This window comes from Gracilimonas sp. BCB1 (genome assembly GCF_040117685.2).
Lineage (GTDB): Bacteria > Bacteroidota > Rhodothermia > Balneolales > Balneolaceae > Gracilimonas.
The window spans coordinates 57,672-115,119 of record NZ_JBEDYP020000011.1 but is presented as its reverse complement, the minus strand read 5'-3'; the positions used below and the strand labels follow the sequence as shown (position 1 = coordinate 115,119).

The following is a 57,448-nucleotide window of genomic DNA, read 5'->3' as shown; positions in this document are numbered from 1 at the left end:
CGGTCCTAATCCAAATAGTGACTACTTTTCATTCGGCCCTTATGAGATTCTGAAGGACCGGCCGAATTCTTTTCTCATCAACTTCTATGGCCCCGAAAGTACCTTTCCGGAAGTTTCATATGAAGAAGTAATTGATGACTCAGACTATACCACGGTGTTTGAGACTGAGCTGGATTTTGGGGTTAATACCTTTGATGATCCTGATATTGGTCATTTAACCAAAGGCACTTTTGAGGACAAAATTGTGATTGTAGGGGCCACTATGCCCTTGTTGAAAGATTTTTATACAACACCCTTTGCCAATGAAGGAAATAACCCGCGTCCCGGGTATCAGGTTCATGCCAATGCCATACAAACCGTTCTGGACGGAAATTATATCGAGCGATTTCGGGGGTGGTATACCTTAATCATTATGTTTTTTCTGTGCCTGGCGATTACTTTAGTAAACCGGGTTGCCGGTGCTTCCTGGGGAATTACAGCTTCGGTGATACTGGCCTTAGGGTATTTTGGGATTACCTACTGGGCGTTCATGAATCACAATGTGTTAATGATGCTCATGGGGCCGCTGATTGCTGTTATTATCACCCAGGTAGGAATGGTGAGTTATGAATATTACGTCGAAGAAAAAGAAAAGCGTCGTATCAAAGGGATGTTTGCTTCCTATGTATCACCGGAGCTGGTAGACCGGATGATTGCCTCCGGGGAAGAACCCCAGCTTGGGGGAGAAGAAACCCATATGACGGCCTTCTTCAGTGATGTGGTAGCCTTTTCCACCTTCTCTGAACAATTGGAAGCTAAGGAGCTGGTAACACTCATCAACGACTATCTGAGCACCATGACAGACATCCTGAACACTCGGGGTGGTACGCTCGATAAATATATAGGGGATGCCATTGTTGCCTTCTTTGGGTCGCCCGTTCCCATGAAAGATCATGCCTATCAGGCGTGTGTGGCTTCTCAGCTTATGCAAAAAGAACTGGCTGAATTACGCAAAAAATGGGAAAAGGAAGGGTGGTCGGAATTGGTGGCAAATATGCATCAGCGGATTGGAATGAATACCGGGGTTATGGTAACCGGAAACATGGGTTCATCCCGGCGCTTCAACTACACCATGATGGGAGATAATGTAAACCTTGCTGCCCGGTGTGAAAGCGGAGCCAAGCAATACGGCGTCTATACTATGGTAACCGAGTCAACCAAAGATGAGGCAGAGGGATATGGAGATGATTGTATATTCAGGCTGCTGGATAACATTGTAGTTAAAGGAAGAACCCGACCGGTAAAAGTGTATGAAATTGCTGGTTTACGAGTGGATGCCGATCAGCAACTGCACGACTGTATAGGTTTGTATGAACAAGGATTAGAGTACTACTTTAACCAGGAATGGGATACAGCTGTCGAGAAATTCAAAGAATCGAAATCTTTGGAGCGTTACCAAAGAAATCCGTCAGGAATATTTATCAGGCGCTGCGAACTAATGAAGGAAGACCCACCGGGGGAAAACTGGAACGGTGTATTTATAATGAAAAGAAAATAGAAAGGAGAAGCATAAAAATGCGGAGAGGGAGGGATTTCCCGCTGGACTTTTTCCACTTTCTCTATCCGGGTTAAAAGCGGGACAAGCTTCTCATCCCTCTTCTTTCCAAAAATAATGCTTGGTGAATGAAAAACTTTTGTATCGTACTTAATGCGGAGAGGGAGGGATTCGAACCCTCGATACCTCGTTAGAGGTATACTCCCTTAGCAGGGGAGCGCTTTCAGCCACTCAGCCACCTCTCCGTTTTTGAAGGGCAACAAATATAGCGACCTTTTCACACTAATAGCAACCCTGATAAAGCTTTAATCTGAGTGCCTTATTTAGTCTCATTTTCTTTATTTGATAAGCCTTCAGCAGGAAATTTTAAGGTGAATTTTGTGCCTTTATCCTGCTCAGATTCAATGATGATTTCTCCATTGTGCAGGTTTATCATTTCCTTGCAAATTAATAACCCAAGTCCGCTTCCCTGTTCATCACCGGTTCCCGCTCTTGACGTATTTGAATCAAGGCGCAAGAGTTTGTCGACTAACTTTTCCGACATCCCTATGCCGTCATCCTCAACTTCGATATAACAATAACTCTGATCCCGATATGATGCCAGGCAGATGTTACCACCCTCATGGGTAAATTTAATAGCATTAGAAATCAGGTTTCGCAGAATTGTTTCCAGCATATTCAGGTCGGCCATGAGGTAAGCATCTTCTCCGGTCTTCTTGTACAAACTAATTTTCTTTTGCTCAGCTACATGCTCGAACAGTTGACAGGTTCTTTCCAGGAGTTCCCCAAGATTAACTTTTTCAGGATCCGGGCTGATTTTTCCTGTGTGCAGGGAAGCCCAGTTCAAGAGATGTTCAACCAGCGACAGTAATGATTTTGATGAAGTATAAATATGTTTAAGACCGGTTTTCAGTTCCTCAGAATCCGCTTCATCCACTTCCGTCATCATCATTTCACTATAGCCTAAAATGGCCTGAAATGGGTTGCGAAGGTCATGCGCTATTAAGGAGAAAAACTTGTCTTTGGTTTTATTGCTTTCCTCCAGTTCTTCAGCCTGCTGACGGATAATGTTACTTTTTTCCTCAACCTCTCGTTTTTCTCTTCGGAGCTGAGCGGTTTGTTCCTGAATCAACTTCTCCATTTTTTCCTGTTTGCGAAGCAGGTACCGGTATTTAAGTTGTGAGGCTGAATAATACCCCACTCCAATTATGACCATAACCAGCAGGTAGAACCAGAGTTGTTCATAGAAGAAAGGTTGAACGGTTATGGCTGCCATAGCCGGACGGTTACTCCAAACACCGTCATTATTGGCAGCATGTACTTCAAAGGTGTAATCACCGGCAGGGACATCAGCGTAGGATGCACTGTGCTGCCCGGATACTTCTGTCCATGCATCCTCATAACCGGTTAGCCGGTACCGGAATCTTGTCTTCTCGGGTGCTACAAAGGTGAGCGCATGAAAATTAACGGTGAAGTTTTTGAAGCCCTTTTCGATGGTCGTTTCCGGCCCGTCATATACATGCTTCCCGGCCTGAATATTATTGATAACGACAGTAGGGGGAATACGGTTGGTTTTAATGGTATCTGAATGAAAAATGGACACTCCTTCCTGGGTAGCGAACCAAAAGCGACCGTCTTCAGTACGTAGTCCAGCTTCCTGTACAGTTCCATTTGCCTCCGGGTTTCGCATCCCCTCCTGCCGGCCATAATGCAAAAGGGTAAAGTTATTGGTTACTCCGTCCAGGTATGCATTCAGTTCTGCTTTGTCGATTTTGATGATGCCTCTGTTAGAAGACATCCAGAGCCAGCCTTCCCGGTCCTGCGAAATCCAGTGTATAATATGATCAGGGAGCCCGTCAATGGTGTTGATGAAAGTTATTTCGCCATTTTTAATGCGGTTCAGACCATTGTTTTCAGTACCCACCCAGATGGTCTCTGAATCCTGTTCATCCACATAAATGGACCGGATGTTGTTGGAAGAAAGCCCATCTTCTGTAGTGTAGTTAGTAAACCGGTTGTCTTTGAATCGACTTACACCCCCATCCAGTGTTCCAATCCAAAGTGCCCCTGAGGCATCTTGGGTAATATATCTGATTTTTTGACCGGCCATGCCTTCATCAGTTCCAAATACCTGATGTTGACCACTTGCAGGATTGAATTTTATGAGCCCTCCATAAGTACCTACCCAAAGCTGGTTGTTGCTGTCGTTGTAAATAGACCGGACATCATTAATCTCGGCATTATTCCCAAATTCAAAGTTTCTGAACGTACCATTGGTCAGCTTATCGATCCCTTCCTGGTGGAAGCCTACCCAGATATTGCCCTCAGCGTCTTCCTCTATGGCTTGAATGATGTTGGATTTAATATCACTTTTGGTGTTTTTGTAGATAACAATCCGGTTATTCTCAATCTTATTGAGCCCGCTTCCACGTGTACCCACCCAATAATTACCTGCACGGTCTTTCTCCATCGCCAGGATGTTATCGCCGGACAAACCTTCCGGAGTACCCAGTGTTTGAACTTTAGACTTCATTACACTGATAAGTCCATTCTGGTTCGTAGAAAACCAGAGGTTGCCCTCCCGGTCTTCAAAAATGCCATTGAAGTAATAGTCTTTGATTTCATCAAGGGCATTAAATTTCTCAATCCGGCCATTTTTAAACACTCCCAGAGAACCCGCATTACCTAACAACCATACATTCCCATCGCTGTCTTCATACGATTCAATGTAAGTCTCTTCGGCCACCATTTCTCTGTTAGGTACCCGGTAAACCTTCCCCTTTTTTTCGATATACACCTCACCGGGTAAGAAATAAAGGAGGTAGTCATCCCCTTCAAAAATATGAAGGATAATGGAGCCTCTGAGTATGTTATATTTTTCAGGTACTACCAGCCGATTTTTTTTGAATTCGTAAAGTCCGTTCTTGGTACCAACCCGCAGGGTGCCATTTTTATCACGATGGGTTACCCGTATTTGGTTTTCAGCCTGTTCGGTGCTTACATGATACTGTTGAAACCCATTTTGAGTGTGATGAAGCAAGCCATCGTTGGTGGATATCCAAAAAGAACCGTCGTTGTCTTCAAAGAAATGAGAGACCTGATTCTGAAGTGCAGAGAAGTTATAAAAAAGGGAAAAAGCACTGTCCTGGTATACATAAAGCCCCATGTGGGTAACAAAGAACATACGGCCGTCCCTAACTTCATATATTTTTGTCAGGTCTGAATTTGTAAATCCATTTTCAGGGCCAAAATGTTTGAACTGCCCATCTTTATATAACAGAACACCTCCATATTCCAGGGCAAACCACATTCCAACCCCTTCTTGTCGGTGAACCAGGGTAGCCCGGTTGTGGGGCATCTCGGGTGTGTTGGAGTAGTCGTAGATTTTGAAGTTCAACCCATCGAAGCGCACCAATCCGTCATAAGTACTAATCCAAAGGAACCCCAAAGAATCCTGGGTCACGCTATTCACTGTATTAACAGGCAAGCCATCTTCCAGGGTCAATTCCCGATAGGTAAGTGTATCCAGTTTTTGCAGCAGTGGAGTTTGAAAAGCCGCTGTCGACTCTGCCAGTAAAAGCAGAGAAAAAAATAAAATACCTGTTCGAATCATAATGTCCTGTCTACCCCAAACCAACCCGATGACGCAGTTAGTTACACATTAATCTTCCTCTTTGTCAATAACATAAATTTGAGAAAGATTTCGCCCTTCCTGAGCGTAATCAAGCCCATATCCTAAAACGAAGGCATTGGGAATCTCAAAGCCCACATAATCGAGCTGAACATCGTGGTGGGTGGCTTCTTTTTTGTGAAGCAGAGTACAGACGGCCACAGAAGCGGGGTTATTTTCTTTAATTCGTTTCACCATATAATTCATCGAAAGACCGGTATCCACGATGTCTTCTATCAGAATTACATGCCGGCCTTCAATTTTAGCATCAATGTGCTTGAGTTCGGTAACCTGCCCTGACGACACCTTTTTGTCACCATAGCTGCTGAGTTTCATAAAATCCACCTCACAGTCGATACTTACATGACGCATGATGTCGGCCAGGAAAATAAAAGCCCCGTTCAGGATCCCAATGAAAATTGGCTTTTTGCCGTCATAGTCTTTATCCAGCTGATTGCCAAGTTGGTTCAGGCGCTCGTCGATCTGGTCTTTAGTAATAAAAATTTTGAATTTTTCACCGTTACAAGTCACTGTATCCGGTTGGTAAAAAGTTGAACTCATACTAACTGAAATTTATCGTCAAAAAAGAAGTTGATGTGGATTCGCATTTAGCCAATTCAGAGATGGCACCCCGCTCTTTATTTGTTGCCGGAACAGGATATAGAATAGCATAAATAGTACTATCTGATCCGCACAATACCAAGGCCTTTTCCTTGAAATGTGAGGGAATTTTACGGTTTGTCAGGTGGTCGGATATTTTTTGATGCCCATCCATTCCCAAAGGCTGCAAGGCATCACCATCGCTCCAGTTCCTAAGTGTTAGCGGCCAGGATAGTTTGGACGCATCCAGCTTCAGAGCGGCTTTCTTAGACGGCTTCTTTGTTTTTTTCAGGGTGACGCCATTCAGGCAATAGCCTTCTTGCGCATTTTTTTTCGTGATTTTTTGGGTGATCTCGTCAATGCTTTCATTTTGCTGAAGGTAGATCCCGTCCCGTTCGCGCGTCAAAATCAGGTTTCCAACCTTCATGCTTTTGCCGGGTTGCAGAAATTCAAGTTCGGTCAGGGCTTCAAGCTGACCTTTGGAATAGGCGCCTTCCCCCCAAACTGGTCCAGCAGATTCTTGAGTACAGCCGGTTTCAGGATTTCCGGAAGCTGTGCGTATTTTTTCAGATTGATACTGTTTTTGTTTGTCACCTGCTCAGTGATTTCCGTAATACTCGCTTCAAATAATTTTCCTTGTTCCGGGAGGTTCAGTATGTTTTGCTTCCAGCCGGGCAGAAGATCATCCATCTTGCTGGCGAATTCATTCCGTATGAAATTACGGGCATAATCAGAGCTTTTGTTGCTTTCATCGGTGCGGTAGGGAATAGCTTCTGATTCGCAAAAAGCCAGAATTTCTTCTTTATCAAAATTGAGCAGGGGGCGAAACAACTTGCCATCCCATTCCTTCATGCCCTGCCAGGCAGCCGGTCCGCTTCCCCGAAACAGCTTTTGTAGAATCGTCTCTGCCTGGTCGTCCTGATGATGCGCCGTGACGATAGCGTCGGCACCGGAATTACCCTTCAAATCCTGAAAAAACTGATACCGTTGATTGCGCGCCCAGTTCTGAAAGTTCCCGCCTTCGGCCTCTTTTGGATTCAGCCGAATGGAACAGCATTCAAAGCCCCACTGAAAAGACAGCTGCTCCACCAGTTCCTGGTCTTTATCAGACTGTTTTCCGCGCTTGCCATAATTGATATGAACCACCAGCGCATCCCGCTCCAGCAGATGGAAAAGATAGAGCAACGCCATGGAATCGGGGCCGCCACTTACACCCAGAATAAAAAAAGCATCCGGTTCAAAATAATCGGCCAGGCTCTGAGAAAGGTGTTTCTGAATTTTTTTGGAAATGGAATTTGCCATAGAAAAAAGTAGTGGGTTTTTAGAACAATATCGAACATTCAGCCGGCTTATTCTGATCAATAGGAAGGGTAGATTTTCTCGTTATTCGTTACTCGTTAATCAGAATTCAGTCAATCGCTACCATCGCGAAGGGTTGAAACCCATTCGTTTGCGTAATGGATGACAACTTTTCCTAATCACGCCGTCATCCCGGACTTGATCCGGGATCTCCAAATGAGGGATTGTCTGTTTGCAAAAAACTGGAGCACGAATTTATGATCCGAACCTCAAACCATGGAACTTGGAACCTAAAACTTCGATATTCCCATCCTCAAAAAAACCAGAATCAAACCCGACCCATGTACCCCGATCGCTCATGGATTTACCATCACGATGAACCGTTGACCCGTTATTCTTTAGGGCAGGAAGGCGATAATCCACTGATTTGTTTTGGGGTGAACCCATCTACGGCCAAGCCGGGAGATTTGGATCCCACAGTGGCATCTGTTGCCCGGTTTGCGATGGAAAACAATTACGATGGGTGGCTCATGTTCAACCTGTATCCGCAGCGGGCCACCAATCCGGATAAGATGCACAAACACTTCCAGAAGAAGATTCATGACAAAAACGTGGACGTTATTGCTGAGCTAACCAACAATCTGTCCGCTGATATCTGGTGTGCCTGGGGAACGCTGATCGAAAAACGGCCGTACCTTTCACGCTGCCTGCAGGATATTTATGATGCCATTTCCGGTAACGGCAACCGGTTCTTTACCCGGGGACGCATTTCTAAAGCAGGACACCCTCATCATCCGTTGTATCTAAGGAAAACGTCTCCCATGGATGAATTTGATGTGAAGCGGTATGTGGAGGAAGTGATTTAGCGGGGGCGAAATCCCAAGCTCCAAATTCCAATGACCAATGACGTGAAGAGTTAGCCCAAGTACTCGCTCCTGACGCTCTGCGTCGGAGCGAAGGGTATAAGGCTGTGGTATCCTTGGCTAGAGGACCCTATCTCTGCCTCTTTCCCTCCGGCTTGCAATTCGTGCATTTGGTTTGATTTAATGGCCGCAGGGAAAGAGGACTCCTGTAATAGTTAAGTTGTCGGGATGCCGGTTGGAGGTGATGTCGATTGTAGGGGTATTCTAAGATAGAGCTAAGATGTATTCCATTACACAAGCGAACGGGTTTCAACCCTTCGCGGTGGTTGGTGGTGGCGAGAAAGGTTGAGATTGCCTGGAAGCATTCCCATTAGCTGGCTACAGGATCCCGGCATTCGCTGCGGGCTGACGGTGGGGTAGTCTAAAGTAAAAGAAATCGCAAATCGGTTATTCGGTCCATCGATTGTTCGCAAATCACAGAGATCCTTCAGTCTTTCGCTGCGCTCATTCCATCAGGATGACAGGGCATATCCACACATCCCTTACGCCCGGATCGGGGCGATGCCGTCACAGACGGCATAAGGTAGGTGCCCGCATGTTTGTGTTATCCTGAACGAAGTGAAGGAACTGATGGAATTAAGGCAGCGATCCCGAACAAAAAAATCTTGCAAAAACGATTATAAATGTTTCAATTCCATGGATTCAATACTAATCCAACTTGGGGATCATGGGAAAGAAATCAATATTGCTGATTGTGCTGCTTGCAGGAAGCCACTTTGCATTTGCACAGGAAGAGAAAGCCGAAGAAAAGGAAACAAAGACAGATTATTCGGAGGCCATTGTTCTGGTAGACGTGTGGCTGGATGCCATGCAAAAGTACGATGAGCTGCCGGGCATAAGTGCCATTGCTCTGAAAGATCAGGAAGTGGTCTGGAAAGGTGCCTATGGACAGTCCAATCCCGGAGAGGGCCTCGCTATGGAAACCAATACCATCTGTAGCATATGCTCCATTTCCAAGCTCTTTACTTCGGTCTCAATCATGAACCTGTATGAAGATGGAAAGCTGAGGCTGGACGATCGTGTGGAAGATGTGTTACCTGGTTTTGATCTACAGCAGCAATATGAGCTCAGCGGTCCAATTACCATCCGGAATTTGCTTACTCATTCGTCCGGCCTTCCCCGGGAAAATGCATGGTCGCACTGGACGGACCCTGAACAAGAATTTCCTACCAAGCAGCAGGTACTGGACAAGCTGAACAGTCAGCAAACGCTGTATCCCTCCTCCACCTATTTTCAGTACAGTAATCTGTCTATGGCATTGCTCGGCTATATCGTGGAAGAAGTTTCCGGACAGGAATATGAAAGTTATGTGGAAGAACACATTCTGAACCCTCTGAGCCTGGATGACACCCGGCCCGATATGCCCGGGGATCTTTGGGGTGGACAGCTGGCTGTGGGCCATTCCTATGAAACCTTCGAAGGCAAGCAGGACCCAGTCGAGATGTTTGACCCCAACGGAGTAACGCCCGCAGCGGGTTTCAGCTCAACCGTCGAAGACCTGGCCGACTTCGCTGCCTGGCAGTTCCGGCTGTATGATGCGGAAGAAGAAGAGATTCTGCATCCGGCCACCATCAAAAACATGCACAACATCCACTGGATGGACAGCGATTTTGGCACCAGCTGGGGACTCGGTTTTGCCGTCTACAAAGGTCCCGATGGGAAGAAATGGGTAGGGCACGGCGGTCATTGTCCCGGATACAAGACTACACTAATGATGAACCCCGAAACCAAGATGGCCTATTCGGTGATGATCAACAGCAGTAACCCGAATCCCGGTAAATACGCCCGGGGTATACATGGTATTCTTTCTGAAGCCGGCAGTATCGAAGCCGCTGATGAGGATCTGGCTGAAGAACTCAAAGAATACGCGGGCTATTATCAGGGTGAAGTTATGAAGAGTACCAGCTATGTAGGGACCTGGGGAAATAAACTGGTGAGGATGGGACTTCCGTCAAGTAATCCCGGAGAATTTTCTAAGTATCGAAGGGTGGAGAAAGATCACTTTGTACGCATCCGCGATAACGGGGAAGATGGCGAAAGCATGCGCTTCATTCGAAATGAGGACGGGGAAGTGGTGCAGATGAAGTACTACAATAATTACATCTCCGAGAAAGTAGAACTTAATTAGGGTAAATTAAGGCAGTTTATCCTTCGTTAGAAGACTCCTTTATTCTTGTCCATTATCCACCTCGCTCCTGACGCTCTGCGTCGGAGCGAAGAGAGGGTTGAATGGAAACAGTGGTGTCCTTCGCTTGAGGACCCTATCTCTGTCTCTTTCCCTCCGGCGTGCAATTCGTGCATTTGGTTTGATTTAATGGCCGCAGGGAAAGAGGACTCCTTTAATAGTTAGGTTGTCGGGATGGCGGTTGGAGGTGATGTTAGTTGTTGGGGTATTGATGTATTCCATTACACAAGCGAATGGGTTTCAACCCTTCGCGGTGGTTGGTGGTGGCGAGAAAGGTTGAGGTTGTCAGGAAGCATGCCCAATAGCTAGCTACCGGATCCCGGCATTCGCTGCGGGATGACGATGGTTGTGGTTGACTAAGTAAAAGAAATCGCAAATCGGATGTTCGCAAATCAATGGGGTTAGTGTTAAACAGGCAGTGTTATCCTTAGCTGGCGGACCCCTATCTCTGTCTCTTTCCCTCCGGTGTGCAATTCGTGCATTGGGTTTGATTTAATGGCCGCAGGGAAAGAGGACTCCTTTAATAGTTAGGTTGTCGGGAAGGCGGTTGGAGGTGATGTCAGTTGTTGGGGTATTCTGAGATAGAGGTAAGATGTATTCCATTACACAAGCGAACGGGTTTCAACCCTTCGCGGTGGTTGGTGGTGGCAAGAAAGGTTGAGGTTGCCTGGAAGCATGCTCGTTAGCTGGCTACCGGATCCCGGCATTCGCTGCGGGATGACGATGGGGTTGTCTAATAAAAGAAATCGCAAATCGGTCATTCGGTCCATCGATTGTTCGCAAATCACAGAGATCCCTCAGTCATTCGCTGTGCTTACTCCTTCGGGATGACAGGGCCTGTTCATGCATTCCTTACGCCCCGCAGCCGGGGCGATGCCGTCAGCGACGGCATAAGAATATGCCCACAGGTTTGTGTTATCCTGAACGCAGCGTGGCGGAGTGAAGAATCTGTGTAAAACAGGGTTCTTCCCTCCTCGTCCCTCCTCGTTCCGAAGCTCCTGCTTCGGAACGCTATTCATTCCACTCCTTAAAAGTTGGATGTTCCTTGTTGGATGTTCATATTCCTTGAGACATCAACATTCAATCAAATATAAGCCATGCTTCGCTACTTAGTTGCTCTTCTTATGATCACCACCGCCTGTACATCTGAATCCAAGCCGCCCATCGAATGGGGGGAATCGCCGTGGCCGGAGATACGGAAGGAGCGGATTTCAACCCTGTTGCCACAGGCAATGGAAGCAGCCGGGGTGGATGCCTGGATCGTCATCTGCAGGGAGAATAACAACGACCCCATTGCCGATCACATTGGCGGGGAGAATGCCGGAGGGACCGCTGCGTTTTTATTTTACCGGGATGAAGACGGTTTCCACTCGCGGGTGTATTCGCCGGTTGGGGAAGCCACGGCGCTGGGTGAACTGGATATCCACGATGAAGTGATTCCGGTAGAGCGGGGCCGTTCGGCTATGGAACAGGCTGCGGAGTTTATGAACACTCAGGATTTTGAAAGCATCGCCGTCAATTCATCCTCCGCCAATGCACAAGCTGACGGACTCAGTTTTACTCAGCGGCAGGCTCTGGAGGAAGCTCTGGGTGCAGTACTTTCCAGCCGACTGGTATCGTCCGAAGACCTGATATACGAATGGCTCTCAGTGAAAACGCCCCGCGAAGTGGAGATTATGACCAAGGCCGCCGAGCTCACCGCCCAATGGCAGCTGGAGGCCTATGAAACCATTAAGCCCGGGGTAACCACCGATGCCGAAGTAGCGGCTTTCCTGGATGCAAAGATGGAGGAGTACGGCGTAGGGGAAGCATGGAATCCTACACAAAACCCGAATGTAAACTCCGGCGCTGACCGCGGACATTCCCATGCCACCGTCAAAGTGATTATGCCCGGCGATGTCATTCAAACCGATTTTGGTATTAAGCTATACGATCGGTGGGTGAGCGACATCCAGCGTTTTGCTTATGTGTTGAAAGAAGGGGAGGCCGAAGCTCCGGAAGACCTTCAGTTTTACTGGGAGTCGGCCAAAGCCGGAAATCGTGCGGCATTTAATGCTATGAAACCCGGCGTTCGCGGCGAAGATGTAGATGCCGCCCAGCGAAAGCTCATGGAAGAAAACAAATCCGAATACGTTATGTGGAGCACCGGTCACCCGGTAGGGTATGTAGCTCACGACACCGGACCGAATTTAGGTGGTTCTCATACTCCGAGACAGCGCCCTTCTGCCCAAAAGCTTCTCAAGCCCGGGATGGTGTTTGCCTTCGACGGCTTCCACAGCTGGCCGCTGACCGACAGCACTTACAAAACTATATCCGTTGAAGAAATGGCGGTGATTACTGAAGACGGCGCCGAGTTTTTGGTTCCTCCGCAGGAAGAGTGGATTTTAGTGGAGTGAGTTGGAGTTCAAATTCCAAATTCCAAATTTCAATGACCAATGACCAATGACCAATGACCAATGACCAGGGTTGAGGTTAATCTCGTTCCGAAGGTCCACCTTCGGAACGCCATCCCGGAAGCTCCTGCTTCCCTTCCCTTGCTTTGAACTAAGGCTTTGCCTGCAGGAGAACACCTTGCTTCTCTTTCATTTTGTGTTTTAGTGCTTTCGTGGCAATTACGTGATATGTCGATGATTTCGACAGGTTTTTATGAAGTGTCGATAAATAGTGTATATTTCGACATATATTAAAAAAGTCGCATTCTATGTCAGACTATGCAAATCAGCCTTATAATATCCTCCCTTTGCTTCCGCCGGATAAAACGCTGGAAACCCCGGCTGTCTTAAAAGCCTCCATAGCAGCAAACCGGATGCTGGCAGAGCTGAAAGGAAAAGCCGTAAGCCTGCCTAATCCTGATATTCTGATTAATAATGTAGTGTTGCAGGAGGCGAAGGCAAGTTCGGAAATTGAGAATGTGATCACCACCAACGATAAGCTTTTTATCGCCCTTTCTGCCAAAGATCAGCAGACGGATCCCCAAACCAAGGAGGTACTCCGCTACCGCAAGGCGTTGTGGGAAGGAGTGAGCGCTCTGGAAAGCGGACAACTCAACCAGCAGCTGTATGTAAGGATCATGCAGATAATAAAGGAAACCGAAGATGGAATCCGGGACGATTCGGGAACCGTGATTGCAAACCCCAGAACGCGTAAAATTATTTACTGGCCGCCCGAAGGAAAAACGCTGATTCAGGATTTACTGGAAAACCTGACCGAATATATGCAGGCTGATGATAACACCGATCCGCTGGTGAAAATGGCAGTGATGCATTATCAGTTTGAAGCCATCCATCCTTTTAAAGATGGAAACGGCAGAACCGGGCGAATTCTAAACATCCTGTACCTGATCCATCAAAAGTTATTGCATCAGCCGGTTCTTTACCTGAGTGATTATGTGATTTCCCACAAGCCGGAATATTATCGTCTCCTCCGGGGGGTGACCGAACAGCAGGATTGGGAACCCTGGCTCATTTTCATGTTAAAGGCCGTGGAAGTAACCGCCGAAAAAACGATGAAGCGGATCGACGATATACGAATCCTGCTGGATGAAATCCTGGAAGAAGCCAAGCAAAAGCTGCCCGACCGGGTGTATTCCAAGGAATTGATTGAGTTGCTCTTTGAACAGCCTTATTGCAAAGTTAAATTCCTGGTAGACCGAAACCTGGCCAGGCGGCAGACCGCTGCCGACTATTTAAAAGAACTGGAGTCGGCCGGAATTTTGAAGAGCAAACAGGTGGGACGCGAAATGTTATACCTGAATACGCGCCTCTACGAGCTGCTTTCCTCCTGATATGTCGATGATTTCGACACGTTGCCGGAATATGTCGATGAGCCAATTTTGAACAAGGAACGACGAACTTTCTGGGGTGGAGTATAATCGATTAATAAAATCACTAATCGCAAATCGGTCTATCGATCATTCGTAAATTAGGAAGAGGTGGCTTGGTAGAGATTAAGCCGAAAGTAAGTTCTTTAAACTCTCAACGCTAAGAGTATCAACTTTTCTGTGAAGCATTCGGTGACAATTTGAACAAACCAATGCTAAATCATTCAGAGTAGTTCTAGTTTGGCTTGAAAATTCGGAAAGAGGTGTACGGTGATGACATTCAATATATTTATATCCCAAATCACCATATTTTTGGTAGAAATCAAAAGTACAAGCTTCGCAAGGGAGTCCTCCTAATCGTTTGAACTCCTTTTCTTTTTTCTTCTTGATGATAGAGGTATCTCTTTCTCGGTATTTATGAAGCTTATAAATTACCGCGCCTTCTTTTACTTCAAGTTGTTCATCTTCTTTATCTTCACTGATCATATACAGTTGATTCGCCAACTCAAGGTCTTTACTTACTTCTCGTAGGCGATTAGCAATTTTGTGAAGACGATCTGTATCAGATTCAAATTCTTGAAATACTTTTTTATCAAGCTTTCCAAAATTTTCCATTCCTTTTCCTGAATAGGAAGGATCGAAAGCTTTAAAATTGTTCAATTTTAAATTAACACCATTAGGATTACGAAATTTCACCTCGTCTGGCCTGATATCGTGAATGGGAAGGCGATTTAATAATTCTGACAATTCAATGATATCGGGATGTGAGCTGGTCATCTTGCTTGAATCCATCTTAAAATATAGATCCAGAGCTAAAATGATTTCGTCTCTATGCCATTTGGGGTTACGCAATTTAGAATAGGTGGAATTATTATTTAATCAAATAAACTAAATTGAATTAAACCATACAAATACGGATTACACAAACTCTTGCGAAAAGCGTGTTAATGATTAGAAGATACTTGAAAGTTAATTAGCAATGATTCCCACATCACCCCCATAAACAACACCTATCACCCGGCCGGAACCATTCTCCCTCAAAACCTTTTATACCCATCAACTATCTAAACAATCAAAATCAACCGAACTACGGATTATACAAGATGAAAAGATTATTACTGCTGGCACCTGTTTTATTTTTGATTGCAGCGTGTGGAAGAAGTGAATACAGCACCAATGATAAAAATGTAGTGGGGCAGGAAATCACCTACTCCACCGGTGAGGTTACCATGAATGGGTATATCAGTCAGAACGAAAACAATTTTGCGAAACGCCCGGGTGTGTTGGTGGTTCACGAGTGGTGGGGCCATGATGCGCATGCCCGCCAGGCCGCGGATGAACTGGCCAAACTCGGCTATGTAGCTCTTGCCGTGGATATGTATGGCGAAGGAAAACAAGCAGATCATCCTGATGATGCCATGAAGTTCTCCAATAATGTAATGAGTAATTTCGATACAGCAAAAGCCCGCTTTAATGCGGCCCTGGAAACCCTGAAAAATCGCGGGAACGTGGACTCCACACAGATAGGAGCCATCGGCTACTGCTTTGGCGGAAGCGTGATTCTGGCCATGGCCAACTCCGGCTCCGACCTGGATGGTGTGGCTGCTTTCCATGCCGGACTCCAGCTGCCCGTCATGCCACAGGAAAGCCTTACCTCCCGCATCCTGATCTTAAACGGCGCGGATGATCCCTTTGTGACCGAAGAGCAGGTTGCAAATCTATCAGGTGCTTACGAAGAATTGGGCGCAGATTATCAGTATATCAATTACGATGGCGCCCAACATGCCTACACCAACCCCGCCGCCGATTCCCTCGGTCAGAAGTTTGACCTCCCGCTGGCCTACAACGCCAAAGCCGACAGCCTGAGCTGGGAGAAGATGAAATCATTTTTTGAGGAGACTTTTGCCTCCAACAAGCAGGATAGTTGACTTCATTTGTTATTTCTTGGGTATGATGATATGGGGAGATTGTATTCCCTTACAGAAGCGAACGGGTTTCAACCCTTCGCGATGGTTGGCGGTGGTTATACTCGTTGAAAACCAAATCGCAAATCGGTCATTCGGTCCATCGATCATTCGCAAATCAGGGGGATCGTTTGTCACTCGCGTTGCCCTTCGCCGGCAAGACCCTATCTCTGTCTCTTTCCCTCCGGCAGGTAGTTAGTGCATTGGATTTGATTTAACCGCCGCAGGGAAAGAGGACTCCTTGGTTAGTGTCAGGTTAGGAAAGGGAGTTCCCGGATCTCCGTATACACTACGTCCGGGATGACGGGTGATCAGGGCAGGATGTATTCCATTACACAAGCGAATGGGTTTCAACCCTTCGCGATGGTTGGCGGTGGCTAGAATGGTAGTACTATTAGGAAGCCGCCCGTTAGCTGGCTACCGGATCCCGGCATTCGCGACGGGATGACGAGGCGGTGGTTGGTATGGGAAATTAGATCAAATCGGTCTTTCGGTCCATCGATCATTCGCAAATCATGGGGATAGTTTGTCACTCGCGTTGCCCTTCGCCAGTGGACCCTATCTCTGTCTCTTTCCTTCCGGCAGGTAGTTTGTGCATTGGGTTTGAATTAACCGCCGCAGGGAAAGAGGACTCCTTGGTTAGTGTCAGGTTAGGAAAGGGAGATCCCGGATCTGCTGGTGGAATATTGAACATTCAAAATCGAACATTGAATGGTGAAGTTTTCGCAAAGGCAGGCCAGGGATGATGTGTGATAAGGGGAGATTGTATTCCCTTACACAAGCGAACGGGTTTCAACCCTTCGCGGTGGTTGGCAGTGGCTAGAATGGAAGTACCATTAGGAAGCTGCCCGTTAGCTGGCTACCGGATCCCGGCATTCGCGGCGGGATGACGAGGCGGTGGTTGGTATGGGAAATTAGATCGCAAATCGGTCATTCGGTCCATCGATCATTTGCAAATCACGGGGATCCATCAGTTATTCGCTACGCTCATTCCTTCGGGATGACAAGCCCTTTTACACACATCTTACGCCCCGCAAGCGGGCCGATGTCGCGTTGCGCCATTCTTTTTAGACAAATATCAGCACCATGCCGGCATAAGATATGACGGCGAGGGTTCCGGCGAGGATGGCCAGGGGGAATTGGGTTTGTACGTGGTCCATGAGGTCGCAGCCGGTGGCGAGGGAGGAGAGGATAGTGGTATCAGAGATGGGAGAGCACTGGTCTCCGAAAACGGATCCTCCGATCACAGCTGAAAAGCAGAGGGTGAGGAAAAATACATCGGGTACAACCGCCCATGCCAGTGGGATGGCGACCGGAAATACCACGGCATACGTTCCCCAGGATGTTCCCGTGGAGAAAGCGATGAGCATACAGAGAACCATCAGCAGTCCGGGCAGGAGAAAGGCCGGTATTACATCGCCGACGGTGTCAACCACGTAAGCGGCGGTACCAACGGCATCGGCCACTTCTTTCAGCGTTACGGCCAGGGCAAGGATAATGGCTCCGATGGTTACACCTTTACATCCGTCAATGAAACCATCCACCACTTCCTGCAGGTTCATTCCTTTGGCTAAAGCGATTCCAAATCCAACTAACACAGCAAGCACAAAAGCTTCAGCAATTAGCAACATGGAGTTCTCTCCCATATCCAGAAAAAAATAGGTGACCACATAGGGAATAATCGCAACGCCTAATAAGGTGCCGATAGGACCGAAAAAATCAATGAGTCCGGGGTTGTAGTCATCCGGAACTTCACTTTTGGTGAGTTCATCGGCTGCCATGGGAGTGGCACCTTCCCGATCCAATCCCTTTCCGGATCGGGCGCGTTTGATGGCCGCTCTCATCTTCTTTCCGGGCACAAAAGGGAATTTATCCCAGGCAAAAGCGAGGGTTAGCAGAATCGCGAAAATCGCATAAAAATTATAGGGAAGCGCGGAGAAGAAGAAGGCGATGCTCTGCTGGGTGGTTTCCAGAAAAGGAAGGGTTCCGATGATGAGTCCGCCCACATAAAATGGCCATACGTTAAAGGGAATCAGGGTGGCGGCGGGGGAAGCGGTAGAATCCACCATGTACGCCAGCTCCTCGTGCGACACCTTGTGTTTATCGGCGACGGGACGAACGGTGGCTCCCGTCAAAACCGTACTGATGGTTCCGCCCTGGTGGAAGATGAGTCCCATCATCCAGGTAAAAAACTTGGCGGTTTGAGGTCCCCGCACCATTTTCTTACTGGCCCAGACGGCAAATTTCTCAGCTCCACCGGTTCGTGTCCAGATACCAATCAATCCCCCCAAAGCCCACAAGTACACGATGATGATGAGCGCAAAGCTTTCGGTTCCCACTGAAGGGATCAGGAAATCCTGAACGATATTGAGCTTGCCGGAAATCACTCCACCCAAACAAATCCCGATAAACAGCGAGCTGACAACCTCCCGGGTGTAAAAGGCCAGTACAATGGCCACCAGCGGGGGCATGATGGACCAAAATCCATAATGGCCGCTTTGCTCCGGGAACACCTGGTTCACTCCGGCATACACCCCGGCGATGATCAGCGCAATGAATGCACCAACGCCTATCTTACGGCGGGTCTTAGGGTCTTTCCACTTCTCTTTGGTTCCGGCAAAATCATTATTCATAAGGTGTGGGGTGTATTTAATGAATGTAGCAACGGATGGTACCGATAGAACATCGAACATTCAACATCCAACGTTGAATGTTGAAGTGTTTGCGAACCGGTTTATCGAATCTACCAACCCGGACTGATAAGACATGTACCCAAAATTACTTGGAAAGTAATGCTTGCCTGAAAGGCGGCTAAGAATAGTTGCCAACGCCCCTGTCATCCTGAACGGAGTGAAGGATCTGGTTGAGGCAGGCAGGTTTGCCCTTCGCCGACGGACCCTATCTCTGTCTCTTTCCCTCCGGCAGGTAGTTTGTGCATTGGGTTTGATGTAACCGCCACAGGGAAAGAGGACTCCTTGGTTAGTGTCAGGTTAGGAAAGGGAGATCCCGGATCTCCGTATACACTACGCCCGGGATGACAGGGCGGTAATTGGTAAGGGAAATTAGATCGCAAATCGGTCATTCGCAAATCACGGGGATCCCTCAGTCATTCGCTACGCTCATTTCTTCGGGATGACAGGGCCTAATTATATATTCCTTACGCCCCTAACCGGGCCGATGCCGCTGGTGGCGTCATAACTTTTTGTAAGGAATTGGTTTGGAATGGCTCTGACTATGTATGAAAACCTATTTTACCTATATCACCACAAACCGAAAGGATGGGGTTCTTTATACCGGCATGACGAATAATCTGATTATTCGCACGAGTCAGCATAAAGAGAAAATCTTTAAAGGCTTTTCTTCGAAGTACAATACTGATCGTCTGGTATGGTTTGAAGAATTTCAGTGGGTTCATGATGCAATCATCCGGGAAAAAGAAATCAAAGGCTGGCGTAGAGAAAAGAAAATTGAGCTTATCGAATCTCTCAATCCAGACTGGGAAGACTTATATCCAATATTACTTGGAAAGTAATGCCTGCCTGAAAGGCGGCTAAGAATAGTTGCCAACGCCCTTGTCATCCTGAACGCAGCGGAGGCGGAGTGAAGGAACTTGTTGGAATAAGGCAGCTTAATCCTTCGTCGGCGGACCCTATCTCTGTCTCTTTCCCTCCGGCAGGTAGTTTGTGCATTGGATTTGATTTAACCGCCGCAGGGAAAGAGGACTCCTTGGTTAGTGTCAGGTTAGGAAAGGGAGATCCCGGATCTTCGTATACACTACGTCCGGGATGTCGGGTGGTAATTGGTAAGGGAAATTAGATCGCAAATCGGTCATTCGGTCCATCGATCATTCGCAAATCACGGGGATCCCTCAGTCATTCGCTACGCTCATTTCTTCGGGATGACAGGGCTCGTTTATGCATCTTTTACGCCCCGGATAGGGGGCGATGCCGCATTGCGTCATATTTAAATAAAAAAAGGCGCACCTGATAATCAGATGCGCCTTAAACCTGTGTAATTCCTAAATCACAAAAACTTGTGACCGTTAATCAAACAGCTTTTTAATCCAGCCGAAGGCTCCGTCGGATTTGCCCGGGCTTGGACGTTTTCCGTTTTTGTCTCCTTCTTTACCACCGGAAAGTCCGTCATAACTTGGACGGGGTAGTCCGTTGGCGGATTTTTTCTCTTTCGGCTTTTTACGTCGCTTGCGGTCGCGGTCGTCGTTTTTGTTTTTCTTACCATTGTTGCTGCTCTTTTTGTTCTTAGAGCTTTTGCTTTTGTTGTCCGACTTCTTGCTGCGGCCTTTTTTCTCCTTCACTTCTTCAGGAAGGGGGATTTCAGTGGGAGCATAGCCTACTTTCTCTACAATCTCGTCGATGTCGTCTTTATCCATTTTGGATACCAGCGACACCATACGAGCAGCCTTTCCATTCCCGACCAATTCTGCCCGGTATTTATACTCTTCCACTTCATTCGGCACGTCATAGTTGATGACCTGCTTCACTTCATTCAACTCTACTTCAGTAGCAGAAAGTCCGCCCACCAGCAGAATCTTCATGTCGCCGGAAGTGAACTTTCCGAAGCGTTCGTCATAATACTCCTGCTTCAGTCCTTCGTTAATGCTGACCACACCCCATCCTTTTTTGCGGATGATGCGGAACAGGCGGTCGGTGGTACGCTTTGATGCAGCAAATACCACGATTTTGTCGGTCAGTGTATCTTCAAGGTGAGCAAGCAGGGTAGAGATTTTTGCTCTTGGCGGAACGTAGATATACGCCTGGGTCAGATCTTCAGGAACGGTGGGTTCTTCTTCTTTTTGAGAGTCAGCTTTGGTATCCTGTTTAGATTTATCCTCATTCTGCTCTTCTTCCTTATTCTCTTCCGGGTTGAGCACGACGCTAACACTGGCCTCGGCCAGTTTGCGGTTCACTTCTTCCTGATCCAGCTCAAAGTCTTCCGCTTCTTGTTCCTGTTGATCAGATGTCTGTTCTTTAGGCTCTTTCTTTTTTTCGGACTTTTGTCCGGTGTCGGAATCAGAGTCAGACGTAGCTTCCTTAACATTGGATTCATCAAACCCATGAACAACCGGGTCTTTCAGGAAAGCAGAGCTTAGCTGTTGGGTAGCTTTATTATTGGATTCAGAGAAAATAAGCGTTTGTGGCTCGCCCTCCGTTAATTGCATGATGTCTTTCACCCGGTTCACCAGGTTATAGTTCTCCATACCGTGGGCTTCGTCAATAATGACGAGATCCACTTTGGGAAGCTTCAGCTTATTCTTATCCAGTATTTCAATCAGCCGGCCGGGGTTTGCCACCACAACCGGTGCTCCATCTTTTATAGCTTCTTCCTGAGCGGTGCGAATTCCTTTCATGGAAAGCGCTGCACTACTTATTTGAGCATGGTACCCCATAGCCCAAACTTTTTCGTCTATTTCCTTAACTCGCTCAATAGATGGTGTTAATATTAAAACTCGTATGCCAGAAACCTCTCCGTTGCTTGTCAGTTTTTGCAAAGCAGGTATCAAAAATACACCGTCATCACCGGCTTCATGTTTTACAAGCATATGACTGCCTTGTAGTGCCGGTGGAATAACTTCATTTTGGAGAGGTGTGGGTTTTTCAATTCGTACGTCGGCCAGCCCACTCAATAGTTCGGGGCTGAGGCCAAATTCTTCAAAAGACAATGGTTACACCTCTTTCAATTTTGGCGTTATAGTTCAATTTTCAAAGATCTTGTCTTTAATCAAAAGACCTTTCAATATACAAAAAATGTAGATGAAGCTCAGGGATTTTGAACACCGAACAAGGAACATCGAATTTTGAACGTTTAAGGGTGATTCCTTAGCGATGAGTGTTGATGAAAACGAGATCGCAAATCGGTCTTTTGTTTCATCTGACTTTCGCATTTCATGAAGATCCCTCAGTCATTCGCGGTGCTCATTTCTTCGGGATGACATATGCCTGTGGAATCTCGAACATTCAACATCCAACATTGAATGTTGAAGTTGCACTCGCTCCTGACGCTCTGCGTTGAAGCGAAGGTTGTGGATGGATAAAATAGTGTTCTTCTTCGCTACAGGACCCTATCTCTGTCTCTTTCCCTCCGGCGTGCAATTCATGCTTTGAATTTGATACTACCGCCGCAGGGAAAGAGGACTCCTTGGTTAATGTCTAAACAGGTCCGTATTGTTGGGTTTGTGGTATGATGGAGAGATAAGAGTAAGCTGTTATCCTTTACACTAGCGAACGGGTTTCAACCCTTCGCGATGGTTGGTGGTGGTTAATGTGGTTAATATAGAATTCCAGTTCGCAAATCGGTCATTCGATCCATCGATCATTCGCAAATCATGAAGCTTTCTCCGCCATTTTCTTCTGTTCGGAAAAGGTATTCGAAAAAAGATCAGCATAACCCATTCGAACACTGCTTTGTTTGAGGTAAAGCATGGTCAATCCCAAAATCAAGAGAATGCCCAGCACGCCGATAAGTCCGGCTTCGGGACCAAAGGAGCCGCCGGTCCACCAATCGGGGCCACCTTGCTGAATTTGAATCAGTGAATTACGCACTTCCATTCCGCTTACCCGAAAGCCGAATATCCCGCCCTGGAAAAAATTCCACGAAAAGTGAATTCCAACGGATAATCCCAGCCTTCCGGTAATGATAAAAGGCACGGCCAGCATCACTCCTGCTAAAACGATGTTAACAACGGCCGTGATGTTGGCATTGGGGTTCCCGGCATGGCCGAGCCCAAAAATGCCCGAACTGATGATGACAGCGATGATAGCTGCTTTTTGAGGGGTGATGTTGCCTAAAGTGAAACCTTCGGTGATATTGGGTAACAAATACCCTCGTGCCATTACTTCTTCATAAAAACCTACCGATGCCATTTGCACAAAAAAGATTAGAAGCGGAATTAACCAAAAAGTGTCGCCACTGCGGTTCCAGCTGAAGCTGGTGATTTCAAGTCCGCCGGTTTGCCACAGGGTAAGAAATATAAGTCCCATGGCTAAGGCTGCCATAACGATGCCAGCTAAACATTCCTTAATCCAGGTGTTATCTAACTTCAAGCCCGAAAAGCTCCAGGGCCGCCCATCCACATAGCGGAACATGATGTAAAACAGCCCAAGGGTAAGCACCGATCTTACTATATAATCCAAAGCAGTGTTAGGGATGAGGGATGGGATCACCATCATAAAAACAAACAAAAAGATAAACAGAAGTACCCGAAATATAGACCGAAGCCGGTTTTCCTCAGAATTAAAAAATGGATTTCGCATGGGTATAGGTTGGAGTGTATTCTTGAAGAAGGTAATAAAAATAAAGAGAGAATTAGTGGAGTGTTGAGCGCAAAGGTAATCGCAAAGCTCGCTAAGGTATCGCAGAGGGCGCAGAGTTTATTATAATTTGTTTACCACTCTGTGTATACCTTCTTTTAAGAGCTTCACGTTGAAGTTTATGAGCAAGCCCAGTTTTTTGTTTGATAGTTTTAAATAAGTGAGTAATTGTGAATAATGAACCGGAGCTAAATTTTCTACAGCCTTAATTTCTATGATAACCCGGTTATTTACGAGTAGGTCTAATCTGTAGGCAGTTTCAAAGTGCATCTCTTTATACAATAGCGGAACTGAAACCTGACGTTGAACATGCAGCTCCTTCTCACGTAATTCAGAAAATAATACTTCTTCATAAACTGATTCCAAAAGCCCGGGTCCAAGCTCCCGATGAATTTCAATGCAAGTCCCTATTATTATTTTTGATAATTCATTTTCTATCATTTCTGATTTAAGCATTTATTCCTGAAATAGTCAACATAGAAGACTCAGCGATCTCTGCGAACCCTTTGCGTCTCTGCGTTAAAAAAATGAACAATACCTCAGACTTTTTTCGTTATCCCTATAAATCAAGTTAAATAATAGATTTATGAAACGATATGTATTAGAAGCCGATAAATTTATCATTGAGGAAGTATTTGGTGCACAGACCGATGCTGAAAGCCTCTTCAACCCAAATTATAATGTCATCCCGGGAAACACGATGCCCGTTATCGTGAAGGATGGGGATGCCAGGTCGGTGGTTAGTTCGGTGTGGGGACTGAAACCAAAAGAGGACGAATACGATTTTTTTGAAGTTGGGCAGGAAGAGTTTTCTGAAAATGAAAATCTGACGAAGCTCGCAAAAAGCTCTCCATGCATTATTCCCGTGTCCGGATTTTATAAGTGGAAAGAAACTGTGGACGATCCGCTGCCTTTCTACCTGCGGGTGCTGACTACCGAAGTGACTGGCTTGGCTGGTATCTATACTTCTTATGAACAGGAAGATGGCCGCCTGATTCATTCTTTTGCGGTAATCACGATGCCGGCAAATGCATTGGTTGAGCCACTCGATGACCGCATGCCGGTTATTCTGGAAGAAAAAGATTATGGACGCTGGTTGAATGGGAGTGCCCCTGATATGTTGGGAAAAGGATTTTCAGGAAATCACCTGCTGCCGGATATGTCCGTTTTCAGAGTTCCCGAATTAGTGAATGACCCTTCCAATAACTCCAAAGAGCTGGTGCAGCCAATCCCAAAACTCCGCAACTACGACGGGCCGGAAGATGATTAATTCGCAATGTTAAATTTTAAATGTTGAATTAAAATGACTTTCTGAGTGTAGGCGAAGAATCTATGCCAGATTATGTTTAGGAGGTTTATTAAAAAATAAATCGGCTCTTTGCCTCAAACAAAATTCAGCATTTAAAATTCAACATTCATAATCCCCAATTTCTAATTCCCTTAAGGAGTCGTGCCGGGTTTGCCTTCGGTGGGGTTGTCGTAGTAGCGGATGGTTGGATAGGCAAAATCGATGTCGTCGTGTTCATCAAAACGATCCAGAATGGATTCCCAGATAGCCTGAGCTACACCTCGTCTTCGCCTCGGATCAGATAAATATCGGATAGAGAGATTGATACCGCTGTCTTTAACACTGGTATAAACAATGGGAGTGAGGTACCGATACTGAATGAGATAAGACTTTTCGGCCTTTTTGACTTCCTCTCGGGCTTGTTCCACAAACTCCTGCATATTTTCATCTACGACCTCTTCCAGAATCTTTTTGGCTTTTTTCCAGTCGCTTTCAAAGGTGACGAGTACGCCCATTTCGTTCCAAATAAACTCAAAATCGCTGGTGTAGTTGGCGAGGTCTTCGGTGAATACTTTGTGGTTGGGTATGTGAATGACACGTCCGGTACTCTGGTCGGCATCCACCCAGTTTCCGATTTCCAGGATGGTGAACTTAAATACACGGATGTCAATGACGTCACCTTTTGAATTCCCCACCTGTATGCGATCGCCGATATCAAATGGTTTTCGCCAGATAAGAAAAAGCCAGGCCGCGATGTCGGTAACCGGATCTTTAAGGGCAATGGCGATACCAGCCGAAAGAAGCCCGAGAAAAGTTCCCAGCGATCCCAGTGCCAGAAACCAAATTTGGCCGATAATAAGAAGGCCAATAAAAAAAGCGATGTAAGTAATATTCTTGCGCCACTTATAAACGCTTTTCTTGTTTTCTACATTACGCTGAAGAATACGAACGGCGATTACACGGATAACCCACAGGATGAGAATAACAGCAACGGTTTGTACAAGTTGTACCGCTATACTGGGTGAGCTTGCAATGAAATCGGCGATTTTATCTGTGAAGTCTTGCATCCGGGTTATTTAATTAATTTTGATGTCCCAATGCTTGGGATAGTATGTAAAAATGGATATCTTTGCACCCTTCTCAAAAAGATAAGAATCTAATTACATGCTTTATAATATTATTGTAGGAGTTATTGCTGTTATTTGCTTCCTGTTAATCGTGGTTGTTTTGCTACAACCGGGACAGGGACAAGGAATTTCCGGAATGGGTGGCGGAGGCGGCCTCGGTGGAGGTGGTGGTCTCGGAGCCCGCAGAACAGCAGACTTATTGTCGAAATCAACATCTGTACTTGCAGCCCTTTTTCTGGCTCTTTGTGTGCTCGCTAATTTCGCGATTGATCGCGGTGAAGTAGAACGGAGTATTTTACAGGAAGGCGGAGGCGTAAATGCCCCTATTGAGTCTCCTTCTCAATCAGCTCCGGCTATTCCGCAGCAACAGCAGGATAACAGCCAGGACAATACGGAAGATAACGGCGACAACTAACAGCCGGTTTCTTTAAGAAAATCAAAGCCTCGTTCTTTATAGAGCGAGGCTTTTTTTATGGACGTGATTTAATAAAAAGGATTAGTTCCTTAAGTCCCCTAAAAAAATTTTTGCTTCATGTGGCAGATATGATCCTTTTTCCTATTTTATTTCGCATTATAAAACAAATGCAGCTCTTAACTTAAAATGAACGGAGATAGATAATGAGACGGGGTTTAGGAATATTGGGTGTTATTACAGCAATGATAATTACAGGCTGCATGATGCCGGGGGCAGACATGCTGAACAAAGTGCCGATAAATTCAGTGACCGTGGAGGTGCTGGATCAGCAAGGAAGCCCCGTACAGGGCGCACAGGTAGAAGCTTCTAATGGCAGGCAGACGACCACCGGTGCTGACGGAACCGCAAAAGTCAGGTTTGGTTCGCTGGGCATTCACAACATTGCCGTATATGCCGATAACTACATGCCGAATAACATGATCGTGACCATGCCAGCTGACAGGGGGAAAACGGTTACGGCCCGGCTGACCGGCAAAGTTCAGATGGCGTCTTTGAATTTCGGGATCAACATGAATGTGAATATGTACCCGATGATGTTCAATTACTTGTTTACAGGATACGGGTACGAGCTGGAAGTGGAAGATTACCCGGAAGGCGGCTGGACCCAATGGCAGGTATCGGATGGAGAAGGTGAAATTGGCACCATCATGAAGAAAGGATTTCTGAAGGAACTGGATAATGGCCAGCAGTGGTGGCAAATCGTGATGTATGAGGAGGATGAAGATGAGCCTGTGTATGTTGCTGAAGTATTATTTTCGGAAGGAAGACAGCAGATTGTACGGCTGCGGGAGAAAATGGGCGATTCTGAGCCTCAGGAAAAACCGGTGTCGGAAGGCTGGTACTCACAACCCCGAAAACTGACCGAGGAATCAATAGAAGGTGCGGTTGCAGCAAACGGAGTTTCGGTTCAGGTTCCCAGGGGTACTTTTACAGCCGACCTGATTGACTTTGGAGTAGCTCCTGAAATTTCTCTGAAACTGTGGAGAGTTACTTCAGAAGCTGTGCCGGGTGGAGTTGTGAAGTCCTCTACGATGGAAGGAGAGGAAGTAATTTCATCCCTGCAACTTATAGACTTCGGAACCGATGCAGAAAGCATGCTGGGTAGTTATTGAAATAGGCTAAATATGAAAAAAAAGTTTCGTTATTTGGATGTAAAATTAATCTTTCCACTTATGTTCATGCTAAGGTTATAATATTGGCCATTGGTATTATAGCTTTCAGTAGAATTTAAAAGGTTCCTGAGAGTAAGGTTTAATTCAAGGAAGCGGTTAAAAAACCACATATTTACTGATGCGTTTAACATTCTAATAGGTTTTACCTGAACAGGAGGCCATCCAATCAATTCTTCCAGGTTTTGATATTCATTGATTCGTCTTACTGGTAAGTATCTGAAAAATAGCTCAAAAGATAGGTTTTCATCTGGCTTATATTGAATTTGTTGAGAAAAGACAAGGTTAGGAACCTTTTCGTGATAGTCTTTAAATTTACCATTTCCATATAAGTAAATGTTAGTTCCAAACATAGTCCGAGAAAGAAGCTGGGGTGATAAATTAATCTTGTAAAAGGATTGAACGCCGGCTAATCCTATATTCTTTGCATCAGCATATTCAATATCAGAGTTTAGCTTAAAGCTATTTTCTAAAACTCTGTACTGTATATTCTCAATTGGAGTAGTCCAATTATGCTTAACAAAAATGAAACCTGTTAAGTTATTGTTGGAATTTCGAACTAATCTTATTTCAGACCAAATTTGTTTAAAACTTGAATTAGTCAATACGCTATGTTCTTCTTTGTTCAAACTGCTGAATCCGATCCCTTGATTCCATAGTTTGTATGAGTAATGTGTTTTACTATGATTAAGTGTTGATGTATTTAACTTGATTATATACGAAGAACGTAAAGATTTGGTTAATTCAAATACATGTCCCTTATTTGAGATCATTGACAGGAAGTTTAGAGTTCCTGAAAAACTTATCAAAGAGGTCAAACCATATTCCAAAAACTGGTACATTTCTTCTGTAAATCGATCGTTCACAGAATAGTGTTGGGTATGAACAGAAGTTGAAAGTGATGACCCACCAATTTGGAACTGAAAACTGGAATTATGTGAAAATCTTATTTCTTTTAGTCCATAAAATACTATTGGTGTATAGTTAAGGGTATCACTGGTAGATAAGCTGAGGTTAAAAGAGCTTCCATTATAGATTGCAGCATTGGTAGGATGAAAAGTTGAAGAAAATTGATATTGATCGATTGAAGAGGGGACTTCGATTCCTGAGAGCGGATGCCAAATATAAGTTTCTTGTAAGTTATTATAAATCAGTGAGCTTTTTAAAGTAAAAAAGGAAGTTGTTAAATCTGAAAAAGCACCATACATAAACTTCTTTCTATTTGGAAGGGATATGCCATCTCTGCTGCGAATAAGTGTCCTATCCAGAAGTGTGGAATTAGCTTCACGTTCATAAACCAGCTGGTTTGTTCGATTATAGTCTTCCTTAGAGTAAATAATTGATGAAGAAAGGCCAGATATGTTCAGATTTAATGTAGAGTTTGTTTCATATTTGAGTAGCTCGACGTTTGGGGTTTCTTCTTGCGAAGATAGAAAGGGGCCAGGGTCATTTACCTGATTTATTTGCTTATGTTCAACTGATACAGAGTTGATATGCTTTCTGGTATAAATTTCAATTGTACCATTTGGCGCATAACTATTAAAGCGATTGATGGAGGCATAATCTATTAATACAGAGTCTATTTCAGATAGATTGAGGTTAGGAAATGATAACATACTTTGATTAAGCCAACGAGTCTCTAACCTATTTCCATTAACATAGACTAGAGTATTTCCATCAAATTTATTTGACCATCCAGGAGTAAAAATATTAAATGAAACCAGGTCGTAGCTATCATATGAAAGGTTGGAATTAATATAGATCCATTCTTCAAGGTTATACCATTGCAGATTTGAATCAGAAGGGATAAGCTTTACGCGCTGAGCTTTTACCTGATAATTAAATTGAAAGATTAGAGTAATAACAGTAAATCCAAAAATGAAACGAAGCACCTATTTAATAAACTCCTGTAACTTTTTTGGTAAAGAAAACCGGAGTCTGACTCCTCCTTCAATAAATAAAAGTTGCTGTCTATAATAATTTAAGACATTTCTGTACTCAATATTTCCGAAAAGAATAAAATATTTGAAGTCAGCCTGCGGCTCAAATTTAGCTAGAAAAAACAATTCTCTTTCATCAGTATACAAATAACCATTAGGCCTTTTGTATCGGTTTGTAAGTTTCTGAATACCAGTTCCAATTGCTCCGAAAACATAAAAGTAATTATTAATTCTAAGGCGATAACCGAAATCAACTGAATAATTAACAGACCGGAAATTAAATGCTCTAATTTGATTAGCTATTGTACGATAATTGTATTTGTTTACTTGAAGCCCAATTGTGCCAACATAAAAAGGAGTGTGAGCACTAATGGAATACCCGTTGGTTAATGTCCAGTTGGACGAATATTTTTCATTAAGAAAAGAAACATCTTGGAGACTTCCACCGATTACCAAATGAGAAAATGGTTGAGATGAACAAAACTTTGGAATCAAGATTAAAACAAAAGATAATAACGCAGCAAGTTTAATGTCTGGCAAAGAGTCTGTTTTTTAATTTTAGGTCAAAAGATAGAAATTTTTAAAGTTGAAAATTGATAATGTTTTTTTAAAAAGTTATTAATCATTGTAGTATCCGGAAAAGTCAGGATAAACAACGACATTCTTCATCCCGAAGAAGATACACTCATAGAATTTCAACAGGCTGTTGAAACAAAACTAGAAGAGCTTTCTGCTAAATAAGGAACACCGTTTGTTTGCAAGGAACGAATTAGGTTTAATCCGGTTGAATTCAGAACGGATGTCAATGGAACTAAACAGCCACCGCATCCCGGTTGTATTTATCGCGGTACTCAATGGGGGTGAGTCCGGTGATTCGGCGAAATAAATCCCGGAATGATTTCGTATCAGAATAACCTACGTCGTACATTACTTCCGTCACGTTTTTGCGGCTCGATTCCAGGCTTTTTTTGGCAGCCTCTACCTTCACCCGCTGTATATACTCGGTGATGGTGTTGGAGGTGGCTTTTTTAAACCGGCGTTCAAGGGTGCGCCGGCTCATTGCAAATTGATCAGCCAAGTCATCAACGCGAATCATCTTTTCATAGTGATCTTCGATGAATTTCTGGGCTTTCTTTACTTTATCATCGGTATGATCTTTTTGCCCTTCAAAAATAATGAAAGGAGATTGGCTGTTTCGGTCTATATCAATAGAGAAGGCTTTAGAGGAAAATATTGCGGCTTCCCTTCCGGCATATTTCTCGATTAAATGCAGCACGAGGTTCAGAAACGCATAAGCTCCTCCGCTTGTATAGATTCCATCTTCTTCAGTCATAATTTTTTCATCAACTACCTTCACTTTTGGGAATAAGCGCCGGAGGCTGGCAGCGTGCATCCAGTGGGTCGCGCATTGTTTGCCGTCCAGCAATCCGGTTGCTGCAAGGAAGAAAGCACCTACACAAAAACTGACTACCTCAGCTCCATTTTTATACTGCTCCACAATCCAGGGGATGAAGGCCTTATTTCGTTCCAGTGCCTTCTCCAGATCATCGTGAATAGCCGGTATAATGATGAGATCTGTTTTGGGCACATCTTCTAACAGGCAATCCGGACTTATGGCAAAAAGACCAGTGGTTTGCTTTATCTCCTTTTCTAACCCAATCATATGAACATCAAATACCGGAGATCCGCCTTTTTCCTGCAACATGCTGTTCACCATATTTAAAATCTGGTGTGTTCCGCCAATGTTTACAATGCTTGTATGTCCGCGAGGGATGAGTATTGATACATGCTTCATTTGCCCAGGATTAGTTTTGTTCTATACTCGGATTGATATTCTAATTAACTAAAGTAGTATGTCGCAATCAACCCGCAAGATTGGCGGATTTACACAGGGTAACATTGGTTTTCAGGCATTATGTTTGCGTAAGTACATGAGCGGCAGTGTATTGTGTGTAAAAATAGCATGTACTTAAAAACCATTACTGCCATAGCTTTAATATTAATACTCAAAATACCGACTGTGATTATGGATAAAATTACTACTTGTTTATGGTTTGACAGCCAGGCAGAAGAGGCAGCAAAATTCTATACATTAGTATTTAAAGACTCCAGAATTACGAATACCAGTTATTATGGAGAGGCGGGCTATGAAATTCATGGACGTGAAGCCGGTTCTGTTATGACGGTTGATTTTGAACTGAACGGAAACTCTTTTCAGGCATTAAATGGCGGACCTCATTTTAAGTTTAATGAAGCCCTTTCGCTTGTCATAAATTGTGAAGATCAGAAGGAAATAGATTACTATTGGGAAAAGTTGTCTGCCGATCCCAAAGCAGAGCAATGCGGTTGGCTGAAGGATAAGTATGGTGTTTCGTGGCAAGTAGTGCCTCAGGGGATTGGAGAAATGATGGATGGAGTGGCTACCGAAAATACGGAGCGAATGATGGAGGCTCTTCTCAAAATGAAAAAGCTGAACATAGATGAATTGAGAAAAGCTTATAAAGGAAAGTCTTAAGAAGAGAAATATCAGAATGGGTGATCTAACATTAAGGAAGCAATCAGATGCAAAAGTTACGAGTTGAAAGTTTTTCTATATCAATAGATGGTTTTGGTGCCGGACCTGATCAAAGCTTGGATAATCCGTTAGGAGCAGGCGGAGAGGCCCTTCATCGATGGTTCTTCCCTACACACACGTTTCAATCTATGCATGGTGAAGGAGAAAGTGGCGAAACCGGTGCAGACGATGATTTTGCAGCTCGTGGCTTTGATAATATCGGTGCATGGATTTTAGGACGCAACATGTTTGGCCCCATACGTGGCCCATGGCCGGATGATGAATGGAAAGGCTGGTGGGGAGATAACCCGCCGTACCATGTTCCGGTTTTTGTGTTAACGAACTATGAGCGCGATCCTGTTGAAATGGAAGGTGGAACTACTTTTTACTTTGTTACTGAAGGAATCCATGCTGCACTTGAACAAGCTTTTGACTCGGCAAATGGTAAAGATGTACGGGTAGGAGGTGGGGTGAATACCATCCGGCAGTATCTGAAGGCCAAACTGATTGATGAAATGCATCTTGCAGTTTCTCCTGTGATTTTAGGACAAGGAGAAAACCTGTTCTTGGGATTGGATTTAAAATCCCTGGGATATGAATGTGTTGAACACGTAGCAACAGGTAAGGCTATGCATGTAATTATATCTAAGAAAGAAAATTCAAACCAAAAATAAAGGAACTACCGATGACGAAAGAATTATGGCTTAACCTGCCGGTCAAAGACATCAAAAAATCGAAAACATTTTTTAAAGCCATTGGATTTTCATTCGATGAGAATCGGGAAAGAGAAGACATGGCAGCTATGAAGGTAGGTGAAAAGAAAGTTCCGGTGATGCTTATTACAGAAGCCACCTTTAAGAATGTGATTCAACATACCATCACCGATACCTCAAAGTCATCGGAAATGATGATTTCGTTTGATGCTGAAAGTCGTGAAGAGGTTGATGAGGTGGCTCAGAAAGTAGAAAAAGCAGGGGGAACCGTTTTTGCCAAACCCTCGGAAATACAAGGGTGGATGTATGGTTCGGCTTTTACCGATTTGGACGGACACCGGTGGAATGTATTGTATATGGATATGAATAAGGTGGAGAAATGATGGGGCCGTTTTTTGAGCAAATCAAGCTCCGGGTTTTTATACCGGAACAGCAATGATAAAGTATAAACTTAAATCCTGACGATATGCTAAATATTAAAAACACATTCAGTAGTTTTTCAGTAAATGATCTTGAGAAAGCTCTGGAGTTCTATAGTGAAACTCTTGGGTTGTCAGTGACAAAAGACGAAATGGGATTTTTGAATATTGATTTGCCGGGTGGAGATCGGGCTATTGTTTATCCAAAAGGGACGGATCATAAACCAGCCGTGTTCACAGTTTTGAATTTTGTAGTGGGTGATATAGAAGAAGCCGTTGATACTTTGACCAGCAAAGGCATCACCTTTGAACAGTATGAGGGGAATATCGAAACAGATGAGAAAGGGATTAGTAGGGGACCCGGACCTTTAATTGCATGGTTCAAAGATCCTGCGGGTAATATTTTATCGATTATAGAAGAATACGAATGAGCGATATAAATATAAAAGTGTATAAAACAACCGTAGATAACCGGGAGCAGGCTAAAGAGATTCTTAGGGACATCCGGGAAGAACTCCCTGAAAGTTGCCCCAGTTTTGACCTGGAAAATTGCGACAAGGTATTGAGGGTTGAAAGCAAAAGGGGCGTAAAAGAGGTGCAGATCAAAAAAATAATTAAGAATTATGGACATCAAATGGAGGTATTGCCATGACACAAAAAGGTGAGTTTTTGGAAAAATTTAATGAAGCTTTTGCCAGGAGTGATATCAACTTTATTCTTGAAAACGTTACCGAAGATATTAGCTGGATCGCAGTTGGTGATTTTTCGGTGAAGGGCAAGGTGGCATTCTCAAAAGCACTGGATAAGATGAAAAGCGAGCAAGCATATCACATTAATATCAAAAACATTATCACCCATGGCGATTCGGCTGCAGTAGATGGAATTATGAAGATGTCAGCCGGGGATAAGAAGTATGCATTTTGCGATATCTATAAATTCAGCGGATTTAAAAACCCGAAGGTGAAAGAACTGACCTCCTACGTTATTGAGGTAAACGGAACAACATAATCAGATTCTCAAAACAGCAACACTTATATAAATATTATGCCAACCATTAATCCTTACCTGAATTTTCAGGGAAATACGGAAGAAGCTTTTAAATTTTATCAATCCATTTTTGGAGGAGAACTCATTGGAGGAGTTTCCAGGTTTATCAATGCGCCTGAAGCGGAGAAACTCTCTGAAGAAGAAATGAATAAAGTTATGCACGTTGCCCTTCCTTTTGGGGACAACAACATGATAATGGCTACGGATGCGCTTGAGTCGATGGGGCAAAAGGTGAAAGCCGGAAACAACTTCTATCTTTGTATTTCAGCCGACAGCAGGGAACAGGCAGACCAATTTTTTGAGGGACTTTCGGCAGGGGCAGAAATTGAGATGGAAATGCAAGATGCATTTTGGGGTGATTATTTTGGGATGCTAACCGACAAATTTGGTATACAGTGGATGATTACTTTTGCTGACTAAAAATTTACCGTTTTGGTTCAGAGATATGAAACAACAATCAAATCTATCATTAAATGAAAATTTCTATTCAAACCACAGTTGATGCGGACGTGCAAAAAGTATGGAATTACTACTCGCTTCCTGAGCACATCACAAACTGGAACTTTGCTTCCGATGACTGGCACTGCCCACATGCAGAAAATGACCTTCAACCCGGTGGGAGATATAAAGCAAGAATGGAGGCCAAAGACGGCAGTTTTGGTTTTGATTTCGAAGCTACCTACGACGAAGTGATTAAGCACAAGAAAATAGTATATACCCTCGATGACGGAAGGAAAGTGGTTACCGATTTTGAAAATCAGGATGGGAAAACCAAAGTCATCACAGTTTTTGAAGCAGAATCCGAAAACTCAATAGAAATGCAAAAAGAAGGTTGGCAGGCCATTCTGAATAACTTTAAGAAATACACGGAAGCCAGTTAGCGTAAGAAGGGGCGCAATCAAAACATGTGATTTTACACCTTTTTTCGGGTTTCGGTCGTCTTTTGGGTAACCTGTTTTATGTGTGATGCGTAAAGCACGGGAATTTTGCCTTCATCCTTCATTAAAAAAGGTGTGCTCATGTTTAAAAATTATATTCTGACCTCGTGGAGAAATCTGATCAAGCATAAAGGATACACCGGGGTAAATTTACTTGGTTTGGTCTTGGGGATTTCAGCTTTCATCATTCTTGGGCTCTATGTGTGGGAGGATTTGAGCTTCAACAAATTTAACTCTAACTACGAGCGTATCGGCCGTGTGGTAACGATTGATAAAGCGCGCGGGGTTTCTTCACAACGTGTAGGCGTCTCTTACCCTGCATTGGGACCGGCACTGGAAGAAAATTTACCGGAGATCGTTGAGACGGTCCGGATCAGCAGCCAGGGCCAAAGCTCGGTAAGGTATAACAACGAGAATTACCTGGTTGAAACTTCCTACCTCACTGAAAATTCATTTTTCAAAATTTTTGATTTTGAGCTGATTCGGGGTTCATACGAAGTTGTACTTACACGTCCCGGAACGGTGGTAGTAACACAAAGCTTTGCCGATCGGGTATTCGGAAGGGAAGATATAATTGGAGAGACTATTGAAAACCAGCAGGGCAATCTGCTTGAAGTGGTTGGGGTGATGGAAGACGTGCCGCCAAGCTCACACTTTCAATTCGAAGTTCTGCAGGCGATGGTAGCTGGAGAAGGGCAACAAGGGTTCTCGCAGTTTCTGGAATCGTGGAATACCATTGCGGTTCAAACCTATGTGCTTTTTGACCGGCCAAGAGATACCGAACAGTTTGCTGACCGGCTCATGCAAGTTGCTACAGATAACGGTGGATACGAAATGTTTTTCCCTACCATCATCCCGCTTTCAGATGTTCACCTGAATTCATCGGAAATTCTTTTTGATGTAAATAACCGGAAAAGCGATATCAGCAATGTGTATATCATGATGGCTATTGCTTTGATGGTGCTGGTTCTTGCCTGCTTTAATTATGTGAATTTGGTAACAGCTCGGTCAGCATCCCGGGCCAAAGAAATTGGATTAAGAAAAGTGGTTGGAGGAGTACGAAGTCAGCTTATAGCCCAGCACCTGATCGAATCAATATTTCTGGTACTCCTGGCCTTTGTGGTGTCAGTCGCGTTGGTTTATGTTTCTCTCCCCGTTTTAAATGATATGTATTCAAGATATGCAGAAATCAGCTGGTTGTTGACCCCGGAATTTATGGGTGCTGCCGTAGCCGGTATTTTGCTCATCGGGGTGCTATCCGGATTATACCCTGCTGCGGTACTTTCATCATTCAAGCCTACCACGGTTTTAAAAGGTGCATTTTCAAGCAGCTCCAAAGGCTCCTTTTTACGCCATTCATTGGTAGTTCTGCAGTTTATGATTTCGATTGCTTTGCTGGCCGGAACCATTGTAGTATTTCAGCAGATGAATTTCATCTTTAACGCAGATTTAGGATACGATCGAGATCAGATTGTAACGTTAAGCGCGGGTCAGTTTCAAAACCCGGATAATGCGGTCACTTTTTATGATGAACTGGGCAAAATTCCCGGTGTTAAATCAGTTGGAGCTTCCGTTCAGCAAATCGGATCTCAATATGGGCGGTCAGGGGTTACGCCAGAGGGCATTTCGTCAGAGGAAAATATCATCTCCAGTGTGACAAACATTAATGATAATTATATCCCAACGATGGGAATCGATATTGCAGAAGGACGCAATTTTTCAGTCCAATATGCTGATTCGGGTAATTCAGTATTGGTGAATCAGGCTTTTCTAAGGATGCTGGGTTGGGAAACAGGAACAGACAAAACCCTGACATTTGGAGTGAACAGTGATAATCCAACTACATTAAATATAGTGGGAGTAGTTGAGGACTTTCACTTTGCTACGGTTCGCCATGAGGTGGAGCCCCTAATTATGTTTTACGGGGAAGCTTTACCGACGGTGTCATTGAAAGTGGAGGCTCAGAATTTGAGCAGAACCCTGACAGAAGTAGAAGAAGTATGGGGTGCATTTTTGCCAAACCGTTCTTTTGAGTATAGTTTCCTGGACGATTCTTTTGCACAGCAATACAGTACAGAGCAAACCCTTTCACAGATGATACGTCACTTTTCAATTCTGGCTATTTCTATTGCTGCCATCGGGCTTTTTATCCTGTCGGTGTTTACTGTTCAGCAACGAAGAAAAGAGATCGGAATCCGTAAGGTACTTGGATCCACTACAACCGGAATCGGGATGCTGCTAAGCAAAGACTTTCTGAAATGGATTCTTCTTTCGAATATAATCAGCTTACCGGTTGCATGGTATTTGCTGAAAGCATGGCTTGCCAACTTCCGCTACCGCATAGATCTGGATGTTTTTCCTTTCCTGGCAGCAATGGTTATCTCTATGCTGATAGCCGGGATTACCGTTAGTATTCAATCCTATAAAGCAGCCACAGAAAATCCGGTTAAAAGTCTGCGCAGTGAGTAAGATCAGTCATTAAATCTGCCGTTTAATAACCCGGTTTTTTCAGCGATCGTTAGAGGTTGCAGGGATGTCAACCTTATTGCCGGCGGTAAACGGAGTGCCAAGGCTCTGTTCTAACAACTGTTTATGGGTTCAGGTATGTAGGTGGTGTGCTATACTCTGGGGCGTTTCCCAAAAACCAATGAGATGAGAAACAGAACGATAAATACGTAAAAACAAATTTCAGCGATGCCGGCTGCAGCTCCCGCAATGCCTCCAAAACCTAAAATGCCAGCGACTATCGCAATTACTAAAAATGTGATTGTCCAGCGTAACATGTACTCTCCTTATTAATTTTAAGTTATATATTCCTATCAGGAATGCACATTATTGTTCCTTGGAGTTATGAAATGAGTTCCTACAAAAAACCAACGGATTATTTTGACGAAGAACTGGCAAAGATGCTGGCCGATAAAATCAGCTTGGTTTACACAGATTTTGATAGCTCTAATTTCATAGAAGCTGTTAGGTCATCCTATAAGAATAAAGCGTTAAAGCAGCGGGTAGAGTTAATAGCCGACCAGTTGTTCACTTATCTTCCGGACGATTATTCAGCTGCAGTAGGGATTTTAACACAAATATTAGGCCCCGAAAACCCTGAGGAAACCGGGATGTTTACCAACTACTACTGGCTGATGCCGGTAGCCAAGTTTGTAGAGAAATTTGGGTTGAATCATTATCAATTATCCATCGGGGCTATTGAGGAGATCACTAAACGAAATACCGGTGAATATGCCATTCGTCCTTTTATAGAGAAATATCCCAGCGAAACATTGATGGTGATGAAGAAATGGGCAAAGTCAGGTAATTTTCACCTTCGTAGATTGGCTTCAGAAGGACTAAGGCCCAAACTTCCGTGGGCACCTAAACTGGATTTGTTTATTGATGACCCATCGCCGGTATTTGATATCCTTACACTTTTAAAGGAAGATGAAGTTCATTTTGTGAAGAAGTCGGTTGCAAACCATATCACGGATTACTTTAAAGTGAATCCGTTCGCTGCACAAAAACTTATTGAGGGTTGGCAGCCAACAGAGAATGAGCATACGAGGTGGATCATTAACTATGCTACAAGAAAGGTAAATCCTGATCTGCTTAAAAATTAAAGTCCAGTTCGATCTGCCACACTCCGGATTCCTGTTCTTCCCATAAAATCACATATAATCCGCCATTACCCCGGCGCTCAGAACCGGTAAAATACCGGCCAATTTCGAGCACGTTACTTTCAGAGATTTTCCAAAGCCGTTCCTTTTTAAGATCCACCTGGTAATTCGGGTTCTCCATATAGGAATATCGATCGGCAATTTCCTGGCGCCCTTCCGACTTTTGTCCGTTCCCAAAGTAGGTGGCATCTTCGGTATAGCTGACTTTGATGTGAGATTCAGGATGGTGCTGGTTAGCAAGTTCGACCCATTTCTTACGCTCCTGATCAAATAACCGGTCTGATTCAGAGCTAATCTGAGTAGTTCCACTTTCTATAGCCAGAATAACATCAATTTCTTTTAGCCAGCTTCCCTCCACTTCGCGCCAGCCGGTTAGCAGCAGTAAAGAATCAGTTGAGGTGATAAGCCTGCCAACGGTTATGTATCTGAACTTATCGTGCTGAAAGGCCTGATGGTGAGTATATCGCTTAAGGTTTTGGATCTCTTCCTTTCTCAAAACCTGCATCAGGCTTTCAGCATCGCCGGTTTTTATTTTTGAATATATCAGGCTTCGGCCATCCCAATAAAAGCCGGATGTTGATTCCCCCATTCTAAGGGTATCTACCCATTCTTGTTGAAGGGAGTGAAGATCGGGCTGGGCTTGGGCTGTAATTCCTGCCAATAAAAAGAATAAAAGAAATGCTTTTTTCATCACAGAGAGGGTTATTTATACTACCTGATTAGTATAGTCAGCCGCATTTTAAATACCAAATGACTTTAATCTCACTGAAAAAATTCATTCAGACTATTTGCAATGATCCTGCAGCAGCTGTTCGGCTAATTCACTCCCCAGTTGTTTTGCCGTGGTGAAATTAGAACAGGCATACTCGCTCTCATTCAAACTAAGATAGGTTTTGCCTCTGTTTATAAAAACATCGGTATTGCCGGAATCCAATTGTGTAGAAAAGTTATAATCGGAAATGGCCTCTCTGTAATTACCCAGGCTGTCGTTGGCTTGCGCCCGCATATAAAACGATTGGGAAAGGGTTGAATCAAGTCCGATAGCATACGAGAGTGTATTAATGGCCCCCTGAAAATCACCGTTTTCAAACTTGGCTTTTCCCAAAAAGAAAAACCCTCCGGGATTGGCAGGAGCCATGGTAACCAGTTTCTCATAATCACGAATTGCCCCCTGGTAGTCATAAGAATATAACTTGGCTTCCCCTCTCAGTGCATATCCGTATGGGTTGTTGGGGTCGGCTTCAATGGCATTATCCAGCAGGGGGATGGCGTCTTCAAAATTCTGAACATAAAAACCTGCACTGTCTTCAGGAAAACTGCGAGTCTTAGTGAGGCTTAATCCAATGTAGGCTTTGTTGAAATCATAGCCGTATTCCAGGGCATTTGTGAAAGCAGTTTCGGCTTCCTGAAACTTATTGTTATCCAGCAGGCGATATCCTTGTCGTAAATAATTGACCCGGTCTTTTTCTTTAGCACAGCCAAAAGTTACGGTAAGAGCCAGCAGCAGTATGATTAATCGCATGGTATAATATTATTTGGATGAATAGTGGAAGAACATACGGAATACATGAATGGCCGGATGTTAGAATGCTTTTACTACTTTCCGATACAGAAGCGAGAGAAGATCGAATCCAGCACATCTTCATTGGTAATTTCCCCTGTGATGGTTCCCAATTCCTTCAAGGCCGCCCGTAAATCGATGGACAAAAAATCGCCGGTCATGTCCTGGTCCAAAGCTCGCAAAGCGGATTGCACATGATCTTTGGTTTTTTGAAGGGCATCCCGGTGGCGGGTAGAGGTAACCAGCAGGCTGGAGGCATCATAATGCTTGTTTTCCAATGCCCGGTCTTTAAGCAGTTGCTTCAACTCTTTGATGCGCTCGCCCTCCAGGGCCGAAATCTTTAAATCGAATTCGGTACGCCATTCTTCCTTGGTTTCAATATCCTGTTTGGTGCCAATCAGGATAAAAGGAGTGTCTTTGGCCCGGGACTGAAAGTCGACAATTTCCTTTCGCTCGGTCTCCGAAAAAGGTTGAGATAAATCTTTCAGATAAATCACTAAGTCGGCCTGTTCAAAAGCCTTTTGGGAGCGTTTTACTCCTTCGGCCTCTACTACATCCTCGGTTTCGCGGAGTCCCGCAGTGTCAATGAGTTTAAAGAGTAATCCGTCGTAGCTCCAGTCGGCATCAATGGTGTCGCGCGTGGTTCCGGCTATTTCGGTAACGATGGCACGGTCACTCCCCACCAGGGTATTCAGTAAAGTGGATTTTCCGGCATTCGGGCGGCCAATAAGTACCGTTTTAACTCCATCTTTCACCAGCCGGCCGGTTTCATAAGTCTCAAGCAGTGCTTTGATTTCGGCATCCAGCGCTTCCAGTAGTTTTTGAAGCTGTTCTTTGTTGGCAAATTCCACATCCTCTTCAATAAAATCGAGTTCCAGCTCCACCATGGCGGTGGCGTCAATAATTTGCTGGCGGAAGCTTTTGATATGTTCTCCCAATCGCCCTTCCAGCTGTTGGTGTGCAGCATCGACTGCTTTAGAGCTTTTGGCGTGAATGAGGTCTGCAACCGCTTCAGCCTGATCCAGGTCCAGTTTTCCATTCAGAAAAGCACGCTGGGTAAATTCCCCGGGCTCGGCCGACTTCACCCCGAGAGCCAAAATGGTTTCGAGCACAGACTGAGTAACCAGCACGCCACCGTGGCAGGATATTTCCACCGTTTCTTCCCCGGTGTATGATTTTGGTGAATGAAATAACGTCACCAAAACCTCATCCACAGGCAGACCTTTGCTGCTCACGATTTTTCCGAAATGAACGGTGTGGGAGGTTGGATTTGTTAGGTCTTTGCCTTTAAAAGCCTTATTTACCAATGCAATAGCACCTTTACCGGAAACACGGATGACAGCAATTCCGCCTTCGCCAACTGGTGTAGCTATAGCAGCTATTGGTGGTTTTTCTGTAATTTCATTCATATCTAAAGATATTCATCTGCATAAAAATAATTTTATGAAATATACACATCTCATTATAGCCTTTTGTTTTGTTCTTGCCTCAAATCATGCAATTGCTCAGGAAAATTACACCCCCGACAGGCCGGGTATTGGAAACAGTTCTTATGTTGTTGAAGCCGGTGTTTTTGGTCTGGAAACGGGCGTTCAGCTTTCAACCGGAAATGCAGTCAACCAGTTTGATATCGGCCAAATGTTGTTACGTTTTGGGATATTTGAAAAGCTTGAATTAAGAGCGCTACTGAATTCCTACTCCACTCAATACTTTGATCAAACCGATGCGGTGAATTCAGGTTTCCAGGATTTAGGTCTCGCTGCCAAGTATAACCTATATGAAGCTGATCAAACCAGAATTTCAGCCCTTGGTAAAATCAGTATTCCGGTAGGCGCATCTGCTTTTACCAACGATGAAGTAGTGCCTACTCTTTTTCTGGTTGGTGATCAGTCTCTGACTTCTAACGTAAGTATTTCATCAAACCTGGGTTATACTTTTGGAGTTGGAGACCTCAGCGATAACTGGCTGTTTACCCTGACTCCGGGATTCAGCTTCCCAAATCAACAGAATCTAAGTGCGTATGCAGGCTATGCGGGAATCTATTATGGGAATAATATCAACTTACATTACGCCGAAGCGGGATTGGCGCTTATAGTAAATGATGGAGCCCAGCTGGACCTGAACGCCGGTTATGAGTTTGAGCAGGAGTCGTTTTTTATTGGAATTGGTTTTGCTCAGGGTTTTTCGACTGCCCGCAGATAATTAAAATCATATCGCTATGGAGCAATTTGTATTAGCACTGGATCAGGGGACTACTAGTTCAAGGGCTATGCTCTTTAACAAGAAAGGAGAAATTGTTTCTGTAGCCCAAAAAGAATTCAGGCAGATTTATCCGGAACCGGGGTGGGTTGAGCATGACGCTTTGGAAATATGGTCGACACAGGCAGGGGTGGCAGCTGAGGCGGTTGCCTCAGCGGGGGTGAATGGAAAAGCCATAGCCGGAATCGGGATAACCAACCAACGGGAAACAACGGTGGTGTGGGACCGTGAAAGCGGGAAACCCATCTATAATGCCATTGTGTGGCAGGATCGCCGTACTTCCGGTTATTGTGACAATCTTATTGAAACCGGCCATGCTGATGCGATTCAGGATAAAACAGGTTTGGTCGTTGACTCCTATTTTTCCGGAACCAAAATTAAATGGATTCTCGAAAACGTGGAAGGAGCTCGCGAGAAAGCAAAGAAAGGCGAGCTCGCCTTCGGAACCATCGACACCTGGCTGATTTGGAAATTTACCCGGGGTGCTTTGCATATCACCGATGTTACCAATGCTTCCAGAACCATGCTGTTTAATATTCATTCTCTTGAATGGGACGATGAATTGCTGGAGCTCTTAGATATTCCCAAAAGTATGCTGCCGGAAGTGAGGGAGTCGAGTGAGATTTATGGAGAGACCAAAGCCAGTCTTTTTTCTGATACCATCCCCATTGCAGGTATTGCCGGCGACCAGCAGGCTGCTTTGTTCGGGCAGATGTGTACAGAACCGGGAATGATCAAAAATACGTATGGAACCGGGTGCTTCATGCTCATGAACGTTGGGGAAGAACCGGTGAAGTCCGCGAAAAACCTGCTTACAACGGTGGCCTGGAAAGTGAACGGCCAAACCCAATATGCACTGGAAGGATCGGTATTTATTGGGGGAGCGGTGGTGCAATGGCTGCGGGATGAGCTGGGCATCATTCAGGAGTCCAAAGACATTGAGTACCTGGCGAATAAAGTGGAGGAATCAGGTGGGGTATACCTGGTGCCTGCTTTTGTCGGACTTGGAGCTCCATACTGGAAACAACATGCAAGGGGGATGATGGTGGGGATGACCCGCGGAACCAACCGTGCTCACCTGGCAAGGGCTGCACAGGATGCCATTGCCTATCAGGTATTAGATTTACTGAATGCGATGAAGGCTGATTCCGGAATTGAGGTGAAAGAACTGCGGGTTGATGGAGGCGCTACGGCTAATGATACACTGATGCAGTTTCAGAGTGACTTGATTGAAGGAGTGCCGGTTATCCGACCGGAAGTGACTGAGACAACAGCGTTAGGGGCTGCCTATCTTGCAGGTCTGGCCGTAGGGTTTTGGGAAGATATTGAAGAAATTCGTGAGCTGTGGAAGGCAGAAAAACAATTCAACCGACAGAAAGACCCTGCTGAAGTCGAGAAATTGATTCAAGGCTGGAATCGGGCTGTGAAGGCAGCTATTGCCTGGGCTGATAACCGGTGAAACAAAAAAGGCTTCCTCAATTGAAGAAGCCTTTTCGGAATGAACTTATGTTCAGAGATTCTATTCAATATCTCCCATCAGTTTTCGAACCGGTGGAGCAGCAAGCAGAGCGACGATACCACCCCCACCTACAATCAGTGCCACCATCTGGAACAGCCCGGATGGAGCCAGGTTCTCAAGCTGTCCTGCGACAAGTCCGGCCATCAGGTTGCCAAGAGCGGTAGCCACAAACCAGATTCCCATCATTTGAGATACACGGTTTTTAGGGGCCAGTTTAGTCATGGAAGAAAGTCCAACCGGCGACAGACAAAGCTCACCAACGGTATGCAGGAAGTAAGTTACAATTAACCACGCAGGAGATACAAGACTTGTAGATGAAGCATTAGCAGATCCCCATGAAAGCACAAAGAAACCGGCAGCAAGGCCTAACAAACCCAATCCGAATTTAACCGGAATGGAAGGGTTGGCATTTCTGGAAGCCAGCCAGGTCCAGAGCATCCCGAAAATAGGTGCAAAAATTACAATGAATGTAGGGTTAATCAGCTGCAAAGTACTTGCCGGGATAATCCATCCATTTCCGATTTGTGTAAATAACCAGTAGAAAAAGGCAAGCAAGCCAACACCGGAAACAGCAACGGCTACTTTTGCCATTACCCAAAGGTCTTCCCGTTTAAAAGTTCTGAAAGCATACCAACCTATAGGGATGGCCAGAACGAGCGTAAGTATAAGAGCTCCCATTCCACCCAGAAATTCACTCGGGCCGGCAGCACGATCAGTTAAATCGGCCGCAAAAAGGTTAAGGGAAGAACCCGCCTGCTCGAAACCACTCCAGAACAACGCAGCCAGAATAAACAACCAGAAAATAACGCCCAATCTTTTCTTTTCCTGTTGGGTATGCCCGCCAAAGAAAATGATGTAGATAAAGAAAATAAGCGTAATGATTACCGCTACGATACCCAGGTTCTGAGCAAGGGCTTCAAGGGCTACATTGATGGCGCCTGAACTTTGCAGGAATCCAAAGATTACAACTGCAGCTGCCAGAAAAGAAGAAATTCCATAAAAGAGCTTACTGCGTTTCTTAATCTGCTCATCAGTAAAGCTTTCATCAAGGTCGCCGGCGCCTTCCAGGTATTTATCACCTACCTTATAGGAGACCAGTCCCAATAACATTCCAAAACCGGCCAGAGAAAATCCGTAGTGCCAGTTATAGCCTTCGCCTAAAAGTCCGCAAAGCAGGGGGCCTAATATTGCACCAAAGTTGATTCCCATATAGAAGATGGAGAATCCGGCATCACGTCGCGCTCCGCCTTCGGGATATAAATCGCCGACCATAGAACTAACATTCGGCTTCAGAAGCCCGGTTCCTACAACAATCAGTGCCAGTCCGATAAAGAAAAAGGTCGTGGTGGGCACTGCCATACTAAAGTGACCGGCTGCTATGATACATCCACCTACAAAAACGGCTTTTTTCTGTCCCCAGATATTATCAGCTACCCAGCCGCCCGGAAGAGAAAGTACGTAAACGAAAAAGGTGTAGATACCATAAATAGCGGCAGCTTCACCTACACTGAATCCAAGTCCGGGGTTCCCTCCAACGGCTTCGGCCGTCATAAAAAGTACCAGAAGGGCACGCATTCCATAGTAACTGAAGCGCTCCCATAATTCAGTAAAAAACAATGTCGATAAGCCACGCGGATGTCCAAAAAAGTCGTTGGTGGTGGCAGGGTTCCCGTTTGCCATAGTTTATAAAGATTGGTTAAGGGTTTAGTAATTGCATAAAGTGCGTGATGATACCTAAAGAGCTACTCGGTTGCAAGAATGGATTGAATTCAATGTGATATCTAACGACTTTGGGTTAAGAATTATCTCTTAACTTTTCCAAAGTTATTAAGGAAACGAAACTCCAAACATACTCCCTATCTAACTTTGGAAAAGTTACGATCAGGAAAAGGAAAAAAGGAATCTAAAAAAGGAAACATGCATAAAATTCAGATCAGCAGCTTATACAAGGATATTGAACGGTCTTTAAATCAGCTGAAGAAGGATCCTTCTCCCATACTGGATGCACGGGCAGTGGTGGATGATGCCCTTACCAAAGATGAAGCCTTTTATGGGATCAATACCGGTTTTGGCATTCTTGCGTCTAAACGTATTGGGGAAAACCAACTCAAGCAGCTGCAACGAAACTTAATTTTATCGCATGCGGTGGGCACCGGTGACCTGATTCCCAAAGAAATTTCAAGGCTAATGCTGCAACTTAAAATTCATGCGCTGGGTATTGGTTTTTCCGGAATATCAAAAGCGACTTTTGATCGACTCATGTTTTTCGTTGATCATGACTTGATTCCGGTTATCCCTGAAAAAGGGAGTGTAGGAGCATCGGGTGATTTAGCACCGCTTGCACATATGTCGCTGCCTCTGTTGGGTTTTGGTTCTTTTTGGAATGAGGATGGTACCAATACCATTCCGGCCGATAAAGTGCTTGAAAAACACAATCTGTCTCCGATCGAACTTCAGCCCAAAGATGGACTATCCTTAATAAATGGAACACAGTTAATGAGCGCTTATGGTGCTTTTGTGCTGGAAAAATCTCTCCGCTTGCTAAAAAGTGCAGACTTATTGGGAGCTATGAGCCTGGAAGCACTTCAGGGTAGTATTAAACCTTTTGATGAGCGTATTCATAAAATCCGCCCCCACAACGGACAGCAAACCGTTGCGGGGAATGTTCGTCGCCTTCTTCAAAACAGTGAGATTTTAGAGTCGCATAGGAACTGTGGTAAGGTGCAGGATCCGTATTCCCTTCGGTGCATCCCGCAGGTGCATGGAGCCAGCCGGGATGCTATCGCGCACTGCATCTCCACGGTTCAAACCGAAATAAATTCAGTGACGGACAATCCGCTGGTGTTTCAGAATGGAGATATCATAAGCGGCGGCAATTTTCATGGTCAACCATTGGCGTTGGTTCTGGATTATGCCGCTATAGCGCTGGCGGAACTGGCTAGTATTTCGGAGCGACGGACCTACCTGATGCTTGAAGGCCATGATGGGTTGCCTACATTGCTCATGGAAGAAACAGGAATTAACTCCGGGTTTATGATTCCTCAGTACACAGCAGCGGCTTTGGTTTCAGAAAATAAGGTACTTTGTCATCCTTCTTCAGTTGATTCTATCCCAACCAGCCTCGGGCAGGAAGACCATGTAAGTATGGGGAGTATCGGAGCGTTGAAGCTGCTGAATGTATTTAAAAATGTAGAACAGGTGCTGGCTATCGAGTTATTTACGGCATCGCAAGCACTTGACTTCCGAAAACCACTGAAACCGGGAGAAGGCGTGGATCATGCACATAAATTTATCCGCGAACAGATTCCGCATGCCCAGGAAGATCACTTTTTTAAGGATGAGATTAACGAAGCAGTGCAACTGCTTATGCAACCTGACCTGTTAGGCCCACTTGATTTGGAGTGATGAAACATAAAAGCGCTAAAATCGTGTAGCATTCATGGAACTTATCATACTTATTATCGGTGCATTATTAATGTTAATTGGTTTAGCCGGAGCCTTTCTGCCGGTTGTGCCCGGACTCCCATTCAGTTATGTGGGATTGCTGATTCTGCAGTTTTTATATGCCCCGTTTTCGCTCACATTTTTATTGGTATGGGCGGTGATTGTTATCGTAGTAGGGTTTGTGCTGGATAATGTGATTCCGGCATGGGCAACCAAAAAATTTGGAGGTTCACCCTATGGAGTTACAGGCTCTGTGGTAGGTCTGGTAGTCGGGCTGTTCTTTCCGCCCATTGGTTTTGTTTTGGGACCGCTGGTTGGTGCTTTTCTGGGAGAACTTATTGCCGGGAATAAATCCGATAAAGCCTTCAAATCGGCTTTAGGTTCTTTTGTCGGGTTTATGGCAGCTACAGGATTAAAAGTGATGGCTGCGGGCGTAATGGCGTATCATTATTTTGCGAATATGTCGATTTAAGCAAGGGAAGGCTCAAAGTCGCTAGCTCAATTTTGCTCTGATTTCTCTTTTCGGGTAATTTGTTGTTTAAAAGCGTAGCCGGCAATCAGAAAACAGATTAATCCTCCAAAGCCGAACAAAAGACGCGCCAGGGAGATGTTAAACTCCGGGCTAAGAAACGGGATTCCTCCTGAAAAACTAGAATCGGTTCCAAATAAAGCCACCCAGCTGCCAACGGCTCCCATACCTGCTACCAAAAACACTGCAAGCAGGTTGTTGTACTTCGACTTCTCCCCTAAGAATATGAGTAAACCGGCAAGAAAAAATATCGCTCCGCAAATACCTATAACCCACAATGGAGCATTTACAGCAGCGTCATCAACAACAATTACTTCCATGGAAATCAGAATTATGCTAATTCCTGTTCCCATAAAAATCCATGAAAATGCTTTTGGTGGTTTTTTGTTTTGGTTCGCCATAAGGATCAGTGTTCAGAATAACTGAATATTGCTAAAAAAAGAAAAGGCTTACGCATTTCTGCAAAAAGCCTTTTGTGATTTCGAAAGGTACAACTGAGAATTAATTCTCGATCGTCATTTCCTCCATTTCCAGTTCGGTATCAGGGCGTTGGTTTTCATCCCCTTTCAGGTACTCGGTGAACCATCGCATCATCCGCAGGTTATAATCAAAGCGGGCCGTTGCGTGCCGGTTTCCATGTCCTTCACCGGGATAAAGCACCAGGCGAACAGGAGTATCAGTACGCGTTTTGATATGACGGTAGAGTTCGTAACTCTGTCCAGGGTCAACCCTTGTATCTTCTTTCCCGTGCATAATCAGAAGCGGGGTTTTTGCATTGTCCACATGGTAGATAGGGCTGCGCTCCAGGTATCCCATATAATCCTCCCAGATTCGCTTTCGGGCATGCACATAATACAGCTCTTCTGGAATGTCACTGGTTCCCCATTTAGACAGGTTGTTGCTGATCCCGACAAACATCACCCCGGCTGCAAAGCGGTCGCTGTATTTGGTACTCATCCAGGCCGTAGCGTACCCGCCATAGGAACCCCCGGTTACACCGACTTTAGCTTCATCGGCTACACCTTCAGCAATCAGATAGTCAACTCCTTCCACGATATCGTCAAATTCAGCACCGGCTAAATCACCCTGACTGCTCATGGCGTATTCAACTCCGCGTCCTGTACTTCCGCGGTAGTTTGGATAGAAAACAACAAATCCTTCTGCAGCGCCCATTTGTCCGGCCATGGAGTAAGAGGTTAGCCACCCGTTATCGTAGTGGGCTTCAGGTCCGCCGTGTACCACTGTGATGGTTGGGTAACGCATGCCTTCTTCATAGCCCAGCGGATATATAACAATCCCTTCCACTTCCATGCCATCTTTGGTAGTGTATGAAACAGTTTCCTGTTTTCCTTTTGAAACACCATCGAGCCACGGGTTGCTGTTGGTTACTCTTTTAGGCTGTTTATCACTTTTTTTCATCACGTATAATTCGCCGGGATGATCAGGAGTATTGGCATTGAAAACATGGGTTCCGTTTCCGGCATGGGCAAATGAATTCAGAATAGCTCCGCCGGTAGGTACAATCGCTTTCATCTGGCTGCCATCACTCTTGATACTGCCAAATTCTGACCAAACCCCTTTACTGGCGAGGTAGTGAATGGTGTTGGCGTTAGCCCATTCAATCTGCTCAAAACTACCGTTGAAATCTTCTTTAAGTAAAGTGGATTTACCGGTTGAAGCATCAGCAATCTTTAAGCGACCTGCTATAGGGTCGTTGATGGTGGCCGCTGCGATCATAGCTAATTTCTTGCTGTCCGGACTCCAGGTAATCTGCCCGAGTTTTCCTTCATGATCAACTTCAGCGATCACGTCGCGAGTTTTATGATCTATGATTACAATTTTTTGACTCATGTAGAAGTCATCAACCAATGGAGTTGGGGCCACGGCCACGGCAAGTTTTTGTTGATCCGGGCTCCACATGGCATCATAAACAGAACCTTCTACAGGAATTCGGTGTGGGGTATGGCCATCCTTGGCAATATTCTGGATATAGGCCCAGGTATGGGTCAAATTCTCTTCATAAATCTCCGGACTGTAAGGAAGCGGTGAATCACTTTCTTCTTTTGGCTCTGCAGATCTTAATACAATATGATTGCCATCATCAGCCCAGCTATACCCGGAAATATTTCGTTCAAAAGCATATAGTTTTTCTGATTCGCCGGATTTGGTATCCAATTCATATAATGATGTGGTTTCATCTTCTTCCTTTTTAGCCAGGTAGGTAATGTTATTGGTTCCCGGCCTGAAGGCAATACCACTCACGCTCATTTCCGTAATAAGTGGAGAGGTTTCCCCGGTTGATACATCCATCATGTACAGATGCGTGCCGGGCAGGGCATTTTCCTTCACGGGGTCGGCGGGAACGGTAAGCGTATAGGCAGCGGTGTTGCCATCGGCAGATAAGTAAACAGAGCCGACATTCTTAATTTTTGCAACTTGCGTTGGGGTGAGGCCGTTTTGCGCAAGTCCAAGCTGCATGAACCCAACGGTAAACCCCAGAACAAGCGCCATTAGATAGCTTGATTTTCGGAATGAAGAACGAGTCATTGGTTTCCTCCTGATTGTGATTGATCGAGTTGGCGGAATATAGTTAATAAGCCTACTCATCTAAAGACTTAGATGAAAAACGAGTACAATTTGTAAAGCTGATATGAAATTCTTAAATCCGATTAAAGATCAAATTTGGAGACCACATGAAATACACTAAATGGATGTGCATGGTACTGATAACTGCAACTATGAGTTTAACCGCCTGCACTGAATCAGATCCCGCTAAAAAAGTGACGGTAATTTCAGGAGCTACTTTATTTGACGGAACCGGCGCTGAAGCTATAGAAAACAGTATGGTGGTGATCCGTTCGGGTGAAATTGACTGTGTGGGCAGAGATGGGGAATGTTCTGTTCCCATGGGTGCTGAAGTAATAAATGCGGAAGGGAAATACATCACGCCCGGACTTGTAGATGCTCACATGCATTTCTTTCAAACCGGTTTTTTTGACAGCCGGCCCGATGCGATGGACATTACCAACACATATCCGTTTGCAGAAGTAGCTGCCTATCAGAAGCAAAACCCGCAGCGATATTACAATTCATATCTCTGTTCGGGGATTACTGCAGTGTATGATGTGGGTGGAATGAGCTGGTCGATTGATTTCCAGGAGCAAGCCGAAAACAATCCTAAAGCTCCTCATGTAGCGGCAGCCGGTCCGCTGATTACCCCGGTTCCGGGAGCTCCTTTTGATCTGCCATCAGACAAAGTGTTGGTAACCCTCGATTCGGAAGAGACGGGAGTGAAGACGGTGCAGTATCTGTCGGCTTTGGGTAGTACTGGCATCAAGTTCTGGACTTTTGATGAAGACAGCGATGAGTATATGAATCGGGTTGAGGCTACAGCTGAAGAAATTCGCCGACAAGGCAATCAAATGATCTCTCATGCCACAACGCTGGATCAGGCCAAAGCAGCACTCCGTAATGGCACGAAACTTTTGGTTCACAGTGTGCAGAACACGGAAATTGATGATGAGTTTATTGAGTTGGCCAAAGAAAATGGCACCTATTACAATCCCACGCTGATTGTGAGTGCTGGTTATATGCTTGCCTATAGAGCTGCTTCCGATATTGCTCCTATTCCGGTTACCGATCCAAACGGTTGCGTAGATTCAAAAACCATGCAGCTTATAAATACAGCAGCTCAGTTTAAAGATCATCCGCGGCTATCGGAGAATATGAAGAACAGGCTCAAGGATTTTAATCCTGAAACCGATATGACCAGGGACATACTTTTGACCAATTTGAAAAAAGCGTATGATGCCGGTATTCCCATTGTAGTAGGCACCGATGCCGGAAATCCCGGGACATTACATGGAATTTCTATTTTTGCTGAAATGGAGTATATGCAACGCGCCGGCATTCCAGCTAAAGATTTAATTGTGATGGCCACCAAAAACGGGGCAGAGTCTATGCGTCGCGGGGATGACTTTGGAACGCTTGAATCCGGGAAGCTGGCTAACCTGATTTTACTGGAAAAAAACCCGGGCGATGATATATCCAATATGCGTTCATTAACTCACATAATGATTAAAGGAAATCTATTGGAAGTGGGGGAAGTTCAGACGGAATAAACCGTTTCTAACTTTTCCAAAGTTATAAGGAATAGATGTAGTTCAAGGCTACTTATTTAACTTTGGAAAAGTTATCTAAGCAAACCATATTTATGAATTGTCCAATAGTAGTCCACCAAATATTAAGACCATGAAAAGCCACTTTTCTCTATTTCTGCTAATTCCGCTCTTATTTATTTCGTTTGAGGCGAAGGCCCAAAATAAGTTGTTGGGTAAAATCAATTTTCCGAATTCCGGAGCTGAAGTAGCTCAGGCTGATTTTGTTGAGGGCGTAAAGTTTCTGCATAATTTTGAGTATGAGGATGCCGCTCGTGCTTTCAGGCGCGCCCAGGAAAAAGACCAGAACTTTGTGATGGCTTATTACGGAGAAGCTAAGTCTCATAATCACCCTATATGGATGCAACAAGATCGGGTAGCAGCCATGGCTATTTTGAGTAAACTTGGTGAAACCGTTGAAGAGCGACAGAAAAAAGCCTCAACCCAAAAAGAAAAAGATCTGCTAATGTCGCTGGAAGTGCTTTACGGCAACACTGAGGAAGCAAAAAGCCTCTCTAAAGAAGAAAGGGATGATCTATATATGGAGTTTATGGGGGAGCTTCATGAAAAATATCCGGGCGATCATGAAATAACAGCATTCTATGGGTTGTCAATTCTCGGTACTGCTCATGAGGGTCGCGATTTTGCCATTTATATGGAAGCTGCAGCTGAATTGTTTGAGGTATGGAATGCCAATGAAGAACATCCCGGTGCCGCGCATTATCTGATTCATTCTTTTGACGATCCCATCCATGCCCCACTTGGTTTGCCGATGGCCAAAGCGTATTCCGAAATTGCACCGGCTGCAGCTCATGCCCAACATATGACCTCTCATATATTCCTCGCGTTGGGAATGTGGGATGAAACCATTGATGCGAATATTGTGGCCAGAGATGTTCAGCAAACCCGCCAAAAGAGCTCGATGAGAAACTAACGGTTTGCGGGCACTACCCATGGTGGCTGCAGTACGGATACCTTCAAGCCGGAGAAACCGATAAAGCAAGAGAGGTATTACTGACCTGTTACGACCGGATTAAAAAAGAGCCGACAGGTGGAGAAAAATGGCACTTCTCGGTAATGCGGGGACACTTTATTGTAGATGGGGAGATGTGGAGTGAGGCCGCAGAATGGAAAGCCGAATATGCATCCGGAAACAGAGCAGGGCAGAACTATTATTTTACGTCAGCTTTTGCTGCCATAAAAATGGGAGAATTGGAAATAGCCCGCCAAAACCTGAACAAACTGATGCAAGTACCGGAAAGTCCGGACCGGAATATCCAGATGAATCAGATTAAAGGCTTACTGTTAATGGAGGAAGGCAAAGACGAGCAGGGACTTCAACTGCTGAAAGAAACAGCAGTTGCTGAATCTGAGCTTCCAATCGACTTTGGTCCGCCTACTATTGTAAAGCCATCATATGAGCTTCTGGGGGATGTGCTTTATAAAATGGAGAAGTATGAAGAAGCATCAGAAGCATACGGAAAACAGCTGGAACGTACTCCCAAACGCCTAAGGTCGGTGCTTGGAAAGGAACGAGCAAAGGGATTAGCTTCGCGATAAATCCACTCAAAACACCTTTCTAACTTGAAATTTAGCCGCATTATTATACCTTAGAGTAAGGGTTAATAAATGGAGTGCGGTATGAAAAAGGTTACTTTACTTACGTTAGTGTTAGTTTTTGTAAAGGTAGCGTCCGGATATTCACAGACCGAAGATGGAGCTTATCTGAATATTGATTACCTGAAGGTTGAGACCGAAAACCTTGCCAAATTCGAAAAATTGGTTAATTCGGAGTGGGTGCCAATTTTAAAGAAAGAAGCGTCATCCGGAGATGTAACCGGAAGTTATTTTTATAAAGTTGTGTATCCCGGTGGTAACCTGAGTAAATATAATTATGTGCTCGTCAGAACCTATCAGGATCTGGATGCTATAATGGCTAAAGGAGAAAGATTAAACGAATTACTAGCCGACGAAGGTGGTAATATATTATCGAAATCACTTGATTTGGCTGAATTTCAGTACTCTGAACTTTGGAAGACGGAAGCCGGGGTTATGAATATTATAGATGCAGAACCCGGTGCTTATGCGATTGTAAATTTTATGAGGGTTAAGCCGGGAATGGAAAACCAGTATCTCGCCCTGGAAAATGATATTGCACGTCCACTCCACGAGGAGCGAATTAGACAGGATCAGATGCACAACTGGCGAACTTATTCATTAATGAAGCCGGGTGGTATAGAGTATAAGTACAATTTTATTACAGCCGATTTCTACGATATTATAAGTAATATGGAATATGGCTTCTCCAATGAAATTATGAAGAGTGTAATGCCCCGTGCAAATTTCACTGAAACTATGAATGCTATCATCAATACCCGGGAAATCGTGAATAGCGAACTTTGGAAGCTATTATCTTATCAGAAAAAGTAGAGACTTACGGTACATGACGGACTCTGAAAAGGCGAAGCTCAAAGGAATCATCAGTTCAAGAATTGAAGAGACAAAAGAAGATATTGCTGAGCTTCAGGAGCTGGTAAAACCTATTCCGCTGGATGCTTCCATTGGAAGGGTTTCGAGAATGGATGCCATTAATAATAAGACCATAAATGAGTCTTCGTTGAGAGAGAAGCAGCAGCAACTCAAAAAGCTGGAACGGGCTAAGGAAAATGCTGAATCCGATGCTTTCGGAAGTTGCACAAAATGCGGAGAAGAAATTCCCTTCGGCCGTTTAGAGTATATGCCGCATACCACCCGATGTGTTAAATGTGTGGGTTAGCGGTTCGGCTTTCTTACAATTTTTAAGGGAAACTATTGCTAAATATTTGCCGGTTAAGTAACATCGGCAGCTTTGAAAAATATCATTCTATATCTTATTCCTGCTCTTATTTGGGGCTCTACCTGGTTCGCTATCACATTTCAGGTTGGAGATGTTGATCCTATTGTTTCGGTAAGTTATCGGTTTTTGCTGGCGGGATTGATTCTGCTTGGATATTCAAAAATCAGAAAACTAAAGCTCAACTATACACTGAGCGAGCATGGCTTTATACTTCTGCAGGGTCTTTTTCTATTTGGCTTTAACTATTGGATGGTGTATCTCGCCGAACAAACTTTAACCAGTGGATTGGTGGCTCTTGTCTTCTCTACCATGTTGTTCATGAATATTTTTAACAGCCGTATTTTCCTGAAGAATATCATTCCCTGGAAGGTGTATGGTGGGGCAGTTCTGGGGTTAACTGGCATTGTGATGATTTTCTACAAAGACCTCCTGAATTTTTCTTTTACCGATGCTGCATCCATTGCACTTTTACAGGCAGTTGGTGCCGCGTATGTTGCTTCTTTGGGGAATATTATTTCAGCCCGAAATCAGTCGGCCGGGCTACCGGTTATTCAAACTAATGCCATTGGAATGACATACGGAGCTTTAGCAATGGCTTTAGTCGCTTTGTTGGTCGGGTATGAATTCTCATTCAGTCTCGAATTCTCCTACAGTTTATCACTGATTTATTTGGCGGTATTCGGGTCTGTATTCGCATTTGGAGCCTACCTGAGTTTAATCGGCCGGATTGGTGCCAGTCGTGCCGGGTATGTTCAGTTGGTGGTTCCTATTATCGCCCTCATTATATCCACTCTATTTGAAAATTATACATGGACCATAGCAGGCATGGTTGGTGTGGTCTTCATTATCTCCGGTAATTTTATCGTACTTGAACGTGGAAAAACGAAGCAGGCTCCTCTTTCCAATGATGGTTAGCAGTGTGGTGAATTAGCTCCAGTTAACAATTTGTTTGAACATTGATGTTCAGACATTATATTAAGCGCAATTATATCATCTGCACAAAAACTGGATTTATGGAAGCTACAGCTACAGCAACCTCACAAAAAAACGTCTGGCGGGAACTGAGAACAAACATCTTCGAAACTGAAGTCTGGCTTCGTACTGTCATCAAAAATTTCCTTGATGAGTTTGATTTAACCCAACAGCAACTGTCGATACTCAGGATATTGAAGGCAGCCAATAACGAGCCGATGTCCACCAAGCAGATTCAGGAGGAAATGATGGACAAGAGCTCGGATACCTCCCGGCTTGTGGACAGGCTGATAAAAAAAGACCTCGTTCGCAAGCGAAAAGATCCGAATGACGGGCGACTTATCCAGGTGTTCATTAAGTATGAGGGCCTTCGGCTACTGGCACAGATAGAAGATCGCATTCATGTCCTTGACGAAAAATTCACGCTGCTTTCTGAAGAAGAAGCTGAACAGCTGAACTGGCTGCTGGAAAAAGCGCGTTCTTGAATTTAACCTTTCCTTCCTGTACTATCGGTCAATTATTTGAAAATTCAGGCAGAGGAATGTATTCGATGAATAACGCGATAAACTGGTTCGAAATACCGGCCAATGATATTGACAGAGCTAAGAAATTTTACGAAACCATTTTTGAATTTGAGATGCCGGACCTTGATATAGGAGATGGCTTACGAATGGCCCTATTCCCGGCTACGACCGGAACTGTTGGAGGTGCCATCATCAAGAACAAGGAATGGTATTATCCAAGTGAAAGCCATGGCCCGCTATTGTACCTGAATGCAAACCCGAATCTTCAGTCCATTCTTGATCGGGTAGAAGGGGCCGGGGGAAAGTTATGATCCCGAAAAGGCTTATCACCGAAGACAATGGCTATATGGCCGTAATACTGGATAGCGAAGGAAACCGAATAGCGCTCCATTCCAACGAATAACACCTACCGGTAGAATTCTTTATTCTTAAGCTGAACCGAGGCCGCGTAATAAGCTGCACCTACGATACTTGCATTATTAAGCAGGCTGGCAGCCTTAAATTTGGTCTTTATTTTGATATAGGGAAAGGTTTTATCGGCTTTTTTGGAAAGCTGACCGCCAAGAATAAAAAGATCAGGATGAAAGAGTTTTTCATACTGCTCCAGGACCAACTGTAGTCTTTTCCCCCAGGTTTTCTTCCGAATACCTTCCTCTTTTCGAACCCGGTTCGAAGCCCTTTCTTCAATACTAATTCCTTTTATCTCAACCTGACCTAATTCGGTGTTGGGTACAAGTGTGCCATCTACAAAAAGGGAGGAGCCAATTCCGGTACCTACCGTCAACACAATAACAGTTCCGCGCTGTTCTTTTCCCACGCCGAATTTCATTTCTGCCAACCCAACGGCATCGGTATCGTTAATTACGCTGACGTTGCAGCCGGTGATTTCAGTAAACAGATGATCGGCATCGGCATCCACCCAGCCTTGATCCATGCGGGTTGTTGAGAGTACGATTCCTTTGCTGGTCGCTGCCGGGAAGGCGCAT

The 57,448-nt window shown here is 44.7% G+C and carries 55 protein-coding genes and 1 tRNA gene (2 of these 56 only partly in view); 33 read left to right on the top strand and 23 right to left on the bottom strand.

Features of this window, described 5'->3' with window-relative positions; all coding sequences use genetic code 11:
* Positions 1–1,537 carry the 3' portion of a CHASE2 domain-containing protein gene (locus tag ABFW99_RS06315; RefSeq protein ID WP_349355890.1) on the top strand. Its footprint begins 623 nt before the window's first position, so only the last 1,537 of its 2,160 coding nucleotides appear in the window; the start codon falls outside the window, past its left edge; its stop codon occupies positions 1,535–1,537.
* Positions 1,538–1,690: 153 nt separating this feature from the next.
* Here ABFW99_RS06315 and ABFW99_RS06310 read toward each other — a convergent pair.
* The 5 genes from ABFW99_RS06310 to tilS (ABFW99_RS06290) all read right to left on the bottom strand — a co-directional run bounded on the left by ABFW99_RS06310 (position 1,691) and on the right by tilS (ABFW99_RS06290) (position 7,106).
* Positions 1,691–1,779: transfer RNA gene (locus ABFW99_RS06310), tRNA-Ser, on the bottom strand.
* 74 nt (positions 1,780–1,853) lie between these two features.
* Positions 1,854–5,147 carry a two-component regulator propeller domain-containing protein gene (locus ABFW99_RS06305; protein WP_349355889.1) on the bottom strand — a complete coding sequence of 1,098 codons (3,294 nt, stop codon included), beginning with the start codon at positions 5,145–5,147 and terminating at the stop codon, positions 1,854–1,856.
* Between the two features lie 48 nt (positions 5,148–5,195).
* Positions 5,196–5,765, bottom strand: coding sequence for a hypoxanthine phosphoribosyltransferase (hpt, locus tag ABFW99_RS06300; protein WP_349355888.1), 570 nt, complete (start codon positions 5,763–5,765; stop codon positions 5,196–5,198).
* Position 5,766: 1 nt separating this feature from the next.
* Positions 5,767–6,231 carry a tRNA lysidine(34) synthetase TilS gene (gene tilS / locus ABFW99_RS06295; RefSeq protein ID WP_440707452.1) on the bottom strand — a complete coding sequence of 155 codons (465 nt, stop codon included), beginning with the start codon at positions 6,229–6,231 and terminating at the stop codon, positions 5,767–5,769.
* A 32-nt stretch (positions 6,232–6,263) separates the two neighbouring features.
* Positions 6,264–7,106 (bottom strand): tRNA lysidine(34) synthetase TilS, encoded by an 843-nt coding sequence (gene tilS / locus ABFW99_RS06290; protein ID WP_440707451.1) that lies wholly within the window; start codon positions 7,104–7,106, stop codon positions 6,264–6,266.
* A gap of 338 nt (positions 7,107–7,444) precedes the next feature.
* On the opposite strand from tilS (ABFW99_RS06290), the gene ABFW99_RS06285 reads away from it, so the two are divergent.
* Complete coding sequence (locus tag ABFW99_RS06285; RefSeq protein WP_349355886.1) at positions 7,445–7,969, top strand: DUF1643 domain-containing protein; 525 nt, start codon at positions 7,445–7,447, stop codon at positions 7,967–7,969.
* Positions 7,970–8,693: 724 nt separating this feature from the next.
* Positions 8,694–10,154, top strand: a complete 1,461-nt coding sequence (locus tag ABFW99_RS06280) for a serine hydrolase domain-containing protein (protein WP_349355885.1) — start codon at positions 8,694–8,696, stop codon at positions 10,152–10,154.
* 854 nt (positions 10,155–11,008) lie between these two features.
* On the opposite strand, the gene ABFW99_RS06275 is transcribed toward ABFW99_RS06280, so the two are convergent.
* Entirely contained in the window at positions 11,009–11,230 is a 222-nt protein-coding gene (locus tag ABFW99_RS06275) for a hypothetical protein (RefSeq protein ID WP_349355884.1), read from the bottom strand.
* 78 nt (positions 11,231–11,308) lie between these two features.
* Between ABFW99_RS06275 and ABFW99_RS06270 the strand changes: the two genes are divergently transcribed.
* Together ABFW99_RS06270 and ABFW99_RS06265 are read left to right on the top strand one after the other, a co-directional pair.
* A complete protein-coding gene (locus tag ABFW99_RS06270) occupies positions 11,309–12,607 on the top strand; it encodes a M24 family metallopeptidase (protein WP_440707450.1) in 1,299 nt (432 codons plus the stop codon).
* A 305-nt stretch (positions 12,608–12,912) separates the two neighbouring features.
* Positions 12,913–13,995: a Fic family protein gene (locus ABFW99_RS06265; protein WP_349355883.1), complete on the top strand. Its 1,083-nt coding sequence runs from the start codon at positions 12,913–12,915 to the stop codon at positions 13,993–13,995.
* Positions 13,996–14,157: 162 nt separating this feature from the next.
* Here ABFW99_RS06265 and ABFW99_RS06260 read toward each other — a convergent pair whose 3' ends face one another.
* Entirely contained in the window at positions 14,158–14,883 is a 726-nt protein-coding gene (locus ABFW99_RS06260) for an HNH endonuclease (protein ID WP_349355882.1), read from the bottom strand.
* A gap of 251 nt (positions 14,884–15,134) precedes the next feature.
* Here ABFW99_RS06260 and ABFW99_RS06255 point away from each other — a divergent pair, with 251 nt between their 5' ends.
* Complete coding sequence (locus ABFW99_RS06255; protein ID WP_349355881.1) at positions 15,135–15,959, top strand: dienelactone hydrolase family protein; 825 nt, start codon at positions 15,135–15,137, stop codon at positions 15,957–15,959.
* A 1,103-nt stretch (positions 15,960–17,062) separates the two neighbouring features.
* On the opposite strand, the gene ABFW99_RS06250 is transcribed toward ABFW99_RS06255, so the two are convergent.
* Entirely contained in the window at positions 17,063–18,688 is a 1,626-nt protein-coding gene (locus ABFW99_RS06250) for a Na+/H+ antiporter NhaC family protein (RefSeq protein WP_349355880.1), read from the bottom strand.
* Positions 18,689–18,791: 103 nt separating this feature from the next.
* On the opposite strand from ABFW99_RS06250, the gene ABFW99_RS06245 reads away from it, so the two are divergent.
* On the top strand, positions 18,792–18,947 hold the full coding sequence (locus ABFW99_RS06245) for a hypothetical protein (protein ID WP_349355879.1): 156 nt from the start codon (positions 18,792–18,794) through the stop codon (positions 18,945–18,947).
* 286 nt (positions 18,948–19,233) lie between these two features.
* Entirely contained in the window at positions 19,234–19,527 is a 294-nt protein-coding gene (locus ABFW99_RS06240) for a GIY-YIG nuclease family protein (protein WP_349355878.1), read from the top strand.
* A 510-nt stretch (positions 19,528–20,037) separates the two neighbouring features.
* Here ABFW99_RS06240 and ABFW99_RS06235 read toward each other — a convergent pair.
* The 3 genes from ABFW99_RS06235 to ABFW99_RS06225 all read right to left on the bottom strand — a co-directional run bounded on the left by ABFW99_RS06235 (position 20,038) and on the right by ABFW99_RS06225 (position 23,764).
* On the bottom strand, positions 20,038–21,675 hold the full coding sequence (locus ABFW99_RS06235; protein ID WP_349355877.1) for a DEAD/DEAH box helicase: 1,638 nt from the start codon (positions 21,673–21,675) through the stop codon (positions 20,038–20,040).
* A gap of 661 nt (positions 21,676–22,336) precedes the next feature.
* A complete protein-coding gene (locus tag ABFW99_RS06230; RefSeq protein ID WP_349355876.1) occupies positions 22,337–23,266 on the bottom strand; it encodes a CPBP family intramembrane glutamic endopeptidase in 930 nt (309 codons plus the stop codon).
* A gap of 120 nt (positions 23,267–23,386) precedes the next feature.
* A complete protein-coding gene (locus ABFW99_RS06225) occupies positions 23,387–23,764 on the bottom strand; it encodes a GxxExxY protein (protein WP_349355875.1) in 378 nt (125 codons plus the stop codon).
* 145 nt (positions 23,765–23,909) lie between these two features.
* Here ABFW99_RS06225 and ABFW99_RS06220 point away from each other — a divergent pair, with 145 nt between their 5' ends.
* Positions 23,910–24,593 (top strand): SOS response-associated peptidase, encoded by a 684-nt coding sequence (locus ABFW99_RS06220; protein ID WP_349355874.1) that lies wholly within the window; start codon positions 23,910–23,912, stop codon positions 24,591–24,593.
* A 170-nt stretch (positions 24,594–24,763) separates the two neighbouring features.
* Here ABFW99_RS06220 and ABFW99_RS06215 read toward each other — a convergent pair whose 3' ends face one another.
* On the bottom strand, positions 24,764–25,678 hold the full coding sequence (locus ABFW99_RS06215; protein WP_349355873.1) for a mechanosensitive ion channel family protein: 915 nt from the start codon (positions 25,676–25,678) through the stop codon (positions 24,764–24,766).
* Positions 25,679–25,775: 97 nt separating this feature from the next.
* Between ABFW99_RS06215 and secG the strand changes: the two genes are divergently transcribed.
* Both secG and ABFW99_RS06205 read left to right on the top strand, forming a co-directional pair.
* Positions 25,776–26,153, top strand: a complete 378-nt coding sequence (secG, locus tag ABFW99_RS06210; protein WP_349355872.1) for a preprotein translocase subunit SecG — start codon at positions 25,776–25,778, stop codon at positions 26,151–26,153.
* Positions 26,154–26,356: 203 nt separating this feature from the next.
* Entirely contained in the window at positions 26,357–27,325 is a 969-nt protein-coding gene (locus tag ABFW99_RS06205) for a carboxypeptidase-like regulatory domain-containing protein (RefSeq protein ID WP_349355871.1), read from the top strand.
* 29 nt (positions 27,326–27,354) lie between these two features.
* Here the strand turns inward: ABFW99_RS06205 and ABFW99_RS06200 are convergent, their stop codons facing one another.
* The 3 genes from ABFW99_RS06200 to ABFW99_RS06190 all read right to left on the bottom strand — a co-directional run bounded on the left by ABFW99_RS06200 (position 27,355) and on the right by ABFW99_RS06190 (position 31,117).
* On the bottom strand, positions 27,355–29,274 hold the full coding sequence (locus ABFW99_RS06200) for a hypothetical protein (RefSeq protein ID WP_349355870.1): 1,920 nt from the start codon (positions 29,272–29,274) through the stop codon (positions 27,355–27,357).
* Complete coding sequence (locus ABFW99_RS06195; protein ID WP_349355869.1) at positions 29,275–29,862, bottom strand: hypothetical protein; 588 nt, start codon at positions 29,860–29,862, stop codon at positions 29,275–29,277. It lies immediately after the preceding gene.
* A 271-nt stretch (positions 29,863–30,133) separates the two neighbouring features.
* Entirely contained in the window at positions 30,134–31,117 is a 984-nt protein-coding gene (locus tag ABFW99_RS06190; protein WP_349355868.1) for a GlxA family transcriptional regulator, read from the bottom strand.
* Between the two features lie 231 nt (positions 31,118–31,348).
* Here ABFW99_RS06190 and ABFW99_RS06185 point away from each other — a divergent pair, with 231 nt between their 5' ends.
* The 9 genes from ABFW99_RS06185 to ABFW99_RS06145 all read left to right on the top strand — a co-directional run bounded on the left by ABFW99_RS06185 (position 31,349) and on the right by ABFW99_RS06145 (position 37,462).
* Entirely contained in the window at positions 31,349–31,837 is a 489-nt protein-coding gene (locus ABFW99_RS06185) for a VOC family protein (RefSeq protein ID WP_349355867.1), read from the top strand.
* Positions 31,838–31,884: 47 nt separating this feature from the next.
* A complete protein-coding gene (locus tag ABFW99_RS06180) occupies positions 31,885–32,550 on the top strand; it encodes a dihydrofolate reductase family protein (protein ID WP_349355866.1) in 666 nt (221 codons plus the stop codon).
* 11 nt (positions 32,551–32,561) lie between these two features.
* Positions 32,562–32,972 carry a VOC family protein gene (locus tag ABFW99_RS06175; RefSeq protein WP_349355865.1) on the top strand — a complete coding sequence of 137 codons (411 nt, stop codon included), beginning with the start codon at positions 32,562–32,564 and terminating at the stop codon, positions 32,970–32,972.
* Between the two features lie 83 nt (positions 32,973–33,055).
* On the top strand, positions 33,056–33,439 hold the full coding sequence (locus tag ABFW99_RS06170; RefSeq protein ID WP_349355864.1) for a VOC family protein: 384 nt from the start codon (positions 33,056–33,058) through the stop codon (positions 33,437–33,439).
* Positions 33,436–33,660 (top strand): hypothetical protein, encoded by a 225-nt coding sequence (locus tag ABFW99_RS06165; protein ID WP_349355863.1) that lies wholly within the window; start codon positions 33,436–33,438, stop codon positions 33,658–33,660. Before ABFW99_RS06170 ends, ABFW99_RS06165 begins: the two co-directional genes overlap by 4 nt.
* Positions 33,657–34,016, top strand: a complete 360-nt coding sequence (locus ABFW99_RS06160) for a nuclear transport factor 2 family protein (protein WP_349355862.1) — start codon at positions 33,657–33,659, stop codon at positions 34,014–34,016. The genes ABFW99_RS06165 and ABFW99_RS06160 overlap by 4 nt, the downstream gene beginning before the upstream one ends.
* Before the next feature lie 36 nt (positions 34,017–34,052).
* Entirely contained in the window at positions 34,053–34,475 is a 423-nt protein-coding gene (locus tag ABFW99_RS06155) for a VOC family protein (protein WP_349355861.1), read from the top strand.
* Positions 34,476–34,528: 53 nt separating this feature from the next.
* Positions 34,529–34,936 (top strand): SRPBCC family protein, encoded by a 408-nt coding sequence (locus ABFW99_RS06150; RefSeq protein WP_349355860.1) that lies wholly within the window; start codon positions 34,529–34,531, stop codon positions 34,934–34,936.
* Between the two features lie 138 nt (positions 34,937–35,074).
* Positions 35,075–37,462: an ABC transporter permease gene (locus ABFW99_RS06145; RefSeq protein ID WP_349355859.1), complete on the top strand. Its 2,388-nt coding sequence runs from the start codon at positions 35,075–35,077 to the stop codon at positions 37,460–37,462.
* Between the two features lie 149 nt (positions 37,463–37,611).
* Here the strand turns inward: ABFW99_RS06145 and ABFW99_RS06140 are convergent, their stop codons facing one another.
* Complete coding sequence (locus ABFW99_RS06140) at positions 37,612–37,776, bottom strand: DUF1328 domain-containing protein (protein ID WP_349355858.1); 165 nt, start codon at positions 37,774–37,776, stop codon at positions 37,612–37,614.
* Positions 37,777–37,818: 42 nt separating this feature from the next.
* Between ABFW99_RS06140 and ABFW99_RS06135 the strand changes: the two genes are divergently transcribed.
* Positions 37,819–38,604, top strand: coding sequence for a DNA alkylation repair protein (locus tag ABFW99_RS06135; RefSeq protein ID WP_349355857.1), 786 nt, complete (start codon positions 37,819–37,821; stop codon positions 38,602–38,604).
* Here the strand turns inward: ABFW99_RS06135 and ABFW99_RS06130 are convergent.
* From ABFW99_RS06130 to mnmE, 3 genes are all read right to left on the bottom strand, one after another.
* On the bottom strand, positions 38,594–39,352 hold the full coding sequence (locus ABFW99_RS06130) for a hypothetical protein (RefSeq protein ID WP_349355856.1): 759 nt from the start codon (positions 39,350–39,352) through the stop codon (positions 38,594–38,596). The two genes, ABFW99_RS06135 and ABFW99_RS06130, sit on opposite strands and share 11 nt — an antisense overlap.
* Before the next feature lie 93 nt (positions 39,353–39,445).
* Complete coding sequence (locus tag ABFW99_RS06125; RefSeq protein WP_349355855.1) at positions 39,446–40,183, bottom strand: tetratricopeptide repeat protein; 738 nt, start codon at positions 40,181–40,183, stop codon at positions 39,446–39,448.
* 74 nt (positions 40,184–40,257) lie between these two features.
* Positions 40,258–41,631: a tRNA uridine-5-carboxymethylaminomethyl(34) synthesis GTPase MnmE gene (gene mnmE, locus ABFW99_RS06120; RefSeq protein WP_349355854.1), complete on the bottom strand. Its 1,374-nt coding sequence runs from the start codon at positions 41,629–41,631 to the stop codon at positions 40,258–40,260.
* 34 nt (positions 41,632–41,665) lie between these two features.
* Between mnmE and ABFW99_RS06115 the strand changes: the two genes are divergently transcribed.
* On the top strand, positions 41,666–42,424 hold the full coding sequence (locus tag ABFW99_RS06115) for a transporter (RefSeq protein ID WP_349355853.1): 759 nt from the start codon (positions 41,666–41,668) through the stop codon (positions 42,422–42,424).
* Between the two features lie 16 nt (positions 42,425–42,440).
* Complete coding sequence (glpK, locus tag ABFW99_RS06110) at positions 42,441–43,940, top strand: glycerol kinase GlpK (RefSeq protein ID WP_349355852.1); 1,500 nt, start codon at positions 42,441–42,443, stop codon at positions 43,938–43,940.
* A gap of 60 nt (positions 43,941–44,000) precedes the next feature.
* Here the strand turns inward: glpK and ABFW99_RS06105 are convergent, their stop codons facing one another.
* Positions 44,001–45,680, bottom strand: coding sequence for a peptide MFS transporter (locus ABFW99_RS06105; RefSeq protein ID WP_349355851.1), 1,680 nt, complete (start codon positions 45,678–45,680; stop codon positions 44,001–44,003).
* Positions 45,681–45,917: 237 nt separating this feature from the next.
* Here ABFW99_RS06105 and hutH point away from each other — a divergent pair, with 237 nt between their 5' ends.
* A complete protein-coding gene (gene hutH, locus ABFW99_RS06100) occupies positions 45,918–47,405 on the top strand; it encodes a histidine ammonia-lyase (RefSeq protein WP_349355850.1) in 1,488 nt (495 codons plus the stop codon).
* A 34-nt stretch (positions 47,406–47,439) separates the two neighbouring features.
* The gene (locus tag ABFW99_RS06095) at positions 47,440–47,916 is read left to right on the top strand and encodes a DUF456 domain-containing protein (protein WP_349355849.1); all 477 of its coding nucleotides are present in this window, start codon (positions 47,440–47,442) and stop codon (positions 47,914–47,916) included.
* Between the two features lie 26 nt (positions 47,917–47,942).
* Here the strand turns inward: ABFW99_RS06095 and ABFW99_RS06090 are convergent, their stop codons facing one another.
* The gene (locus tag ABFW99_RS06090; protein WP_349355848.1) at positions 47,943–48,374 is read right to left on the bottom strand and encodes a hypothetical protein; all 432 of its coding nucleotides are present in this window, start codon (positions 48,372–48,374) and stop codon (positions 47,943–47,945) included.
* A 100-nt stretch (positions 48,375–48,474) separates the two neighbouring features.
* A complete protein-coding gene (locus tag ABFW99_RS06085) occupies positions 48,475–50,484 on the bottom strand; it encodes an alpha/beta hydrolase family protein (protein WP_349355847.1) in 2,010 nt (669 codons plus the stop codon).
* A 182-nt stretch (positions 50,485–50,666) separates the two neighbouring features.
* Here ABFW99_RS06085 and ABFW99_RS06080 point away from each other — a divergent pair, with 182 nt between their 5' ends.
* The 8 genes from ABFW99_RS06080 to ABFW99_RS06045 all read left to right on the top strand — a co-directional run bounded on the left by ABFW99_RS06080 (position 50,667) and on the right by ABFW99_RS06045 (position 56,773).
* Positions 50,667–52,094 carry an amidohydrolase family protein gene (locus ABFW99_RS06080; RefSeq protein ID WP_349355846.1) on the top strand — a complete coding sequence of 476 codons (1,428 nt, stop codon included), beginning with the start codon at positions 50,667–50,669 and terminating at the stop codon, positions 52,092–52,094.
* Between the two features lie 130 nt (positions 52,095–52,224).
* The gene (locus ABFW99_RS06075; protein ID WP_349355845.1) at positions 52,225–53,064 is read left to right on the top strand and encodes a hypothetical protein; all 840 of its coding nucleotides are present in this window, start codon (positions 52,225–52,227) and stop codon (positions 53,062–53,064) included.
* A gap of 143 nt (positions 53,065–53,207) precedes the next feature.
* Entirely contained in the window at positions 53,208–53,690 is a 483-nt protein-coding gene (locus tag ABFW99_RS06070; protein ID WP_349355844.1) for a hypothetical protein, read from the top strand.
* Between the two features lie 81 nt (positions 53,691–53,771).
* Positions 53,772–54,560 (top strand): hypothetical protein, encoded by a 789-nt coding sequence (locus tag ABFW99_RS06065; protein WP_349355843.1) that lies wholly within the window; start codon positions 53,772–53,774, stop codon positions 54,558–54,560.
* A gap of 13 nt (positions 54,561–54,573) precedes the next feature.
* Positions 54,574–54,906 carry a TraR/DksA family transcriptional regulator gene (locus ABFW99_RS06060; RefSeq protein ID WP_349355842.1) on the top strand — a complete coding sequence of 111 codons (333 nt, stop codon included), beginning with the start codon at positions 54,574–54,576 and terminating at the stop codon, positions 54,904–54,906.
* Between the two features lie 72 nt (positions 54,907–54,978).
* On the top strand, positions 54,979–55,881 hold the full coding sequence (locus ABFW99_RS06055) for a DMT family transporter (RefSeq protein ID WP_349355841.1): 903 nt from the start codon (positions 54,979–54,981) through the stop codon (positions 55,879–55,881).
* Between the two features lie 98 nt (positions 55,882–55,979).
* Positions 55,980–56,423, top strand: a complete 444-nt coding sequence (locus tag ABFW99_RS06050) for a MarR family winged helix-turn-helix transcriptional regulator (protein ID WP_349355840.1) — start codon at positions 55,980–55,982, stop codon at positions 56,421–56,423.
* Between the two features lie 65 nt (positions 56,424–56,488).
* Complete coding sequence (locus tag ABFW99_RS06045) at positions 56,489–56,773, top strand: VOC family protein (protein ID WP_440707449.1); 285 nt, start codon at positions 56,489–56,491, stop codon at positions 56,771–56,773.
* Between the two features lie 95 nt (positions 56,774–56,868).
* On the opposite strand, the gene ppgK is transcribed toward ABFW99_RS06045, so the two are convergent.
* A protein-coding gene (gene ppgK, locus ABFW99_RS06040; protein ID WP_349355838.1) for a polyphosphate--glucose phosphotransferase crosses the window boundary here: on the bottom strand, positions 56,869–57,448 show its 3' portion. The gene runs 182 nt beyond the window's last position; only the last 580 of its 762 coding nucleotides appear in the window; its start codon lies off the right edge, out of view; it ends in the stop codon at positions 56,869–56,871.

What these genes read in the sequence shown, in the direction of transcription:
- mnmE (WP_349355854.1), bottom strand. Translation starts at nt 41,631, where the DNA reads ATGAATGAAATTACAGAAAAACCACCAATAGCTGCTATAGCTACACCA.
- ABFW99_RS06265 (WP_349355883.1), top strand. Translation starts at nt 12,913, where the DNA reads ATGTCAGACTATGCAAATCAGCCTTATAATATCCTCCCTTTGCTTCCG.
- ABFW99_RS06050 (WP_349355840.1), top strand. Translation starts at nt 55,980, where the DNA reads ATGGAAGCTACAGCTACAGCAACCTCACAAAAAAACGTCTGGCGGGAA.
- ABFW99_RS06155 (WP_349355861.1), top strand. Translation starts at nt 34,053, where the DNA reads ATGCCAACCATTAATCCTTACCTGAATTTTCAGGGAAATACGGAAGAA.
- ABFW99_RS06125 (WP_349355855.1), bottom strand. Translation starts at nt 40,183, where the DNA reads ATGCGATTAATCATACTGCTGCTGGCTCTTACCGTAACTTTTGGCTGT.
- ABFW99_RS06160 (WP_349355862.1), top strand. Translation starts at nt 33,657, where the DNA reads ATGACACAAAAAGGTGAGTTTTTGGAAAAATTTAATGAAGCTTTTGCC.
- glpK (WP_349355852.1), top strand. Translation starts at nt 42,441, where the DNA reads ATGGAGCAATTTGTATTAGCACTGGATCAGGGGACTACTAGTTCAAGG.
- ABFW99_RS06080 (WP_349355846.1), top strand. Translation starts at nt 50,667, where the DNA reads ATGAAATACACTAAATGGATGTGCATGGTACTGATAACTGCAACTATG.
- ABFW99_RS06255 (WP_349355881.1), top strand. Translation starts at nt 15,135, where the DNA reads ATGAAAAGATTATTACTGCTGGCACCTGTTTTATTTTTGATTGCAGCG.
- ABFW99_RS06130 (WP_349355856.1), bottom strand. Translation starts at nt 39,352, where the DNA reads ATGAAAAAAGCATTTCTTTTATTCTTTTTATTGGCAGGAATTACAGCC.
- ABFW99_RS06280 (WP_349355885.1), top strand. Translation starts at nt 8,694, where the DNA reads ATGGGAAAGAAATCAATATTGCTGATTGTGCTGCTTGCAGGAAGCCAC.
- ABFW99_RS06275 (WP_349355884.1), bottom strand. Translation starts at nt 11,230, where the DNA reads ATGAATAGCGTTCCGAAGCAGGAGCTTCGGAACGAGGAGGGACGAGGA.
- ABFW99_RS06095 (WP_349355849.1), top strand. Translation starts at nt 47,440, where the DNA reads ATGGAACTTATCATACTTATTATCGGTGCATTATTAATGTTAATTGGT.
- ABFW99_RS06230 (WP_349355876.1), bottom strand. Translation starts at nt 23,266, where the DNA reads ATGCGAAATCCATTTTTTAATTCTGAGGAAAACCGGCTTCGGTCTATA.
- hutH (WP_349355850.1), top strand. Translation starts at nt 45,918, where the DNA reads ATGCATAAAATTCAGATCAGCAGCTTATACAAGGATATTGAACGGTCT.
- ABFW99_RS06045 (WP_440707449.1), top strand. Translation starts at nt 56,489, where the DNA reads ATGAATAACGCGATAAACTGGTTCGAAATACCGGCCAATGATATTGAC.
- hpt (WP_349355888.1), bottom strand. Translation starts at nt 5,765, where the DNA reads ATGAGTTCAACTTTTTACCAACCGGATACAGTGACTTGTAACGGTGAA.
- ABFW99_RS06305 (WP_349355889.1), bottom strand. Translation starts at nt 5,147, where the DNA reads ATGATTCGAACAGGTATTTTATTTTTTTCTCTGCTTTTACTGGCAGAG.
- tilS (WP_440707452.1), bottom strand. Translation starts at nt 6,231, where the DNA reads ATGAAGGTTGGAAACCTGATTTTGACGCGCGAACGGGACGGGATCTAC.
- ABFW99_RS06180 (WP_349355866.1), top strand. Translation starts at nt 31,885, where the DNA reads ATGCAAAAGTTACGAGTTGAAAGTTTTTCTATATCAATAGATGGTTTT.
- ABFW99_RS06135 (WP_349355857.1), top strand. Translation starts at nt 37,819, where the DNA reads ATGCACATTATTGTTCCTTGGAGTTATGAAATGAGTTCCTACAAAAAA.
- ABFW99_RS06065 (WP_349355843.1), top strand. Translation starts at nt 53,772, where the DNA reads ATGAAAAAGGTTACTTTACTTACGTTAGTGTTAGTTTTTGTAAAGGTA.
- ABFW99_RS06170 (WP_349355864.1), top strand. Translation starts at nt 33,056, where the DNA reads ATGCTAAATATTAAAAACACATTCAGTAGTTTTTCAGTAAATGATCTT.
- ABFW99_RS06205 (WP_349355871.1), top strand. Translation starts at nt 26,357, where the DNA reads ATGAGACGGGGTTTAGGAATATTGGGTGTTATTACAGCAATGATAATT.
- ABFW99_RS06185 (WP_349355867.1), top strand. Translation starts at nt 31,349, where the DNA reads ATGGATAAAATTACTACTTGTTTATGGTTTGACAGCCAGGCAGAAGAG.
- ABFW99_RS06175 (WP_349355865.1), top strand. Translation starts at nt 32,562, where the DNA reads ATGACGAAAGAATTATGGCTTAACCTGCCGGTCAAAGACATCAAAAAA.
- ABFW99_RS06070 (WP_349355844.1), top strand. Translation starts at nt 53,208, where the DNA reads ATGCGGGGACACTTTATTGTAGATGGGGAGATGTGGAGTGAGGCCGCA.
- ABFW99_RS06285 (WP_349355886.1), top strand. Translation starts at nt 7,445, where the DNA reads ATGTACCCCGATCGCTCATGGATTTACCATCACGATGAACCGTTGACC.
- ABFW99_RS06225 (WP_349355875.1), bottom strand. Translation starts at nt 23,764, where the DNA reads ATGATAGAAAATGAATTATCAAAAATAATAATAGGGACTTGCATTGAA.
- ABFW99_RS06075 (WP_349355845.1), top strand. Translation starts at nt 52,225, where the DNA reads ATGAAAAGCCACTTTTCTCTATTTCTGCTAATTCCGCTCTTATTTATT.
- secG (WP_349355872.1), top strand. Translation starts at nt 25,776, where the DNA reads ATGCTTTATAATATTATTGTAGGAGTTATTGCTGTTATTTGCTTCCTG.
- ABFW99_RS06090 (WP_349355848.1), bottom strand. Translation starts at nt 48,374, where the DNA reads ATGGCGAACCAAAACAAAAAACCACCAAAAGCATTTTCATGGATTTTT.
- ABFW99_RS06115 (WP_349355853.1), top strand. Translation starts at nt 41,666, where the DNA reads ATGAAATATACACATCTCATTATAGCCTTTTGTTTTGTTCTTGCCTCA.
- ABFW99_RS06250 (WP_349355880.1), bottom strand. Translation starts at nt 18,688, where the DNA reads ATGTTCGATGTTCTATCGGTACCATCCGTTGCTACATTCATTAAATAC.
- ABFW99_RS06240 (WP_349355878.1), top strand. Translation starts at nt 19,234, where the DNA reads ATGAAAACCTATTTTACCTATATCACCACAAACCGAAAGGATGGGGTT.
- ABFW99_RS06145 (WP_349355859.1), top strand. Translation starts at nt 35,075, where the DNA reads ATGTTTAAAAATTATATTCTGACCTCGTGGAGAAATCTGATCAAGCAT.
- ABFW99_RS06270 (WP_440707450.1), top strand. Translation starts at nt 11,309, where the DNA reads ATGCTTCGCTACTTAGTTGCTCTTCTTATGATCACCACCGCCTGTACA.
- tilS (WP_440707451.1), bottom strand. Translation starts at nt 7,106, where the DNA reads ATGGCAAATTCCATTTCCAAAAAAATTCAGAAACACCTTTCTCAGAGC.
- ABFW99_RS06190 (WP_349355868.1), bottom strand. Translation starts at nt 31,117, where the DNA reads ATGAAGCATGTATCAATACTCATCCCTCGCGGACATACAAGCATTGTA.
- ABFW99_RS06220 (WP_349355874.1), top strand. Translation starts at nt 23,910, where the DNA reads ATGAAACGATATGTATTAGAAGCCGATAAATTTATCATTGAGGAAGTA.
- ABFW99_RS06150 (WP_349355860.1), top strand. Translation starts at nt 34,529, where the DNA reads ATGAAAATTTCTATTCAAACCACAGTTGATGCGGACGTGCAAAAAGTA.
- ABFW99_RS06165 (WP_349355863.1), top strand. Translation starts at nt 33,436, where the DNA reads ATGAGCGATATAAATATAAAAGTGTATAAAACAACCGTAGATAACCGG.
- ABFW99_RS06215 (WP_349355873.1), bottom strand. Translation starts at nt 25,678, where the DNA reads ATGCAAGACTTCACAGATAAAATCGCCGATTTCATTGCAAGCTCACCC.
- ABFW99_RS06140 (WP_349355858.1), bottom strand. Translation starts at nt 37,776, where the DNA reads ATGTTACGCTGGACAATCACATTTTTAGTAATTGCGATAGTCGCTGGC.
- ABFW99_RS06060 (WP_349355842.1), top strand. Translation starts at nt 54,574, where the DNA reads ATGACGGACTCTGAAAAGGCGAAGCTCAAAGGAATCATCAGTTCAAGA.
- ABFW99_RS06105 (WP_349355851.1), bottom strand. Translation starts at nt 45,680, where the DNA reads ATGGCAAACGGGAACCCTGCCACCACCAACGACTTTTTTGGACATCCG.
- ABFW99_RS06085 (WP_349355847.1), bottom strand. Translation starts at nt 50,484, where the DNA reads ATGGCGCTTGTTCTGGGGTTTACCGTTGGGTTCATGCAGCTTGGACTT.